Annotated in this window: 30 protein-coding genes and 1 pseudogene; 20 read left to right on the forward strand and 11 right to left on the reverse strand. The window is 55.3% G+C overall.

The window, feature by feature from the left end; translation table 11 throughout:
• The 5 genes and pseudogenes from F556_RS38585 to F556_RS0115315 form a co-directional block, all read right to left on the reverse strand.
• Positions 1–200: pseudogene (locus tag F556_RS38585) on the reverse strand (transposase); the annotation flags it as partial.
• Positions 201–789: 589 nt separating this feature from the next.
• Positions 790–1,773: an aldo/keto reductase gene (locus F556_RS0115300; protein ID WP_020617853.1), complete on the reverse strand. Its 984-nt coding sequence runs from the start codon at positions 1,771–1,773 to the stop codon at positions 790–792.
• Between the two features lie 47 nt (positions 1,774–1,820).
• On the reverse strand, positions 1,821–2,696 hold the full coding sequence (locus F556_RS38795; protein WP_245583075.1) for a stalk domain-containing protein: 876 nt from the start codon (positions 2,694–2,696) through the stop codon (positions 1,821–1,823).
• A 257-nt stretch (positions 2,697–2,953) separates the two neighbouring features.
• Positions 2,954–3,925 (reverse strand): 2,3-diaminopropionate biosynthesis protein SbnA, encoded by a 972-nt coding sequence (sbnA, locus tag F556_RS0115310; RefSeq protein ID WP_020617855.1) that lies wholly within the window; start codon positions 3,923–3,925, stop codon positions 2,954–2,956.
• Positions 3,926–3,942: 17 nt separating this feature from the next.
• Positions 3,943–5,169, reverse strand: a complete 1,227-nt coding sequence (locus F556_RS0115315; RefSeq protein WP_020617856.1) for a phenylacetate--CoA ligase family protein — start codon at positions 5,167–5,169, stop codon at positions 3,943–3,945.
• 151 nt (positions 5,170–5,320) lie between these two features.
• Here F556_RS0115315 and F556_RS34140 point away from each other — a divergent pair, with 151 nt between their 5' ends.
• The 13 genes from F556_RS34140 to F556_RS0115385 all read left to right on the forward strand — a co-directional run bounded on the left by F556_RS34140 (position 5,321) and on the right by F556_RS0115385 (position 22,269).
• Positions 5,321–6,106, forward strand: coding sequence for a YheC/YheD family protein (locus tag F556_RS34140; protein WP_020617857.1), 786 nt, complete (start codon positions 5,321–5,323; stop codon positions 6,104–6,106).
• A 100-nt stretch (positions 6,107–6,206) separates the two neighbouring features.
• Entirely contained in the window at positions 6,207–6,872 is a 666-nt protein-coding gene (locus F556_RS0115325; RefSeq protein WP_020617858.1) for a hypothetical protein, read from the forward strand.
• Positions 6,869–7,072, forward strand: coding sequence for a hypothetical protein (locus F556_RS0115330; protein WP_020617859.1), 204 nt, complete (start codon positions 6,869–6,871; stop codon positions 7,070–7,072). Before F556_RS0115325 ends, F556_RS0115330 begins: the two co-directional genes overlap by 4 nt.
• A 101-nt stretch (positions 7,073–7,173) precedes the next feature.
• Positions 7,174–8,568, forward strand: a complete 1,395-nt coding sequence (locus F556_RS0115335) for a VanZ family protein (RefSeq protein WP_020617860.1) — start codon at positions 7,174–7,176, stop codon at positions 8,566–8,568.
• 636 nt (positions 8,569–9,204) lie between these two features.
• Positions 9,205–9,810 (forward strand): hypothetical protein, encoded by a 606-nt coding sequence (locus F556_RS0115345; RefSeq protein WP_040716756.1) that lies wholly within the window; start codon positions 9,205–9,207, stop codon positions 9,808–9,810.
• A gap of 648 nt (positions 9,811–10,458) precedes the next feature.
• Positions 10,459–11,313, forward strand: coding sequence for an AraC family transcriptional regulator (locus tag F556_RS0115350; RefSeq protein ID WP_020617863.1), 855 nt, complete (start codon positions 10,459–10,461; stop codon positions 11,311–11,313).
• A gap of 55 nt (positions 11,314–11,368) precedes the next feature.
• The gene (locus F556_RS0115355; RefSeq protein ID WP_020617864.1) at positions 11,369–13,168 is read left to right on the forward strand and encodes a cache domain-containing sensor histidine kinase; all 1,800 of its coding nucleotides are present in this window, start codon (positions 11,369–11,371) and stop codon (positions 13,166–13,168) included.
• Positions 13,169–14,800: a response regulator gene (locus F556_RS0115360; RefSeq protein ID WP_020617865.1), complete on the forward strand. Its 1,632-nt coding sequence runs from the start codon at positions 13,169–13,171 to the stop codon at positions 14,798–14,800.
• 137 nt (positions 14,801–14,937) lie between these two features.
• On the forward strand, positions 14,938–16,521 hold the full coding sequence (locus F556_RS0115365; RefSeq protein ID WP_020617866.1) for an extracellular solute-binding protein: 1,584 nt from the start codon (positions 14,938–14,940) through the stop codon (positions 16,519–16,521).
• Positions 16,522–16,553: 32 nt separating this feature from the next.
• The gene (locus F556_RS0115370; protein ID WP_020617867.1) at positions 16,554–17,516 is read left to right on the forward strand and encodes an ABC transporter permease; all 963 of its coding nucleotides are present in this window, start codon (positions 16,554–16,556) and stop codon (positions 17,514–17,516) included.
• Between the two features lie 17 nt (positions 17,517–17,533).
• Entirely contained in the window at positions 17,534–18,430 is an 897-nt protein-coding gene (locus F556_RS0115375) for a carbohydrate ABC transporter permease (RefSeq protein WP_020617868.1), read from the forward strand.
• Between the two features lie 52 nt (positions 18,431–18,482).
• A complete protein-coding gene (locus F556_RS0115380; RefSeq protein ID WP_020617869.1) occupies positions 18,483–20,498 on the forward strand; it encodes an alpha-L-arabinofuranosidase C-terminal domain-containing protein in 2,016 nt (671 codons plus the stop codon).
• 7 nt (positions 20,499–20,505) lie between these two features.
• A complete protein-coding gene (locus F556_RS0115385; protein WP_020617870.1) occupies positions 20,506–22,269 on the forward strand; it encodes a glycoside hydrolase family 2 protein in 1,764 nt (587 codons plus the stop codon).
• Positions 22,270–22,513: 244 nt separating this feature from the next.
• Here F556_RS0115385 and F556_RS0115390 read toward each other — a convergent pair whose 3' ends face one another.
• The 4 genes from F556_RS0115390 to F556_RS0115405 form a co-directional block, all read right to left on the reverse strand.
• Positions 22,514–23,542, reverse strand: coding sequence for an ABC transporter substrate-binding protein (locus F556_RS0115390; protein WP_020617871.1), 1,029 nt, complete (start codon positions 23,540–23,542; stop codon positions 22,514–22,516).
• A gap of 84 nt (positions 23,543–23,626) precedes the next feature.
• On the reverse strand, positions 23,627–24,811 hold the full coding sequence (locus F556_RS0115395) for a helix-turn-helix domain-containing protein (RefSeq protein ID WP_020617872.1): 1,185 nt from the start codon (positions 24,809–24,811) through the stop codon (positions 23,627–23,629).
• An 81-nt stretch (positions 24,812–24,892) separates the two neighbouring features.
• Positions 24,893–25,642, reverse strand: coding sequence for a (S)-benzoin forming benzil reductase (locus F556_RS0115400; RefSeq protein ID WP_020617873.1), 750 nt, complete (start codon positions 25,640–25,642; stop codon positions 24,893–24,895).
• Positions 25,643–25,663: 21 nt separating this feature from the next.
• Positions 25,664–26,260, reverse strand: coding sequence for a TetR/AcrR family transcriptional regulator (locus F556_RS0115405; RefSeq protein WP_020617874.1), 597 nt, complete (start codon positions 26,258–26,260; stop codon positions 25,664–25,666).
• Between the two features lie 110 nt (positions 26,261–26,370).
• Between F556_RS0115405 and F556_RS0115410 the strand changes: the two genes are divergently transcribed.
• The gene (locus F556_RS0115410) at positions 26,371–27,720 is read left to right on the forward strand and encodes a sulfatase family protein (protein WP_020617875.1); all 1,350 of its coding nucleotides are present in this window, start codon (positions 26,371–26,373) and stop codon (positions 27,718–27,720) included.
• Positions 27,721–27,898: 178 nt separating this feature from the next.
• On the opposite strand, the gene F556_RS36320 is transcribed toward F556_RS0115410, so the two are convergent.
• Together F556_RS36320 and F556_RS0115420 are read right to left on the reverse strand one after the other, a co-directional pair.
• Positions 27,899–28,552 carry a stalk domain-containing protein gene (locus tag F556_RS36320; protein WP_020617876.1) on the reverse strand — a complete coding sequence of 218 codons (654 nt, stop codon included), beginning with the start codon at positions 28,550–28,552 and terminating at the stop codon, positions 27,899–27,901.
• Between the two features lie 162 nt (positions 28,553–28,714).
• The gene (locus F556_RS0115420; protein WP_020617877.1) at positions 28,715–29,218 is read right to left on the reverse strand and encodes an RrF2 family transcriptional regulator; all 504 of its coding nucleotides are present in this window, start codon (positions 29,216–29,218) and stop codon (positions 28,715–28,717) included.
• A gap of 188 nt (positions 29,219–29,406) precedes the next feature.
• On the opposite strand from F556_RS0115420, the gene F556_RS0115425 reads away from it, so the two are divergent.
• From F556_RS0115425 to F556_RS34150, 6 genes are all read left to right on the forward strand, one after another.
• Complete coding sequence (locus F556_RS0115425; protein WP_020617878.1) at positions 29,407–32,571, forward strand: bifunctional cytochrome P450/NADPH--P450 reductase; 3,165 nt, start codon at positions 29,407–29,409, stop codon at positions 32,569–32,571.
• Positions 32,572–33,843: 1,272 nt separating this feature from the next.
• Positions 33,844–34,629: a nucleotidyltransferase domain-containing protein gene (locus tag F556_RS0115435; RefSeq protein ID WP_020617880.1), complete on the forward strand. Its 786-nt coding sequence runs from the start codon at positions 33,844–33,846 to the stop codon at positions 34,627–34,629.
• Positions 34,630–34,706: 77 nt separating this feature from the next.
• Positions 34,707–35,933, forward strand: coding sequence for an RtcB family protein (locus F556_RS0115440; protein ID WP_020617881.1), 1,227 nt, complete (start codon positions 34,707–34,709; stop codon positions 35,931–35,933).
• 155 nt (positions 35,934–36,088) lie between these two features.
• Positions 36,089–36,472: a PilZ domain-containing protein gene (locus F556_RS0115445; protein WP_020617882.1), complete on the forward strand. Its 384-nt coding sequence runs from the start codon at positions 36,089–36,091 to the stop codon at positions 36,470–36,472.
• Between the two features lie 39 nt (positions 36,473–36,511).
• Positions 36,512–39,607, forward strand: coding sequence for an ATP-binding protein (locus F556_RS0115450; RefSeq protein ID WP_020617883.1), 3,096 nt, complete (start codon positions 36,512–36,514; stop codon positions 39,605–39,607).
• Between the two features lie 27 nt (positions 39,608–39,634).
• On the forward strand, positions 39,635–40,759 hold the full coding sequence (locus tag F556_RS34150; RefSeq protein WP_083938007.1) for a response regulator: 1,125 nt from the start codon (positions 39,635–39,637) through the stop codon (positions 40,757–40,759).
• The last annotated feature ends 532 nt before the right edge of the window (positions 40,760–41,291 follow it).

Raw genomic sequence — 41,291 nt, forward strand, 5'->3', positions numbered from 1 at the left:
TGAATTTTGAGTTTCAACGAAGGGGCGTAGGGATGCTGTCCACGCCCTGAGTAGAGAAAAGCGCATAGTGCATCAGCAAAGGTGAAATCAATCTTTTCTTCGATCGCGCTCCAAAACGGGTGCCGGGGTAACCTCGAATAGACCATATGATCTGCAATGCTTAGTTGGTCAAAGGTTTTGTAACGGACACTCGTTTTCATTGAGCTTCACTCCTAAGTTGGTGATTTTTCTCTATTATAGCGAATGAGACTCTTGCTTGCAGTTATTCACATTAAATCGACAGTCACATATAAGCACTTATTCTGCCTCACAGAGCCGATTTCCTCTGATGCGGTGGCATTAGGTGCATATATGGCCGTTAGCTGAGAGAGTGGCGCAAAAAAGCCCAAATAGCTGCATCTGTGGCCGTTAGAATGGCGGCCATGGTCAAATCACAGGTGAAAGCCTAATATGGCGGCCTTAGCTGAGCTAAACGGGCATGAGCTGCGGCAACATGATCTGCACCGGCATGAGCTAAATCGAGCATGATCTGCATCAGTATGATCTGCACCAGCATGAGCTAAATCGAGCATGTGCTGCCCAGCCTGGTCTGCTACGTACAGGTGCCTGTTCGATGGCTCCGCCAGCCCAGACCAGCCCAAGCGCTTCTTGTAGTCGTCACTTCGAACGGGGCCGGCGCAGCTCTAAGGACATGTGCTCGTCCGAGCTCCATCATGCTGCCGAACCCCGGGTGCAGCACCACGCGTGAATCCTGGTACCGCCCGCGAAGCTCGGTGCTGCGTACAAGGCTTAGTACGGCCCCCGAATATGCGGAGCCACCTGTTCCGTATAAAACTGGTGCAGCCGCTCCTTCTCTTCCTCAGAGAAGCCCGGTGTCTGCAGGGTCATCAGGTTCTCCTGCAGCTGCGCGGTGTTCTTGAAGCCGGGGATAATGCAGCTGACATCAGGAGATTCGAGGATCCAGCGCTGCGCGGCGCGCGCCATAGTGCCGCGTGCCTCGCCGATCCAGCGGAGCTGATCCGCCAGCTCGACACCTTTCTCGAAGGGCAGGCCAGCGAATGTCTCGCCGACGTTGAAGCTCTCGCCGTTGCGGTTGAAGTTGCGGTGGTCATCCGCCTCAAACTGCGAGTTAGCGGTGAACTTACCGGTCAGCAACCCACTTGCCAGCGGCAGACGAACGAGGATGCCCACGCCTTGCGCATGTGCCTTAGGAAACAGCTCATCGAGCGGCTTTTGCCGGAATAGATTGAAGATGACCTGCAGCGCTTGAACGCCTGGGTTACGCAGGCAGATCAGTCCCTCCTCGACGCTTTCCACACTGACGCCGTACGCCCGGATCTTGCCCTCTTCCTTGAGCTTGTCCAATACCTCGAAGACCTGACCATCCTCCAGCACCGACTGGGGCGGACAGTGAATCTGGTACAGATCAATGGCGTCCCGTCCCAGATTACGCAGACTGTCCTCGCAATACGCCCGTACTTGCGCTTCCCCATACGTAGCCGGATCCTGGATATCGCCCCTGCGGCAGAACTTAGTGGCAATATGTACGCGATCCGTCTTATTCTTCGTGGCCTGCGCCAGCAACCGCTCGCTGTGGCCGCCTCCGTATACATCGGCTGTATCAAAAAAGTTAACGCCCTCGTCGATCGCCTTCTCCAGCGCACGAAGCGACTCTCCATCCTCCGTTGCTCCCCATGAGCCGCCAATAGCCCATGTGCCGAAGCTCACTTCACTCACTTGCAGCCCTGTGCTGCCCAATGCCCGGTAGTTCATGTTCTACTCCTCCTCGTATGAAGCTCCTTCTATTCTACCTCGATCATCTATCCTGTGAACAGCTGTACCCAATGACCTTCGTAGAAGCCGACACCGATCCGCGTAAAGTTGCGGCTTAGAATGTTGGCCCGGTGCCCGGGGCTGTTCAGCCATGCATTAACCACTTCTTCCGGGGTACGCTGCCCCTTGGCAATATTCTCGCCTGCATAGGAGTAGGTGATGCCAAAGGCCTGCATCATCTCAAAAGGCGAGCCGTGTGTAGGTGATTTATGGTCAAAATAGTTGTTCTGCTCCATATCCTTGGCCTTCACCAAGGCTACGCGGGCAAGCTCGGAATCGGCCGTAAGTGCAGGCAGCTTGGCCTCGCTACGAGCCTGATTGACCAGCGAAACAACCTGTGCGACAAAGGCATGCTCTTCCTCCTGAGGAGGCTGGATGGTAGAGCCGCCACCCGAATTAACCGTGACTGTTGAGGTTCTTGCATTCCACTGGACGTTAGCACCTAACGTTTCCGATACGAAACGGAGGGGCACCATCGTGGCACCATTAATAATCTGGGCAGGGGTGTCCAATCCGACAGCTTGTCCATTAACGGTAGCCGAGGACCGGCCAATTGTGAGGACGACGGTTGTCGAGTCTTTGGTTGCGCTTACGGTACGCGTGGACTCATCCCATTGCACAGTGGCGCCAAGGCCCTCGAAAATACCACGCAAGGGCACCAGAACACGATTATTGCGAAGAACAGCCGGCTGACGAAAATTCTGACGGTTACCATCAATGATGACGCTGACCGCACTGATGGCAGCAGGTGAAGCCAGTACGGCAGCGGGTAAGGTGTCTGCATGGACTGGCGTCCCGCCACCGGCTAGTGCGGGACTAATAAGTGTGGCGGCCAGAAGCACGGATAAGGCTGTGGATCTCAAGGAATGGCTGGTGGTGTTCGTCTTTATGGGAATCTACCTCCTAGAAATCACCGGCAGAAGCCAGTCAGTGATAGGGCCAATTATATAGGTGGTCAGCTGAATCAGCAATCCGACTTAAGAATGAATATGTATGCCAGACCGCCACGGGAGAGCCCGGCGCAACTCCGTCTCCTCAATCCTGGACTTGTGGCGGGCTGGCTTGAACGGGTGGCGAAGACGCGGACGTTGCAGACAGCAAGCGGCTCAGCGAATCAGACTCACTCCGGTTCGGCTAGGACGGTGTCGCCAAAATGCCTAGACACCCAAGCATCGTCATACAGCGTATCCAGGTACCGCTCGCCGCGGTCGTGGAGGATGAGGACGCAGACGGCGCCGTCGGGCAAGGTTGGCCATAGCCGCCCCATGGCTGCAACGACGGCTCCCGAGGACGGGCCAGCGAGAATGGATTCGCGCCGTACGAGCTGTCGACAGCCCGTAATCATCTCAGCCTCTGGAACCTGAATCGCCTCATCCATAAACGCCACTTCTCCCAGTGGCGGAACGATACCTGCACCGAGGCCAGGAAATAGCCGCTTGCCCTTGCTGCCACCCAGGATGACGCTGCCCACGGCATCCACAGCGACGATTCGTGTGGCGAGCCTGTGCGTCTCCACATAGGCCGCGCAGCCGCGCATGGTGCCACAGGTGCTGACGCCGCCCATGACATAATCGACACGCCCTAGCTCCGACACAATTTCCCGCATCGTGCCGTCCCGGTGGGCCAGAACATTATGCGGATTGGCATACTGATTGGGCCAATAGCTGTTCGGGATTCGCGCCAGCAGCTCCTGCACCCGCTTCAGACGGGCCGGCAGGAACTCGCCGCTCTCCGGATCCGGCTCCTCCACCCGCTCAATCTCTGCGCCGTAGGCTTGCATGATTCGAATATTTTGCAGGGTCGTCTTGGGATCGACGACACTGATGAACCGCATCTCCAGCCGGGAGCAGATGGCGGCCAGACTGATCGCCATATTGCCGGAGCTGGATTCGATGACCACTGAGCCGGGACCGATCAGTCCTTGCTCGATCGCTGCAGCAATCATGCGTGCGGCGGGGCGATCCTTGGTACTGCCGATCGGGTTGAGCATCTCCAGCTTGGCATACACGGCGATGCCCCGATCACGGGGAAACAGACGAGAGAGACGAACGAGCGGTGTATTGCCGATACAGGCAAGCCAGTCTTGGGTCATGATCAGCCTGGAGCCTCCTAGGAGAACAGTTTTTTGGATTTTACAGAGCCTTGCGCCCAGGATTCGTGGTTCGCCAGCCGGATGACCTCAATAGGCTCCAGCATGCGTCCGGCGATCATCTGCCCGATGGCGGGAATCTTGTGCTCGATGCTGTGCCGGATGGCTGGCAGGTGCTCATCCCTGAGCAAGCTGCTGCGGATGTAGACGGCCAGCTTGTTGTCCCGTACCCGGACACGCAGCTCGGCATCCTGAACGAACGCATGCACAACGTTTTCAATATCGTACAAGCTGATCTTCTCCCCGTGCTTGAGCTCGGTTCCAATGCGAGAGGCGATACAGCGAAAAGCCTGCCGCGGCTTGCCATCCACCTCGATGGTGTGTAAGTCGCGAATCACATCGTAGGTCACATACCGGATAACGGGGAACAGTGTGCGGCGAAGTGAGGTCAGCACGAGCACGCCTTCATCCGCTGCCAGCGGCTCAAACTCCGCTCCCAATTGCTGCGACGGCAGGGATTCCGCATAGAGCCCTTCAGACAGCAGGTACGCGTTATGCTGGTGGGAATAAGCAGCGATCGCCCCGACTTCTATGGAACCATACGTGTCCAGAATATCGAGGGTATTCATGCCAAAGCGGGCTGCCATATTGGCCTGCCACGCTGGAGAGGCTACTTCGCCAACCAGGATGATCTTGCGGATGCCCAGTGATGCGGGATCATCGGCCTCCCGGGCAATGCCTTCCAGGATGGATGGCATCGTATAGAGTAGGTCAGGCCGATAAGCCGCCAATCGCTCGACATGCACGGGAATCGGTTCGGCGAACGAAATCGATTCCGTCTGCAGTCCCAGCTCTGAGAAGATGTCGACCGCCGTGCTTGCTGCATGACCGGTCCCCACATCTGCGAAGGCTTTGCTGATCGGTGTCTGCATAGGTGTAGCTTGCAGCCACTCACGGTAGCTGATTTTTTTGGCATGCTGGTAGTGCACCTCGTCCTCTGGCGAATAATAGATTGCCCGGCTGATGCCGGTGGACGTGCCCGAGGTGCGGTAGACGGTCAGACCGGCATCGGAGCGCGCTTCTTGTCCGTAGTAGATCGACTCCAGACGCTGCGAGGTCAGGAGTGGCAGCTCAGTGAAGGAGGCAGTGTGTATGGTAATTCCCAGCTCGGTGAGGAGCTCGGCATAACGGGGGTGCAGCTGCGCCATGCGGGCCAGATGCCGGTGCAGGGTAGAAGGGGGGATCATCTCGCTGCCAGCCTCCTCGTAAAATTGTCGTAGGCAAAGCTTCTCTTACAAGCATATGGCATTCCGCGATGTCCCGTAACGTCAACTGCCTACAGCCGATGCCCCATTCCAACGTATGCTGATAGAAAACGAGAATGGGAGGCATCCGGACATGAAACGCTGGATTGCAGACAAATGGAATAAGACGCTACTCATGCAGAAGGAGAGAATGCTGCGCGACCATATCCCGCCCACGCTCGTCGCTACCAAGCGGCAGTTGTATCGCATGCTGTCGCGCTACGGTATGGTCTACGTGAAGCCCGCCAGGGGCTCGCAGGGAAGAGGCGTGATGCGAATGGAGAAGGGAGCATGGGGCAAGTTCCGTTACCGGTATCAGCTGGGTGAGCGGCAGTGGCGGTTTGCTACGTATGAGCAGGCTTATGCGTCCTTGCGTAAACAAATGGGCAGCGAGCGCCATGTGGTGCAAAAAGGAATCCGGCTGCTCAAGCACAAGGGTCGCCCGTTTGACATCCGTCTGATGTTTCAGCGAGCGCCACGTGGTGGCTGGGAGACGACAGGTACGCTGACCCGCGCTGCTCATCCACGCAAAATCGTCACCAATGGAAGCCAGGGCGGATCGATTTATGGCACCGACCGTGTGCTGCGCCGGCATGCTCCCCCCGCCCGTCGCAGAGCACTATACCGTCGCATGGACCAACTGGCTCATCGGACGGCAGAGGTGCTGAGAGGTGCTGCACCTGACATTAATGAACTGGGGATGGATTATGCGATTGACCGCAGTCTCAAGCCGTGGATTCTGGAGGTCAATACGCGTCCGGACGCAGCACCATTCACATTATTGGAGGATCGGCGGGTCATTCAGCGGATCGTCCGGTACGGTAGAGCCTATGGCAAGCGATACAAGCTGGTCTGCAAAAAAGCAAAACGAGGAAGATAGAGTCCTGAGGGGAGGAGCGCAAGCTGCTCCTTTTTTGTTGCCGCCCGCTCCCTTCTGGGTAATAAAAGGCACAACTTAGCCAAGAAGGCAGGTGCCGTATATGGATTCCATTCTTTTTTTGATTCTTGCAGGGCTGTATGTACTCCTGATGGTGTGGGGGCTGGTACTTCTCAAAAAGGACGATCGGCCGGGATTGCGGTATCTGCTGTTTTTTGTCACGGCGGGACTCGTCTGGGATAACGCGCTGATTGGACTGGGCCGCTGGATCGGCGAAGGCTCATTGCTGGAAAACCTAAGCTTGAGTCGGTTTTGGGCGCATGCTTTCCTTACGCCGCTGCTGACGCTGGTTGCGTACGATCTCATCGTGCGGGCCGGGAGCAGTTGGGCGCGAACGACAATGGCACGTGCTGCAGCGTGGTTGTTTACAGTGGCCCTAGTTGTGCTGGAGCTGCTGTACGAAACGATTGGGACGGAGGCTGAGCCTGTTTACGAATACGGTGCGCTCCGTTACGCAGCAGCCGAATCCTCAGGTCCACCCATCATGGTCATTCTCGTACTCATACCTTTATTTACAGCTGGTATCGTGTTGTGGCGAAGACGCAGAAGTCCATGGCTGTTCCTGGGCACCTTGCTGATGCTGATAGGAAGCGCTATAGAACTGCCGATTGAGAGCTCGGCAGCAACGAATGTCTTTGAACTGATGCTGATGACCTCGTTGTGGATTGCTGTGTGTCAGGCCATTAGATGGGAGGGGAGATTCAGATGACGAAAACGGTATTGATTGCGTGTATGCTTTTTGTTGTCCTGTTTGTTCTGATTCAGTTTGTGGCCAATGCCATTCTGTCCGCTTTTGTGGCGGATAGCTATCTAAAAAGCTTGCTCACGCTGCTGCTGTCCATAGGCGTGGCATTTTACATGAGCAGGGAATTTGTCCAGCACCGGAAAAATCCGCAGCGATTGAGATAAGGTCAACATTTTTATGGAACATTCATCCAAACCGTGCTATGCTTCCTTTTATAACCTGTTTTGTTGGTAGGGTTCCAAGCCTGGCCAAGAAAGGATGAGGCATGCGGTTTCAGGATGTAACGGGGATTGCCCGGGATTATTTGTTTGGCGGAATGATTATAGCAGTACTGGGTATCCTCGTCGTTGGCGCAGGATACTTTGTCGTTTATAAGTGGGTATTGAGGGGCAAACGGACCCTATCGTATGGGAAGCTGGGATTAGGCCTTGTTAGTTTTCTTTATCTATTCGTGGTGATGGGGGCTGTCCTGTTGAACAGGCATCCGGGAGTGGAGAGTGTGCAGCTCCAGCCTTTTCACTCTTATCGTTTGGCTTGGCATTACTGGTCCGTCAAAGAGTGGCGCAACGTTATCCTAAATATCCTCATGTTTGTGCCAATTGGTTTTTTGCTGCCGCTCTGGAGTGCGAGACTACGCCGTTTCTGGCTTGCTGGACTACTGGCATTTGGGTTCTCGCTGCTCATTGAGCTGACCCAGTTGCTGACGGGCAGAGGGGTTCTGGAAACTGATGACCTGATTGGCAATACCGTCGGGGGGCTGATCGGCTATGGCTTAGGGATGCTGGTGATCCATCTGTTCCAACGGAAACGATTAAGTATGGGCAAGGTGGTGGGCTATCTCACTCCTGTATTGATAACGATTGGAGCATTTGGCGGCATATTTGTAGCCTATGCGACGCAGGAGTTGGGCAATCTCGGTAGCGCCTACGTCATATCGTATAACACGGATGAAGTGACTATTGCTTCCGAAGTGGAAATGAGCTCTGAGCTAGCGGAGGTACCCATCTATGCTGTTCATGTAGGCAGCAAGCAAGACACACGTTCTCTGGCAGAAGGATTATTCCAGAGAATAGGAGCTAAACTGGATGAGGCGGAAATTGATATTTATTATGATTCCGCGCTTTACTACAGCGAAGGACGAGCGCAAAGCGTCTGGGTTGATTTCCAGGGCATGAATTATCGTTACATCCATTTTACGCCAATTACCGATGAGGCAGTGGCGGCAGTTGATGCAGATGAAGCACAGGTGAGAGAGGCGCTTATGAAAATGGGGATTGAACTGCCGCTTGAGATGATATTCGAGGCGCTGGATGACAGCCGGTATTTATTTACTGCAGACATGCTCCCCGTTGGAGGTTATATATGGCATGGTGACTTCCAAGTTGATTACCATACAGACGGTGTAATTAAACGCATCATGAACGACGTTCTGCTCCTCCGCCCATATCGGACAGGGGAGATCATTAGTGAAGCGGAGGCCTATGAACAGCTGTCAGCAGGACGATTTGTTAGCTGGCGGAGAACCTTTGATAGCCTAACCATTACCGAAGTAAACTTGGATTATGAGATGGATACCAAGGGGTATGTACAGCCCATCTACCGATTTCATGTTTTGTTTGATGACGAGGAAACCGTTATTAATATCCCAGCCCTGAAGTAGAGGTGATTACACAAGATGATGAACGCGAGAAAAACGGAAATCCGCCTAGAGGAATGCAAAGTGTGCAAGGGGCAAATCGCGAGCACAGCTGAAGTCTGTCCCCATTGCGGAGCCCGCTTGAAACCGCCACCTACCGTGGTGTTTCTGGTGTTTGTAATCGTAATGCTGGTATTCATTATATTTGTATCTCAACTATGATGAGCGAAGGAAGAGGACGCAAATGACGTTGACGGACGACCAAATATTTTACTTATGTCTGATGGGAATATTGCTGCTGATTGGGATATTCTTTTTTCTATCCAAAAAGTTTCCTGGAGTCTCTTACGAAGGTGAGCTGAATCTAGCAGAAATCAAACATTACTTTTTTAAAAAACATCGTTGCAGGGGTTGTGGTCATGGGCTCAAGCGAAAGAAAGAAAAGGAATTTCTGGAAGAAGGGTGGACGTGGTTCAGGGACGTATTATCCTATATGAAGCAATACAAAGTCAGCTATTCACTCCAGTGCCCTAATTGCCAGCGTACGTACACAGCAGAAGATTTCGAGGCCTAAACCTTAACTTTACTCTGTGCCGAACCGTTAAATACAGAAGGAGCATTATGCATCCAGAATACAACAAGTATGGGGGAAACATCAGAATGAAAAAAGCAGCAGGTATCCTGCTCGCGGCAGCGCTTATTGTCTCGGGCTGTGGTGCGAACAATGACTCGTCCGGCAGTGCGAACCAGCAGGGGGCTAATGCACCAGTAGTGGAGCAGGCTTCCAAAGAGAAGAAGGGCAAGGACGTCCAAATCACACTGCCAGCCGGTATGTTTGAAGGACAAGATATCGATCAGGTGATCGCAGAGGCCAAGCAGGAGGGCGTCAAGGAAGCAGTCAAAAACGACGACGGCTCGGTTACGTATACGATGTCCAAAGCCAATCACGATGAGATGCTTAAGGAGCTAGGGAACGGCATCGCTGATTATGCGGATGAACTGCTGAGCGACGGCTCATTCCCTTCGGTCAAAGACGTGAGCTACAGCAAGGATTATAGCGAGTTCACGCTGACGGTTGACAAGGCCGCCTACGAGAGTAGCATGGATGGCTTTGTCACGATGGGCATGGGGATTCAGGGCATGATGTACCAGATGATGCAAGGCATTTCGACGGAGGATCAGAAGGTCACGATCCACGTTAAGGATGAGGCAAGCGGCGAAGTGTTCCAGAGTGTTGTTTATCCTGATGCGCTGCAGAATTCCTAGAGGCAGGCTTCAGAATCCAGTGAGGCTCCACAATCTTAAGATCGCTAACTGCTTGTTTTCAGGCAGCTGGCGATCTTATTTTATGAGATAAGAAAGTATATGAATTCTGCGATTGGGTGGAGATAGCGGAGGTTCGCTAGGATGGGTGGATATGGCGCATATGTTCCGTTATTGTCTAACTAACCTTTGTTCCTCTATTTGTCGGCATGCCCGTCACTCGTCCGCAGTAGCGTACCTTTGTTCCTCTATTGGTCCGCATACCCGTCGTCAGCCCACTCTAGCACACCTTTGTTCCTCTATTCGTCCGAATTCCCGTCATCCGCCTGCTGTAGCGCACCTTTGTTCCTCTATTCGTCCGCATACCCGTCGTCAGCCCACTCTAGCGCACCTTTGTTCCTTTATTTGTCGGCATGCCCGTCATCCGCCCGCAATAGCGCACCAAGGCAGACACAAGCGGATGAATCTCTGACATTTATCCGTAGGATGATTGTATACTTATTATCATTTTGTTATCTTTACGAATCGATAGTTTCATACTATGATAGCCATATTATCATTATAATCTCGTAATAGACTGATTTAAGATTCGCATGAGGAACACGAATAAAGATGTTATTTTGTTAGATGTAGAAGAAGGAGGTAGCTTAAATGCAAGAATATGAGTATGAATACGCGGATTATATCTATTATACGCCGGGGGAGCTGGACAAGGCTGGCTCGCTGTGGCCGGTGCGGGCGGGGCGGTGCCTAGCCAAGCCGAATTATGAGGTGGGTCCCAAACGGATCGAATGCTACAGTGTCCATTGTGTGCAGGAAGGAAAAGTAGAGTTGGACTATGAAGGTGGCCGGATCGAGCTGAGTAAGGGAGATCTGTTCTGCCTGTTTCCAAACCGATCGTATCAGTACCGGATGATTCAGGCGGAGCGGCCGCTTGAGATGTCATGGCTGGCCATAGACGGTGACAGGGCGGGGCGGCTGCTGGCGCTGGCGGGATTATCGGCTGAGGTGCCGTTCCGCAGAGGCGCTCTTACACCGCTGGTGGATGCTTCAGTGGGCTCAATCATTAGTAGGCTGGAGCAGATTCAACGCTGGCATCCGTCATCCGCTCTTGAGCTGCAAGGGTTGTTGCACGGGGTGTTCGCCAACCTGCTGCAAGAGGAGCCTGCGGATGAGACGGAGCTGGCAGGCTGGATTCGCAAATGCGAGGAGTACATGATGCTTCATGCCTGTGAAGGCATTACTGTCCGCCAGGTGGCGGATTTTGCCGGGGTACACCGTTCGTATTTTACCCAAGTCTTTACGAGTCAGACGGGCGTGTCTCCGATCAAGTTCTTGCAGAAAATCCGGATGGACAAAGCCATGGGGCTGTTGCTCACAACCGATGCCTCCGTAACCGAGATTGGACTTTCACTGGGCTATGCCAATCTGTATGCCTTTACCCGGGCTTTCAAAATGTACTTTCATCAATCGCCGCGGGCCTTACGGCAAACACAGGGATCATAACTTCCTGCATAATTTGAAAGCGTGTTCATAAAAGCTGAGGCAGGAGTTGTTCACCATGAGAGGGTTTACGTATAGACGCTGGCAGTCCATCAGTTCCAGCATTCAAGGGAAAATCTTTTTGGCGTTTAGCCTGGTGGCACTACTCTCTATTTTTTCGGTTTCGGGCATTGTGTATGTCAACATGCGCGAGACGATCAAGTCCAATGCGGTAACCTCGGTATCTGACAGCATCCGTCAAGCTGATGAATCTCTGAATATTATGCTGGAGGAGATTGACCGACTGAACACGGTTGTTGTCATTAACAAAAACACAGTTATCGATACGTTGCTCAGTCCTTCGGAGGAAATCAGCCACGAGTGGTTCCAGGAGCAAAAGCGAATTGAAGAGTTTCTGTCCTCTCTGATTGCCTATAAACCTTACATCAAGCGAATTGCAGTGGTGGCTTTGAACGGGAAGGTTTTTTTCTCCGGTGGCCCCTGGATTGACCGGACGTTCCTGGATACCCCGATGATGGACTATATGCTGCGTAATGGCTCGCGCCATGCCTATCTGAAGCAGGAGGGCGGGCCCGAGACGATCTCGGTAGGACGTGAAATCCGATACGACCATGAAACCATTGGCGTGGTTCTGGTGGATCTGAACTATGATTTCATCCGCAAGACGTATGGGGTGAAGCCGACGGCAGACAGCATGCTGTACGTGCTGGATCAGCAGGATGAATTTATTTATCAATCCGACCAGATGCCGGCCTTTGCCCCCTCGGAAACCAAGATTATTGATCTGAGACGGGAATATGCGGCCAGTAGCGGAGGCGAGGCTGTTCAGAAAAAAATTGAGGGCAGGCAATATATTGTGGTCAGCCAGCAGTCCGAATACACGGGCTGGACAACCTTTGCGCTCATCCCGCTGGATTCGCTGCTTACGGAGTCGGCTAATCTGCGGCGGTTACTGCTGGAGGCGGCGGCCATTGTTCTCCTAATCGTCTTAGTTGGTTCTCTCAAGGTGTCTTCGCGGATCACGCTGAATCTCCGGCGGCTGCAATCCATGATGATGCTGGTCAAGGACGGCAACCTGACCTTTCCCAAAAAGGAAATTAAAACAAAGGACGAGGTTGGCCAGTTATACCACGTGTTCATAGGCATGGTGGAGGAGCTGCAGCGGCTGCTTGAAGGGATTCGTGTCAGCGAGCAGGAGAAGCGCAAGGCCGAGCTGACTGCACTACAGGCACAGGTGAGGCCTCACTTTTTGTACAACGCCTTGAATACAATCAAATATTTGGCCAAGCTGAATGGCACGCCTAATATTGAGGAGGTGTCCGGCGCTCTCATTGACTTGATGCGCGGCGTATTGGGCAATGCCAACGAATACTTGACAGTGCGCGAGGAGCTGGAATATGTCCGCAATTACCTGGCCATTGTCAAATACCGCTACATGGAGCCGATTGCGCTAATCGAGCAGATCGACGATCCCGCTCTGCTGAATTGCCCGATCATCAAATTGACGCTGCAGCCGATTGTAGAAAATGCCGTGCTGCACGGCATTGGCTCGCGGATGGAGGGCTCCGTCACTATTCGTGTGTATGAGGTGGATGGCGATTTGATGATTGAGGTAGAGGACAATGGCAAAGGCATCTCGGAGGAGCAGATAGAACAGCTGCTCGGTGGACAGGGCGAAATGGGCGATTCTTCCCGGTTCAGCAGTATGGGCGTCCGCAACGTACATGAGCGAATTACCCGATTATACAAGGAACCATATGGCCTCAAGGTTTATAGCGAAGTAGGGAGATTTACAAAGGTTACTATACGATTTCCTAAACTAGGGGAAGCCGTCGCCGAACCGGAGGGGATGAGATAAATGTTCCGAATTCTGTTAGTTGATGATGAGCTGCTGGTTCGCAATGATCTTCGCTATCTGCTGGATTACAGCCGCCACGGATTCGAGATTTGCGGCGAAGCCCATGATGGTGAGATGGCGTTATCGATGATCAAGAGCTCACCGCCGGATATCGCGATTCTTGACGTTAACATGCCGGGGATGAGCGGTGTTGAGCTGAACCGGACGATCAAGGAACACTACCCGTCGGTTCAAACCATTATGCTCAGTAGCTATGATGACTATGATTATGTCCGGGACTGCCTGAAGGTCGGCTCCATCGATTATCTGTTGAAGCACCGGCTTGATGGAGAGATGCTCCTGTCCCTGCTGCAGAAGGCGGTGCGAGTGCAGCGGGAAGCTGTGGCTGGAGCCGGGGTGATGGCGGATGGGCCGGCAGTTGTTGAAGAGCCTCCGGCTTTCCGTGAGGAAGCGATCCGGCAAGGAATTACGGCAATCATTAGGGGCAAGGGGGCGGAGGCAGATGAGCTGCAGGCGGGCGGAGGGCGGCACGGGTTGTACCCGGAGGCGGCGCTGTATACGGCGGCAACGCTGCAGATCGTCCCATTCTTGCTGCTGACCGAGGCCAATACCGATGTGCAGACAAACCGACTGGTCCGGCAGGCCGTCGATCTCATGCAGCAGAGTTTAGGTGACATCCGCGAGCGGACGGCGACCTACGTGGAGAACGGACGCATCGCGGTCGTCTTCTCGTGCCGCGATCGCAGCGAGCACGCAGCCGCTAGCGAAGCGGCGCGAAGTATGAGCAAGCTGAGCCATTCGCTCGAGATGTATCTGAATCTGAAATCGATCTACGCCGTCGGCCATGCCTGCGGCAGCCTCGCGAAGCTCGGAGAGAGCTATGCGGCGGCAGAGCGGGCACTCGACGCAAGCAGCGGTCTTAAGACGGGGAGCGGGAAACGTCACGCCGCGCTCACCATTGAGGAGCAGAAGCAATTGCTGATTGCGATTGAGCGGCTGGATGGTGTGGCAGCCCAGCGTTTGATTGGCAGTGTGTTCGAGCCTTTGCAGGGGTTGCCACTGCATTCGCACACGGTGCAGGGTATCGTCAGAGAGCTGCTGCAGATCGGAGACAAGGCGTTGAAAAAAGGAAGCCCGTCTCCGGCGGGAGCGTCGGAAATGGAGCGCCTGCCCTTGCGAAGCGAGCTGAGCCGTCTGAGCACCGTCGCCGAGTTGATGGCGTGGCTACAGTTGTATTACGACTCGTTGTTGGCGCTGCTCAAGGAGCGCCTGGCGGCAGGCGTGTATTCCCGTCATGTGTCGCAGGCGATTGCTTTCATTCTGGACCGCTATACCACGCATGTCACGCTGGAGCTGGCTGCGGGCTTCATCGGTCTCAATGCATCGTATCTGAGCCGAATCTTCAAGGAAGAAACGAAATCCACGTTCTCTGAATATGTGAACCGGGTGCGGGTCGATGCAGCCCAAAAACTGCTGGAGAGCGGCCAATATTCAATGAAGCAAATCAGCGATCTGGTCGGCTTCTCCACCCATAATTATTTCTTCAAGGTGTTCAAGGAGGCGACCGGCATGACGCCGCAAGCGTATTGGAACCGCTACGGAGCCGGTAAGGGGGCCTCGGAGAAGAGGTAAAATATGTGGAGTAAATAGTCAAAAATGTGTACTCTGACGAGGCTGACGGTGTTCTATAATAAATCCACGCCAACAGAAAACGCTTACAGCAAACGCTTTAAGCAAGCGGCGAATTAAAAGTATGGAGGTCTATGCACATGCTTAAAAAGTGGGGGAAATACACGCTTGCTACCATGCTTGTCACCAGCTTAATCGCCTCGGGCTGCAGCAATGGAGCCAATGAGGGCGGAAGCAACACGGGTCAGACCAATGCGGGTGAAGGTGCGGACAGTGTCAAGACAGAGGGATTCCCCATTGTCGAGACACCCATTACGCTCAAGATGTTTACCCGTGTCGCGCCTGTCAACGGCCCGTTCAAGGATATGCCCGTCTTTCAGGATTATGAGGAAATGAGCAACATCAAGGTAGAGTTCATTGAGACGCCGACCGACGGCTTCGCAGAGAAGAAGAACCTGCTGTTTGCCTCTAATGAGCTTCCGGACGCCCTCTATCGCTCTGGACTGTCGCAGCTGGAGTCGATTCGGTATGGAAGCGCGGGACAGCTGATTCCTCTGGAGGATTTGATTGAAAACTATGCGCCGAACCTGAAGGCGCTGATGGAGGAGTATCCGGAGATCCGTGCAGGAATCACGACGCCGGAGGGACATATCTACGCGATCCCGGGCATCGTAACGCTGGGCTCTGCCCGCACCGACAAGCGGTGGATCAACCAGGCCTGGCTGGATAAGCTCGGTCTTGAGGTGCCAACGACGACGGATGAGCTGTATGAGGTGCTGGTGGCCTTCCGCGATGGCGACCCCAACGGCAATGGGGAAGCGGACGAGATTCCGATGACCGCACGCGTCGGCATGCCGATCGTCAACCATATGGCGGGCGCCTTCGGACTGGACGCGCAGATGGGCTATAACATTAACTTGGAGGGCGACAAGGTCGAGATCTGGAGCGGCAGCGAGCGTTACAAGGAGCTGCTCATGTATCTGAACAAGCTGTATACCGAGAAGCTGATCGATCAGGAGCTGTTCTCGCATACGGAAGCCCAATATCTTGCCAAGCAAGGGACAGGCAACACCGGCTATTTCTTCGATCAGACCAATAACAACTTCCTATCGATTGAGGATCAATATGTCGGCATCGCGCCCCCTGAGGGTCCACACGGCGACCGTCTGCATAGTCAGATTTCTGCGGTGCCGCGCGATTACGGCGCCTTTGCGATTACCCCGGTCAACAAGCATCCGGAAGCGACGATGCGCTGGATCGATTACTTCTACAGTGACGAAGGCTCTACGCTGCTGCGTTTCGGCCGGGAAGGCGAGCATCATGAGCTGAGGGACGGTATTCCTTATTACACGGAAGAATTACTGTCTGTTGCGGAAGACCAGGCCAAGATGACACCTTATGCGGGAGGCGGTGCGCCTCATCTCATCAGTGACAAGGTCGCTTCGTTCATTAATCCTCCCCAGGTACAGGAGGCCTTCGAGGAACTGGAGCCGTATCTGCCCGAGATCCGCTATGCTCCACCAATGTTCGATGAGGCGACTGCGCAGCAGGTGAATATTCTGCGCAACGACATTGACAAGTACATCGAAGAGCAAAGCACCAAGTTCATTGTAGGCGCGCTCAGCTTCGACAAGTGGGACGAATACCAGTCCACACTGGAGAAGATGAACATCAAGGAACTTGAGAAGCTGTACCAGGAAGCCTATGACAACATGGCCAAGTAAACCGGACCCGGTAGAAAAGGAAGGGGTTGCCCATGAACAGCACGATTAAACGCGCGGAGGCCGCCCCTGTGCCTGGCCGCAAGCAGCAAGGCGCGGGTCTGCTCAAACGCATGGCGAAGCGGTATGATCTGTACCTGATGCTGCTGCTGCCCATCGCTTTTTATGTCATTTTCCATTATGGTCCGCTGTACGGGCTGCAGATTGCCTTCAAAAACTTTAATCCGGCTCGGGGGATTTTAGATAGCCCCTGGGTAGGATTCACGCATTTCGAACGGTTTTTCGATTCCTATTATTTCTGGCGGCTCCTGTGGAACACAATCTCCATCAACTTGTTCTCGCTGCTGATTGCCTTTCCGGTTCCGATCCTGCTGGCGCTGCTGGTAAATGAGATTCGGAGCCGCACCTTCAGCAAGCTGCTCCAGAACATCACGTACATCCCGCACTTCATCTCAGTTGTCGTCATCGTGGGCATCCTGCAGGCGATGCTCTCGCCGTCTGCCGGTCCGGTCAACCAGTTAATTGAGCTGTTCGGCGGCACACCAATCCGCTTCATGGAGGAAGCCGGCTGGTTCAAGACGATCTTCATCGGCTCGAACATCTGGCAGAACATGGGATGGCAGTCCATTATCTATATCGCCGCCCTCAGCGGGGTCAATCCCCAGTTGTACGAGGCGGCCAAGATGGACGGCGCTTCGCGCCTGCGCAGGATTTGGCATGTGTCGCTACCGGGGATCGTACCGGTCATTGTGATTCTGCTGATCCTGGACGTGGGCCAATTCATGAATGTCGGCTTCGAGAAAATCTTGCTAATGCAGAACAGCCTGAACCTGGAATCCAGTGACGTCATCTCGACCTTCGTGTACACGACGGGGATTCTAAAAGGCGAATACAGCTATACAGCGGCAATTGGACTGTTCAACTCGCTTATCAACCTCATACTGCTGCTGTTGGTCAACCGGTTCGCCCGTAAGACGTCGGAGACGAGTTTATGGTAAGGGAGGAGTCGCATGTGATGGAAAAGGTTCAGAAAACGTCGGCGCCATCCGATGAACGGCTGTTCGACATCGTCGTCTATGCGATAGCGGCAGTTCTGATGGTCATTGTGTTATATCCGCTGCTCTTCACGGTCAGCGCTTCATTCAGCGATCCGGCCAAAGTCCTGCGGGGCGACGTCTGGCTGCTGCCCAAAGGCGTCAATGTCGATGCCTATGCCAGTATTCTGAAGAACAATCGCATCTGGACAGGCTACGGCAATTCCATTCTGTACGCGGTGGTAGGCACCAGTATTAATATCCTGATGACAATTCTGGCGGCGTATCCGTTATCACGTCCCGATCTGCCCTTGCGGGGCGGCTTGATGCTCTTCATTACACTGACTATGTTCTTCGGCGGCGGGCTCATTCCGACGTATCTGCTGGTCAGAGATCTGGGCATGGTGGACACCATGTGGGCCTTGATCGTACCTGGCGCGATCGCCACGTACAATCTCATCGTCATGCGGACATATTTTCAGTCCAGTATTCCCTGGGAGCTGCAGGAGGCTGCCCATATGGACGGCTGCAGCAACTGGCGGCTGCTCGTCAGCATCATCCTGCCGTTGTCCAAGCCCATATTGGCAGTCATGGTGCTATTCTATGCCGTAGGCCACTGGAATTCTTTCTTTAATGCTCTCATCTACATTCGCGATGAGGCCAAATATCCGTTGCAGCTGGTGCTGCGGGAGATCTTGCTGATCAGCCAGTCCTCGCAGATCGATGGCGGCGGTGTCGGTCTGGAGCGACAAATCTTACTCGCCGAGAGCATCAAGTTTGCCGTCATCATCGTATCCAGCTTGCCTGTGCTGATCATGTACCCATTTGTGCAGAAGCATTTTGTCAAAGGCGTCATGATCGGATCGATAAAGGGCTAATCCAAGAATGAGACAGTCTACACTACACTAACGATTCACCAGGAGGTTCGTCTTGAGTAAACAAGCGAAAATAACTGTTGCGTGCGCGAGAAAAAGCGAGCATACCGTCAATCCGTACCTGTATGGCCATTTCGTCGAGGATATCCGCGATCATATGGAAGCCATGCTGGCCTTCCCGCTCAAGGATATGGACTTCGAGAGCGAGTCGGAGACCAAGCAGGAGGTGTCGGGGAGTTGGCGGGCCTATACCAACGGCCGCAACACCCGCTACGCGCTGGAGGCACCTGCGCCCAGGCACTCGGGCCGTGCCCAGCGCATCCGTCTGCTAAGCGACGATGAAGCCTATGGCGGCATCGCGCAGCGAACCGCGCTCCAAGGCCCGCTCGATTATACCGTGAAGGTGGTGGCCCGGGCCTCGGTGGAGCTGGGGCAGCTGCTCGTGGAGGCAGTGGATCGCCGCACGGAGGATCGGCTGGGGGTTGCAGTCATCGCGCTCACCAGCCACAACTGGAATGCATATGAGACGACCTTGTCGGTGTCCCGTGCCTGCGCCGAGGCAGAGCTGCGCGTCTACGTTCCCTCTGACCATCCCCGCTGGCCCGATCATGTATCGACCGGTATGCTGTGGCTGGATCACGTTTCGCTACTGGCTGCGGATAATGTGGCGCTGGTGAAGCGCGAGGTAGTGGAGCGGACCAGGGACCTCAATGCGGGGATGATGCGGCTGTCGGGCAACTACATCAGCGCCTACCATTGGGAGCATGGCGTCGGTCCCGTGCTGGAGCGGCCAGTTATGTACAATGAGGCGTGGGGCGGCTGGACGAGCAAATATTTTGGCACGGACGAATTCATCGCCTTCTGCCGCGAGCTCGGCGTGGAGCCTCTGATCTCCGTCAACGACGGCTCCGGTACACCAAGCGAGGCTGCGGATTGGATTCAATATTGCAATGGGGGCACCGACACGCCGATGGGCGCGTTGCGGGCAGCCAACGGACATCCCGAGCCATACGGCGTGAAGTATTGGGAGATCGGTAACGAGGTGTGGGGGGCTTGGCAAGTCGGCACCTGCTCTGCCGAGGACTTCGCGGCACGGACCGTAGACTTCGCCAAGGCCATGAAAGCGGCGGACCCGTCGATCGTGCTGCTGGCCTGCGGTCATACCGATCAGGCCTGGAACAAGCCGGTGCTGGAGCAGGCGGGGGAGTGGATCGACTATCTCACTTTGCACATCTACCACGGCTATGGACCGTTCGGCATGAACCGGGACACACCTGCCGAAGACCGCTATAAGGCGATTGCCGCATTTCCTGAGTTCACGCGCCATTACCTGCAGGAGACGGTTGCGAGCATCGCGGCCGACCCCAAGCATGCGCACGTCAACATCGCCATCACGGAATACAACACGATGTACTATCCCAATACGATCCGCAAAGGGCTGCCCAATGAGCATACGCTGGGCGCGGCGGTCGCCAATGCGGCCAATCTCAACGAGATGCTGCGCGGCAGCGACAAGGTCCATATCGGCAGCTTCTCCGATCTGGTGAACGGCTGGCTGGGCGGGTGTATCCGCGTTGGCGATTACTATGCCGACCAGTATTGCGGCAAGCAGCCAGGCTACAGCGGGCGCCCGCTCGATATTTATGGTACGCCAACCTATGAAGTGCTGAAGCTCTATGCCAACCGCGAGCTGCAGCATATCCTTCCTGCACATACCGAATGCGACACCTTTGCCGTGTCTGCAGCGAAGAAGACGGCCATGCCGCTGGATGCGTTGCCGGAGCTAGACGTGACAGCAGGCGTGAACGAGGCAGGCGACACGGTGACGGTGTGCATCGTCAATCGCGGACTGGCAGAAGTGAACACTGTGTTGGAGCTGACCGCCTTTGACGCGGCCGCAGAGACCGTCCTGTATGAAATTACCGGAGACGGGTATGAGGCCATCAACAGCGTCTTCGAGCCGGACACTATTCTGTGCCGTGACCGCGTAATACCGACAGACCAATGGAGTCAGGGCGTGCTGCTGCGGCCAACCTCTGTCTATGCCGTTGTCGTCCGGGCCAGGGGGTAGGGGTGCTATGACAACCAAATCATATATTAAGGACTACCCCAGACCGCAACTGGTACGCGGGGAGTGGTACAATCTGAACGGCTCATGGGACTTCCGCTTCGATGACGAGGACGCAGGCGAAGCGGAGAAATGGCAGGAGGCGTTCGAAGCGACGCATCGGATTACCGTCCCTTTCACCTACGAGACCAAGGCGAGCGGCATCGGCATCGAGACTTTTCATCCTTGTGTCTGGTACAGCCGGACCATCGAGGTGCCGGAGACGGCGGCCGGGAAGCGGGCGCTTCTGCATTTCCAAGCTGTTGATTATGAAGCTCGGGTCTGGGTGAACGGCGTGCTGGCAGGCGGGCATCAAGGCGGGTATGCGGCGTTCGCCGTCGATATGACGCCTTATCTTGTCTACGGCGCAGAGAACCGGATTACGGTCAAAGTCACAGACAGCGACAGCTGCTACCAGCCCCGGGGCAAGCAGCGCTGGACCACCGACAACTTCGAGTGCTTCTATGTGCAGACGACGGGGATCTGGCAGACCGTATGGATGGAATACGTGGCCGAGCAGCGGGTGCAAGCGGTCAAGATGACGCCGGACCTGGACCGGCATTCGGTCCGGTTCGACTATGAGGTGAACGGGGGTGCGCCAGGCAGCGAGCTGCTCCTGGAGGCCGTCATTACGTTCAAGGACCGGCTGGTGAAGCGCGTCGCGCTGGCCATCGACCGGCCGTGCCTCTCCGTCGAGGTCGATCTGCATCACGAGGCCAACGGACCATGGAAGCGGGCGTACTGGACGCCGGGCCGGCCCAATCTGTATGATGTGGAGTTCGTCCTGTCCGCGGGAGGCCAGGTCGTGGACCGGGCACTCTCCTACTTTGGGATGCGCAAGGTGTCGATCAAGGACGGCCAAGTGCTGCTCAATAACTCCCCGCTCTATCAGCGGCTCATCCTGGATCAGGGCTATTGGACGGACAGCCATCTGACACCGCCGAGCGAAGAGGCGCTCATCGAGGATATCGAGCTAATTCTGCAAATGGGCTACAATGGTGTGCGCAAGCATATGAAGGTTGAGGATGCCCGCTTCTTGTACTGGTGCGACGTCAAGGGATTGCTCGTCTGGTCGGAGATGGCAGCCACCTTCGAATTCCATGACCGTGCAGCAGAGGCGCTTACGAGGGAATGGATGGAGATTCTGAGGCAGCAATATAATCATCCCAGCATCATCACGTGGGTGCCATTTAACGAGTCGTGGGGGATTGGCAACATTGCCTATGACAAGAGACAGCAACAATTCACAGAGGGCATCTACCATCTGACCAAATCGTATGATCCACATCGACCGGTCATCGTCAACGACGGCTGGGAGCATACGGTCTCGGATATCATCACGCTGCACGATTATGTTGCCACTGGCGAAGGCTTCCTGGAGCGTTACAAGGACAGCAAGGATGCAATCATGTCGGGAGAAAAGAGCTGCAACCACTGGAAGCATGCGTTTGCCGAAGGCTATGGGTACCGGGGCCAGCCGATCATCATTAGTGAATTCGGCGGCATTGCGTTCCAGTCGGACAAGGGGTGGGGCTATGGCGAGCAGGTGGCCTCGGTAGAAGCGTTCATGGAGCGCTTCGCTTCTCTGAAGCGAGCGATCCGGTCCATCGACTATATCGTAGGCTATTGTTATACACAGGTGACCGACGTGCAGCAGGAGATCAACGGCCTGCTCACGGAGGGGCGCGAGCCCAAGGTTCCGCTGGAGCAGGTCCGGTCAATAAATCTGGACTAAGCTACATTTTATATGGCCGTTACAATTTCAAACGATGGATTTAGGGCGAAATAAGCGCCGTGGTGGCCGTTAAAGGTCGTGCACTCGGCAAGGGGAGTGGAGAAGCAGGCGTTTGCCTGCGGCGAGATGAGCATGTTGTGAGTTTGCGGCTCAAGGCCATGTTGGAGGAGGCGTTGTCGTTACTCATATCCAGTGAAAAACCGACAGGCCTGGAGCACCAGGACGCCTGTCGGTTTTTGCATCTTCATTCGCCTGCGAGCATCGCGGCCGTCTCTTTCATTGTCTCACGAATGGTGACGATATCCGAGCCGTAGTATTTGTCCGTTTCGAGCCGATGCACGTTACCGTTCTTGACAGCGGGGAGGTTCTTCCACAGCTCCAGCTGCTCAATCTCGGCAAAGGCATCCTGGTCGTCGCCCTCGCTGCGCACGATCAGCAGAAGGTGGTCACCGGCATAATCGGGGAGCATCTCCAGCGAGATCTCGACAGCAGATCCGAAGGGATTCTTCTCAATCTCGGCTGCCACGAGCTCAGGCGCCGGAGCCTGGAGTCCGCTGCGCAGCATGTAGCCAGCGAAATTGCGGTTGAGGTAGATTCGCAGCCGGCCTTTTTCGACCCGGAAGATCGAGACGGTTTCATCGCCCAGGGCAGAATGGATTTGTTCCTGTGCTGCAGCGGCTTCCGCTTCATACGCCTCAATCCAGCTCTGGGCCTCGCCTTCCTTGCCGACGACACCGGCCAGCTTGGTGAAGATGCCGTAGATCGGATCCTGATCGAAAGAAAGATAGTAGATGGGCGCGATCTTGTCGACCTGCTCCATCTGTTCGGGATAAATCTCCTGGAACACGGTTGGCGCAATGACCAGATCGGGCTCCAGCTCCAGCAGCACCTCCAGATTCGGCGGGTCTCCGATTGGCGTGACCCCGGCCATTGCATCCTGGGTGTACACAATTTTGAAGCTGTTGTCGCCGGCTCCAACCGGCGTAATGCCCAGCTCCAGCAGCTCACTTGCAAATTCGCCAGCAACGATACGCTCTGGCGCTGTCGGCACTTCAACCTCGCGGCCAAGGTCATCGGTCACAAGCTTCGTAGATGACTGTTCCTCTGTCTGTGTGTCCGGCGTTCCTCCTGAAGTATCGACATTCCTACTGCTGTTGTTATTTTGCTCTGCAGTGCCAGAGGCGCTCTCGTTCCCGCCACCGCAAGCAGATAAGAGTAGAAGAAGTACTGCAACCCCCAACAACATTCCAATCCTGAATCGTCCTTGTTCCATGTGATCCTCCTGCAATCTCTATGATAATGATAATTAATCTCATTACATAGTGTAGACCAGGCTGCCGACAGCTGCCATGGACCGTTATTGCATCCAGGATGGATAATTGTGACGCGTTCGTTCGCCAGTGAGCCATGCCGCCGCCTCCTGCATTTGCCGGACGATGGACAGTGGATCATTGGGCAGCCAGTTATGTACATCGACAGGGTAGACCTTGCCCATTCTCACTGCAGGGAAGCTTTGCCAGCGCTCGCTTTCGATCATCGCTTGCCAACGCGTACGCGCACCGGCATCCGGCTGGATGACCACGAATAGATGCTCCGCTTCATAGAAAGGCAGCTCATCTACCGTAATCACACTGGAATGAAAATGCGTATTGCAGAGGCACTGCATCGCGATCTTATCTGGCGGCGCAAGCTGCAGGGAGTGGTACAAGGGATAACCCATGTTGAGCATGCCGTACATCTGCATCAACTCCTCCCTCACGCGGAGAATGGCAACCCGGCCACCGCCGACAGCACCGAACAGCCGTGTCCGCACGTAAGCGCATTCTGCTTCATACTGAGCCGTCCATGCCTTGGCTTCGACTGAACGGCCTAGCGCTTGGGCTACCATCGGCAGTTGCTCATAAATCGGATCCTGATACACATCTATTCGCACGACCTCACCCTCTAGTTGCTGAGCCAGCTCGCTATTAGCAGTAAGGACAGTAGCAGGCTGCAGAGCTGCCAGCGCTCCCAGGTCTACCCGGGGACGAAGTGAGTTACCGATATCCTGGATGTCTGTTCCGTCCAGATCGACGAAACCTCCGGCATGGGCAATATCCGCAGCGAGTGGCTTCACGCCAAGCGCGAGACAATGGCCCAGTCCGTCCAGCGCGATGACGCGGGGCTGATACTCCTTGGCATACCCTGCGGGCGAGACGCCAATCACTTGTTTGAAGCGGCGGCTGAAGTGGTAGGGATCAGTATAGCCGACCCTTTGACCGATCTCCGTGATGGGAAGGTCGGTTTGCAGCAGCAAGGTTTTGGCTTGGTCCATTCGAAGACGGGCAAGGTAATCCATTGGGCTATTGCCCTTGTATTTGCGGAAGATCCGGGAGTAGTGCGCAGGATTCAATCCGGCCAGCTCGGCCAATTGTTCCCTTGTAATCACACTACGGTATTCCTGTTCCATGTAGGCAATCGTCCGGTCAAGCTTGGCGTAGGCTCCTTGACTCACATGCGCACGGCTGATTGGCGTGTGGGGGTCATGTGAAGGTTTTGGCATCGCTGGTATCCCCGCTTTTACCTGTTTTCTAGAATTATAGCACAGATGACAGACCCCTAGCGGTGCTGGCTTCTATCAGGGTTACAGTGCTTCAACGAGTGGTTCGCTGCCGAAATCGTCGCTGTTCAGCAGGGCTAAGAGCTTCTCGGCCGTGTACGCCGGGGTTTGAAGCTGACCTTGTTCAGCAGCCTGGATGAACAACCCGACATGAGGAAACGTCTCGGCATCCAGCTCCCGGATTTCTGACTGCATCTGCGTATCGATCATGCCGGGGTAGACGGAGGCGATTTTAACCCGATGGGATTTGGTTTGCTGCTCGACATTCACACTTTTGGAGAAGGTGTCCAGACCGGCTTTTGACGTGCTGTAACAGCTCTGGCCGGGTAACAGGAATTTCGCCGAACCGGAGGACACATTGAGGATGCGCTTATCGACTTGCCATGCTTCCATGGCTCGCAGAAACGCGGCGGTCATCGTCATAGGGGCAAGCAAATTAAGCGTCACATTGTCAGCTATGGCCTGGGCATCCAAGCGCTCCGCAGGAGAGACGGGGGAGAGCATGCCTGCATTATTGATCAAGGCAATCGAATTGGGCTGATGGTCTTGTCCGATGATGCGGACGATCTCGTCAAACAATGAGTCGATCTGCTTCAGCTCCAACAGGTCAAAAGCAAGCTGTGTGCACGCACTGTTTCTCTCCGTGGCCAGTTCAGTGAGCCTTGGGTTGAGCGTCCGCGAGATGCAAATGATATGGGAGGAAGGAGCCAGCAGCTGCAGGGCAAGCGCCTCGCCGATCCCTCTTGAGGTTCCTGTAATGATGTAGTAGTTCATAGTAAACACCTCTTCATCTTGTTATTGAATGTGATACGGGGGCTCCAGCACTTGATTAACGGCTTCTCTCCAGATGCCGGGATAATCCATGTCCATTTGCATCAATATATTTCTCGATATATTGTCGATGACCATGGCCAACACATAGGCTTTCAGCTGAGGGTTTGACGCACGCACGACCCCGAGCTCCACCCCGACTTGCAAGAGTTGATGAAAACCAGCGAGAAAGTCCTGCTGCATACCATTGATACGCGTGCGGTAGACGACGTCGCGTTGGGCCAGCATCGTATACTCATGGATCACGCGCAAGATGGCATGCTGACTCTGGTCGGGGGGAGGCATCATGTGCAGTCCGCCTTCATACAGCTTGGTGGCGAAGCTGACCGGGTCCAAGTTATCGGTTGAAAAATAAGCGGCAAAGGTATGATCGCGAAACAAATGCTCAAACACGCCCTGGACCAACGCCTCTTTACTGGAGAAGTGATAATAAATCGAAGGCTTGGTCATTCCCACCTTATCCGCAATCATGCCAAGACTGGTTTTCTCCAGCCCATGCTCCGCGAATAGCTCAAAGGCGGCTTCAACTAGCTGCTGCGCGGTCAGATCTTTTTTCTTCATCCTATAGTTCCTTTCCTATGAGGGTCTGGAGCTATTATAAGCGAGCCGGTATGAATAAATCAATAATTTAACTAACGATAGTTAAAAAATATTGAGGAGACGATGCAACGATGACCACACCTAATATTCTACTGCTTATCTCACATGACACTGGACGTTACCTGGGCTGCTACGGCAAGGAAGTGGCCACGCCCGCCATTGACCGTATCGCTTCCGAGGGCGTGCGGTTCGACAACTATTATTGCCCGGCGCCGCAGTGCAGTCCCAGCCGGGGCAGCATTCTGACGGGTCGTTATCCGCAGCGGCATGGCATGATCGGACTTAGCCACCTGGGCTTCTCCATCCATCCGACTGTGACGACGCTGCCCATGTCACTGGCGGAGGCTGGCTATGAAACGGCGCTCATCGGCTTCAGCCATGAGACCATCGGCGAAGAAGGAGGAGACCGGACAAGCTCAGGCGCTAAGCTCGGCTACGAGACTGTGCTGCCGGTGCCGGGAGATCGGGCGGGCGATGTGGCGGCCAAAACGGTTGGGTTCCTGCAGGATCGAGCCAGTGGCGGAGAAGAGGGAAAACGGCCGTTCTTTGCTTCTGTCGGGTTCTTCGAGACGCACCGGGAATTCGACGAGTATGGTCCACTAGCCGACCCTGCCGACGAAATCGTGCCGCCCCCATATCTACTAGACACGCCTGCGGTGCGGGAGGAGTTGGCGCTGCTGCACGGCTCGGCGAAAGCGCTGGATGCCGGAATAGAGCGGATTATCGGCGAACTGGACCGGCTTGGTCTGAGCGAGGATACACTTGTGATTTACACAACAGACCACGGCATTGCCTTCCCGCGAGCCAAAGGTACGCTGCTGGATGCTGGACTGGAGACCGCACTGCTGATGCGGCAGCCGGGAACGCTTCAGGCGGGCCAAGTGGTAGAGGATCTGTTGTGCAATGTGGATTTGATGCCCACCTTGCTGGAGGCCGCCGGCGCCCAGGGGCCGGAGGAATTGGACGGCGTCAGCTTTTTGCCGCTGCTGAAGGCGCCGCAAGCTGCGCCGCCACGGGATCATTTTTTTGCCGAGCTGTCTTGGCATGACCAATACCACCCGATGCGGGCCATCCGTACAAATGAATTCAAATATATCCGCAACTTCGAGAACGGTCCTGCTGTGTACTTGCCCCTCGATATCCATCGCAGCCCTTCCGGTATTGAGGTGCGAGATCAGTATTACGAGCCGAATGTGCCGGAGGAGCTCTACGATCTGCAGAAGGACCCGCTGGAACAGCATAATCTGGCAGGGAACCCGCAGTACCAGAAAATGCTGGAGACGCTTCGAGAACAGGTAGAGCGTTGGATGGAACGTACGGATGACCGTCTGCTGCAAGGGAAGATTCCAGGCCTCATGGCGCCGGAGTGGCAGGAGCAGATCGATAACGGTTCAGCCTACAGCGCCAGACGCAATCCGTAGCAGGTTTTGCACGAAAGGTGTGTTACAGCGGTGGATGACGGGAAGGCGAACAAATAGAGGAATAAAGGTGTGTTGCAGCGGCCGATCAGCGGTTTGCGGACACATCTTAACTACAGCATATACAATTAAAAAGCCTTCTCTGCCTGACGGTGACAGAGAAGGCTGAATCAGAAGCGTATTAGGAAGCGGTCCAAATAATGGTGTACTCGATCAGCCCGGTCTGGGCATCAATAACGCCGCCTTCAATGACTGCCGATTCCTGGCTCTTGGTCGCGGTAATATCTATCTCGCTAGTAGAAGAAACATCGACGATGTTGCCGTATCCCCGTTGCTGCAAATACGTATTGTACGTTTGGACCAGCTGCGTCAGGCTCTGCTTGGTTTGCAGCTTGAAGTAGACGTTCTTCTTGCTGCCAGAGGCATTCTCGATCAGCTCAATCTTCTTGAAGTCGGTTGGCAGGGGGAAGTCGCTCGGCAGATGCTGCGGACGTTGCGAAGCATTGGCAGGCGATGGCGAGATGGAGCCGCCGTCTGTTCCTCCTTGAGCGCCAATCAGAATCCGGTTGCTGGCTTGATCGAACTGGATTGGAATGTTCAATGCATCCGACACGGCACGTACCGGGAGATACGTCGTGTTGTTATATGTAATCGGGTAGTAACGCTTGCCTTGGTTATCCACGGGCTTGAACTCACTACTGCCTACATAAACGCCTACTTTGTTATTGAGAAATGCCTGAATCTGAGGCAGATTGCTCCCCGCGTAGACACCCGCCGACCCTGTAACAATCATCCCCAGCAGCGATGCGCCAATGAACCATGTTTTCTTTTTCACTCAATACCCCTCCTGGTAATGGTTAGAATTCGCCCAATATTTTCTATAACCCACGCATTCGGATTTTAAAACAGGACGAGTAATCACAAAAAGGAAGAAGGGGGATGTACGTCCGTGTGTCGCATTGCAGGCTGGAGGTGCGGGCACGAAACACTTGCTGTCTCAGGACTCGTCCCGATTACGCTTTCGCACATCTTCGATGGTCATGTGATTCCAGTCCATTGTGGGAATATGGTCACTGCCGAAGCTCTGACGGAGCAGATCCGCTGCGGTCACACCGGCAAAATAATCGATCAGCAGCTGATCTGCCTTGTGGAATACGCCGCGTAAAATCTCGGTCCCCGTCTCCGTATGCTGGCCGCCCTTAAAGGCAAAACGGATGAGCCCGGTATCGGGATAGATCGAAATCGGCCCTTCCATGGCTTCAATTACATCCAATAGATTAATTTCCTCCAGACGCTTGGCGAGGGAGATCCCACCATTCTGGCCGGGGACGGAGGTGATGATCTTTTTGACCACAAGCTTGCGCGTAATCTTCTTCATATAGGACGGCGAGACTTGAAGCTTTTTGCTGATCTCATCGGAGGACAGCGGCTTGTTATACTCCTGCGTGGCCAGGAAAATAATGATACAGATGGCCTGGTCCACAGCCTTGGTTAATTGCATCGTGTTGTTTTCACCTCGATTGATATGGTATAATCGGAGATGTCTTATATCCATTATGGACATTAGACATCCATATTTATAGTATACCCCTATTTTTGATTTAACACTACTCTTTTCTTCAACAAGCACCCCTAGTATCACTGTCCGATTGACGGGGATACTACTACCAATCTATGGAGGTTTTGCACATGACGACAATTCCGCAACCGAAGACGATGGGCCCGCTGGGCAATCTCCCTCTCATGGAAAAGGGAAGCCCCGTTCAATCGTTGATCAAAATAGCTGACGACTACGGACCGATCTTTCGCCTGGAGCTTCCGACGGGAAGCCGTTTGTTTGTGTGGGGCCATGATTTGGTCGCTGATGCGTGCGATGAATCGCGTTTCGACAAGGAAGTATCTGCGGCGCTACGAAAAGTACGACCCTTTGCAGGCGACGGACTATTCACAGCTGAGACCAAGGAGCCTAATTGGCAAAAAGCGCATAACATTCTTCTCCCGAGCTTCAGTCAGAGCGCGATGCGCGGCTATCACAATATGATGGTGGATATCGCGGTTCAACTGGTGCAGAAATGGGAGCGGCTCAATCCGGATGAGAGCGTCGATGTCCCGGAGGATATGACCCGCCTGACACTGGATACGATTGGCTTGTGCGGATTCAACTACCGCTTCAATAGCTTTTACAAGGAAGAACCGCATCCATTCATCGTCAGTATGGTACGTGCGCTCGATGAAGCGATGAACCAGTTGCAGCGGCTGGGCATCCAGGACAAGCTTATGGTCGGCAAAAAGCGCCAGTTCAAACAGGACACGGAAACGATGTTTGAGTTGGTCGATCACGTCATCGCGGAGCGCAGGGCTGGCGGCACTGAGGGGCAGGACGATCTGCTCTCCCTGATGCTGCAGGGCGTTGATCCGGCTACGGGAGAGTCCCTGGATGATGAGAATATCCGCTACCAGATTATCACGTTTCTGATTGCCGGGCACGAAACGACGAGCGGTCTGCTTTCCTTTGCTGTCTATTACCTACTGAAGCATCCCGAAGTGCTCAAGAAGGCACAAGAAGAAGTTGACCGTGTCCTGAAGGATCCGGTGCCTAGCTATAGCCAGGTGCGTGAGCTGAAATATGTGCGGATGATTCTGAACGAAGCACTCCGGTTGTGGCCAACGGCGCCGGCATTTGCCTTGATGGCGGAAGAGGATACCATGCTGGCTGGCCAATATCCGCTTAAGAAGGGCGATACCATGTCAGTGCTCATCCCCAAGCTGCATCGTGACCCGGGAGCCTGGGGCGAGGATGCGGAAGATTTCCGGCCGGAGCGGTTTGAGCGACCGGAGAAGGTGCCGCATCATGCATACAAGCCTTTTGGCAACGGTCAACGCGCCTGCATCGGCCAGCAATTCGCGCTGCATGAGGCTACTCTGGTGCTGGGGATGATCCTAAAACGGTTTGAGTTCATCGATCATTCGGATTATGAGCTCAAGGTGAAAGAAACACTGACGCTGAAGCCGGACGGCTTCACCCTGAAGGTGCGTTCCCGCGGAGCTGCAGCAGATCTGGTCTACGTCCCAGCCGGTGCTGGTGAATCTGTCTCGTCCACCAAATCGTCGGACAAGCCTGCTGTCGCAGCGCACGGGACGCCGCTTCTTGTACTATACGGCTCCAATATGGGCACGGCTGAAGGCATTGCCCGGGATCTGGCCGAGACTGGCCGCCTGCAAGGCTTCGCCAGCGAGGTCAAGCCGCTGGACGAGGCTGCCGGCAATATGCCTGAAGAGGGCATGGTCCTCATCGTCTCGGCATCCTACAATGGCAAGCCGCCAAGCAATGCCCGCAAGTTCGTGCAGTGGCTGGAGCAGGAGCCGGACGCTGATCTGAGCAAGGTCCGCTATGCGGTGTTTGGCTGCGGTGACCGCAACTGGGCGGGCACGTATCAGGACGTGCCGCGTTGGATCGATGAGCAGCTGGCAGCGAGGGGCGCCCAGCGCATTGTGGAGCGGGGCGAAGCCGATGCCAGCGGTGACTTCGAGCAGCAGATCGATAGCTGGGACGAGCTGGCCTGGCCGGAGCTGCTGGATGCGGCAGGCATAGAGCGGGATATAGCGATCCAGCAGGAGAAGCCCAAGCTGAGTCTGCAATTCGTGAGTGGCTCGGTTGGTACGCCGATCGCCGACAGCTATGGCGCCGTGATGGCCACGGTTCAGGAGAACCGGGAGCTACAGACAGAGGACAGCGAACGGAGCACGCGGCATCTGGAGATTGCGCTGCCTGAGGGTGTCACTTACCGGGAAGGCGATCATCTGGGGGTGCTGCCCGAGAACTCGCCTGTTGTCGTGGAGCGTGTTCTTCGTCGATTCGGACTCAGTGGGGGCGAGCATGTAGTCATTCAGGCAAGCGGCCGCAGCGCTGCGCACCTGCCGATGGAGACGCCTGTCAGTGTGCGCGATTTGCTTACGCATACGGTGGAACTTCAGGAGGCGGCAACGCGGGCACAGCTCCGCGAGCTTGCGTCGGCGACGGTATGCCCGCCGCACAAGGTGGAGCTGGAGCGGCTGTTGGAGGAGGAAGTCTATCCGACAGAGATCCTGCAGAAGCGGGTAACCATGCTCGATCTGTTGGAGCAGTATGCAGCCTGCGAGCTGCCGTTCGACCGGTTCGTGGAACTGTTGCCGCCGCTTAAGCCGCGCTATTACTCGATCTCCAGCTCGCCTAGCGTGCAGCAGGATCAGGCCAGCATCACAGTCGCGGTGGTTCGGGGACCGGCCAGAAGCGGCAAGGGCGAATACCGCGGCGTGGCGACGGGGTATCTGACTGAGCGGGAGCCTGGCGATTCGGTCATGGTGTTCGTGAGCACGCCGGATTCTGGCTTCCAGCTGCCGGATGACCCGCAGACGCCGCTCGTTATGGTCGGACCGGGCACGGGCTTGGCACCGTTCCGCGGATTCCTGCAGGCGCGGCGTCAGCTACAGGCAGAGGGCGTGGCACTTGGTGAGGCACATCTGTATTTTGGCTGCCGCAACGCTTGCGACCATATCTACCGGGAAGAGATGGCCAGCTACGAGGAGGATGGCCTCGTCACCCTTCATACCGCCTATTCCCGCATAGAAGGCCGCGCCAAGACGTATGTGCAGCATCTGATGGCGGACAACGCGGAGACGATCATCCGTCTGCTGGATGCGGGCGGCAAGCTGTATATCTGTGGCGACGGCAGCCGGATGGCACCGGATGTCGAAGCGGGTCTGCTGGCCGCCTACCGTGAGATTCACGGAGTCAGCGAGGCAGACGCCGCCAACTGGCTAGCGCGCCTGGACCAGGACCAGCGCTACGCCAAGGACGTCTGGGCGGGCAACTAGGAGGCTGTCGAGTGTCGAATGAAGCTTTGCGCGGCCGATGTGACCGCTAAGCTCACGACCTGTGGGGACATCGTTCCGAGTAAGTGCTTAGCGAGGATCGTTACCCGCTAAGCACTCGGACTGCGGAGCCAGTCTCTTTCGCCGGGTAAGCATGCGGCTTTGCGGGGGTAGTCCCCTGGTGCCGGGTAAGCATGCAGCTTAGGAGGTCTGTTCTGGTGCAGGTTATGCACGCAGTTTGCAGGCCCCTTCTGGTGCGGCTACACTCGAGGCCTGCGAAGCACGTGCCGGTGCGTGCTAAGTATATGGTCTGTGGGGTTCTGCCGCGCATGAGCATCGTGCGCTCCGTTTCGGCTCAGCGCTTGCCTAGCTGTGGCCCTCCAGTGTAATGTGTCCTCCCGTCTAATCCCGCGTGGGAGCTGTAACGAAAGAAACTTTCGTTGGAGGAGCCAGTCGAGTGCGTGCGGGAGCTGCAACGAAAGAAACTTTCGTTGGAGGCGGCGGGCGAGTGCGTGCGGTAGCTCCAACGAAAGAAACTTTCGCTGGAGGCGTCAGTCGAGCGTGTGCGGGAGCTGCAACGAAAGAAACTTTCGTTGGAGGAGCCAATCGAGCGCGTCCGGGAGCTGCAACGAAAGAAACTTTCGTTGGAGGAGCCAATCGAGCGCGTCCGGGAGCTGTAACGAAAGAAACTTTCGCTGGAGGAGCCAGTCGAGTGCGTGCGGTAGCTCCAACGAAAGAAACTTTCGTTGGAGGAGCCAGTCGAGTGTGTGCGGGAGCTGTAACGAAAGAAAGTTTCGTTGGAGGCGGCGGGCGAGTGCGTGCGGTAGCTCCAACGAAAGAAACTTTCGTTGGAGGAGCCAATCGAGCGCGTCCGGGAGCTGTAACGAAAGAAAGTTTCGTTGGAGGAGCCAGTCGAGTGCGTGCGGGAGCTGCAGCGAAAGAAACTTTCGTTGGAGGAGCCAGTCGAGTGTGTGCGGGAGCTGCAGCGAAAGAAACTTTCGCTGGAGGCCCCCGCCTAAACGAGTCTATTTTAGTTGAAAGCACCTTCGGCGGGAGCGGAGCAGCATTCCAGCATCGCCCCACCACTCCTCCCACCCCCGAACGGGGCTGTTCAGAAGTCAGTATCACACTGACTTGTCTAGACAGCCCCGTTTTTGTCATGCGTCAAGCGGAAAAAAGAGGGTTTGTAATACTTTCGCCATGTACGAGGGGTGCGAGGTGAGGGATAATGAGACCTAACGAAGGGCGAACGGGTCCGTGAAATGAGGTGGCATCATGAATAACACTATCCAGCAACAAATTCGGAAGACGCTGTCGAGCATTGAGCGGGAGGAAGCGGTACGCATCCTGTACGCCTGTGAATCCGGCAGCCGCGCCTGGGGCTTCCCGTCCCAGGACAGCGACTACGATGTGCGGTTTCTCTATATCCGGCAGGAGGACTGGTACCTGTCGATCTTTGATAAACATGATGTGATCGAGCGGCCGATCAATGATCAGCTCGACGTGAGCGGCTGGGATCTGCGCAAAGCGCTCCTACTGCTCCGCAAGTCCAACCCGCCGCTCCTGGAGTGGCTGCAATCACCGATTGTCTATGCCGAGAATGCAATTGTAACGGATCGCATCCGCCAGCTCTCGCCGGCTGCTTTTTCGCCAAAATCCTGTATGTACCACTACCTGCATATGGCGCGGGGCAACTACCGGGATTACCTGCAAGGGGACCGGGTAAAGATCAAGAAGTACTTCTACGTGCTGCGGCCGCTGCTGGCCTGCGGCTGGATCGAGCGACATGGCACGCTGCCGCCGCTGCGCTTCCAGGACTTGGTGCAGGCGATGGTGCCAGCGGACAGCGAGCTACATGCTGCCATTCAGGATCTGCTTGACCGCAAGATGGCAGGCGATGAGCTGGACAAGGAGTCGCGGATCGAGGCCATCAGCACCTATCTGGATGAGCGGATCACCTATTTTGAAGAGGTCGCACTCGGTATGACCGGCCAGCCGGTAGTAGAGGACAGCGAGCTAGATCAACTTTTTCGCAGCGTACTCAAGACAGCCTGGAATTAAACCTAAAGAATCAGGCTGTTGAAGAAAGGCCGAAGAGGCACGGAATCGAATCTGATCCCAATGAAGGAGTGACATAAATGAGCTACCAAACCATAGATGGCGTACGTGTCTGGGGACAACCCGACGAAGGCGCCCTTTCCCAAGCCAAGACCTGCGCGATTACTGGCAACGTCGTGCAGACGCTGATGATGGCCGATCACCATAAAGGCTACTGTCAGCCTATCGGGGGTGTAGTCGTCTACGACGGCCAAATCTCACCCGCTGGCGTAGGCTACGACATTGCCTGTGGCAACAAAGCCGTCCGTACCTCGCTGATGGCGGCGGATATCAAGCCCCGGCTGCCCCAACTCATGGACACGATTGCACGACGGATTTCTTTTGGCGTTGGTCGGGTGAATCAGGAGAAGGTCGATCACGAGCTCTTCGACGATCCCGACTGGGACGTCTACAAGACGATCGGCAAGCAGGAGCATGACAAACTGAAGACGCTGGCGCACAATCAACTGGGCACAGTCGGCAGTGGCAACCACTTCGTCGATCTGTTCGAGGAGGAGAAGACCGGCCGACTGTGGGTAGCCAATCACTTCGGCAGCCGCGGCTTTGGGCACCGGACAGCCAGCGGCTTCATCAATCTGGCGTCGGGGCGGGAATTTTCCGGCAAAGCTCCGGGCGAGAAGATGGATCAGGCGCCTGTTTTGCTGGATCTGAACACCGAGGTGGGCGACATGTACTACCGGGCCATGCGGCTGGCTGGCCGTTACGCTTATGCGGGCCGGGACTATGTTATTGAACAAGTGCTCGCGATTCTTGGAGCGGAGGCGGATATGGAGGTCCATAACCATCATAACTATGCATGGAAGGAAACCCATGACGGCAAGGAGGTCGTTGTCGTCCGCAAAGGCGCCACGCCTTCGGCTCCTGATCAGGTCGGCTTTATCGGCGGCAGCATGGGGGATATCTCCGTCATTGTGCGGGGCAAGGACACCGCAGAGAACCGTGACTCCTACTATAGCACTGTTCACGGCGCGGGCAGGGTTATGAGCCGGACGCGGGCAGCGGGCAAGATGAACTGGAAAACCCGGACTCGCAGCGGCGGCGAGATCTCCACGGAGCGCATGATGGCGGCGGTACGAGACTACGGCGTAGAGCTGCGCGGTGCCGGGACGGACGAGAGTCCATTTGTCTATCGTCGGCTTCAGGAAGTGCTGGATGCGCACGCAGAGACCGTTGAGGTCATGCATGTGCTGCGACCGATCGGCGTTTGCATGGCAGGAGCAGACGAGTTTGACCCGTATAAGGACTAAAACGATAGGTTCCAAAAGTTCGGTGTTCCGCACCGGACTTTTTTGAATGAGCAGGGACCTTCGACCCTTCAGGAATTGGATCTAGTTGACGATATAGGTGTCAGGTGTTTTTCTTATTAGTGAAAGCCATAACCTAAATCAGGGAGTAGATACCCATGCATTATAGTAGAAGAGAAGAGCCATTTCGATATACGTTTCCTGAGCCTCTTGAATGCAAGTTTCAGATTACCCGAATCAATGGAAAAACCGCAGGGAGCAGCTTCGGTAGTTTACGAATTATCGACCTCAGCTGGAATGGTGCCAAAATTGCCACCGCGTTCGATTTTCAGCATCCGGCGCATCAGGTAGAATTATCGTTGTTCGTGCAGATTATGTCCGAAGAACGCGAGCTGTCCGGCGTCGTGGTCCACCAGGAGGAGGCAGAATCAGGCTACCTGTGCGGGATCCATCTCGACAGCGACAATGAGATTCGCGAGTGGGTGACGAGTGAGCTAAAGGCGTATGCCTGGCAAGCGGTGAAGAACAAGAAAAAGAAATAAGCGGGCCCGCCCCGTCATCAAGAAAGCAGAGGCTGCCCCGTGGCTAAACATCGTTACCTGAGCATGATGTTGCTTGGGATCGGCATAATCGGATGTCTTTCCCTTTATTATATCATTCAGGCCTATTTACCCCGAGATTCCAATCTTCCCCAGGCGCAGAACGGCGTCATCGACTTGACGGCATGGGACTTCCTAGACCAAGAAACCGTCAAGCTCGATGGCGAGTGGGAATTTTACTGGCAGCAGCTGCTGGCACCGGGTGAACATGGCTCGAACCCGATACGGATGCAGGTACCTGGGCAGTGGAACAAGGAAGGGTATCCAGCCAAAGGTGCAGGGACGTTCCGGCTGATTGTCCAGGTGGAGCCTTCGCAGATGCATTATGGATTGCGCATATCTAATGCTCAGATGGCCAGTGCCCTCTATATCAACGGTCTCCAGCTCGGGAGCAGCGGGGTTCCCGCATTGACGAAGGAGACGTACACGCCTGAGAATATTCCGTATACCGTTTATTTTCCCGTGGAGGGGGAGCAGGTTGAGATCCTGCTGCATGTGGCCAACCACGATTTCCTGAATGGCGGCATCACCTATAGCTTACACTTCGGGACCATGAGCGGGATCCAGCAGCTGGATAAGCGGATCACCGGGGTGGATGTGGTGGTGCTTGTCGCGTTATTCATGATCGGCATCTATCATCTGGGTGTCTATCTCAAGCGTCGTCAGGAGACAAGCTTGCTGCTCTTCGGCCTCTATTGTCTGGCTACCGCAGTGGCGTTCGGCGGTCTGAGCGACAAAGTATTCATGCAGGTCTTTCAGTGGATACCGTTTGAGTGGACGTACAGGCTGCAAGTCGTGGCCATCTACGGTTCACAGATTTTGCTGGCTCAATTTATCCGTTCCATCTATTCGCATCTGGTACCTGCGTGGTTTATCCGGGCGGTCGTTGTGGCGTTTGGGGCATTTATGCTGTTTGTCTTCTTGACGCCTTATCATGTGTATACGCACGCGACATTCTTTTTCACGGGGCTGCAGGTCATCGTCTATATCTCAATCATTACCATGCTGGCTGCATCTGAGGTTCGTCCGTATCGAAAAGGCAACCATGACCGCCGCAGCATCCGGATATTGATTATCGCGATTCATGGCCCGTTGATTTGCATGATCGACAATAGCCTCTATATTCTGGGGTGGTTGCCTACCAATGTGCTGGGCAGTGTCAGTATGCTGGTGTTCACCATCCTGATCTCGCTGATGCTGGCCTTCAACCACTCGGACGCTTACAAAACCATCGAAGCCATGTCCGACAGCCTGTTGGAGGCGGACCGCTTGAAGGATGAATTCCTAATCAATACCTCGCATGAGCTGCAGACGCCGCTGAATGGTATTCTCAATATCTCGCAGCTGATGCTCAAGGGGGAGGATGGCCAGATGACCCACAAGCAGGGGCAGAATCTGGCGCTCATTCAAGAAGCCGCTCGCCGTTTATCCACCCTGGTGGGCGATATCCTCGATCTGGAGCGGATCAAACGCAACGATCTTCGCTTGCAGCTGACAGCGGTAGACGCTAGAAGCACAGCTGCGCTTGTGTTGGAGCTTCTGGAATATCTAATTACAGACAAGGAGATTCAGTTGAAAAACCGGATTCCTGCGGACCTGCCAGCCATTCATGCCGACGAATCCCGTTTCCGGCAAGTGCTCTATAATCTCGTTGGGAATGCCATCAAGTTTACCGAGCGGGGCTCGGTCGAGATTGCGGCCGAACAGGTGGGGCAGCACGTGAAGCTGACGGTGCAGGATACGGGAATCGGCATCCGGCGCGAGGAGTGGCAGCGGATGTTCCAATCGTTCACCCAGTCGGATGCAGGGCGTGTACAGGGGCCCGGCGGTCTTGGATTGGGACTCTCCATCTCAAGGCAGTTGATTGAACTGATGCAGGGTCAAATCTTCATTGAAGCCTCCGCGCCGGAGCAGGGGACGCGCATCGTCATTCTGCTGCCGGTCTCCGCAGACCTACCGGAATCCCAATCGGGAGGGCTGGACGAGCCTCTTGCTTGGCGACAGGGTGAGCCTGGCCGTGACCGCAAACCTGTGACAGGAGCCTCGCGTACGACCATTTTGGCGGTGGACGATGAGCCTTCCAATCTGCAGATTCTGCGGGGCTTGTTTGGCGGAGAAGGCTACGAGCTGCTGACCGCGCCGAGCGGGCGAGCTGCACTGCGTGTTCTGGAAGAGCGGGCGGACATCGACTTGGTGCTGCTCGATGTGATGATGCCCGGACTGTCCGGGTATGAAGTGTGCCGCAATATTCGCAGCCGTTTCACCTTGTTCGACTTGCCCGTCGTGCTGATGACGGCACGCAATACGCCGCATGATATCGCGCAAGGGTTCGCCTCGGGCGCCAATGATTTCATCGCCAAGCCGTATAACGCCTGGGAAGTGCAGGCCCGGGTCACGACATTGGTGGAACTCAAGCGCTCGGTCCGCCAGGCCCTGTCTGCGGAGATGGCCTTCCTGCAGTCGCAGATCAAGCCGCATTTCTTGTACAATGCGATGAATGCGATCGCCGCGGTCTGTTACACAGACAGCGAACAAGCCGCGCAATTGATTCAGCATCTGGGCTACTACCTGCGGCGCAGCTTTGATCTGCCGGGTATGGATAGCCATGTGCGTCTGCGGGAGGAGATCAAGCTGGTGCAGTCCTATGTGGCGATCGAGAAAGCCCGGTTCGGCGAACGGTTGTCGATCACCTATGACGTCGATGAAGCGCTGCTGGATTGCCGGGTACTGCCGCTCACGATTCAGCCGCTGGTTGAGAATGCGATTCGCCACGGCATCATGAAGCGCAAGCAAGGTGGCCTTGTCACCTTGTCGATACGCCGTCCGTCTGACGATTCGAATCCGAGCGACCGCAGGGTGCTGGTAGAGGTAGCCGATGATGGGGTCGGCATGGCGCAGGAGACAGCGCTGAGGATGCTGGATCATACCCGGGAGCGCGAAATGGGCGGTGGCGTCGGTCTGGTCAATATTCATCGCAGATTGCTGAACCTATCCGGCAAGGGATTGCGAATCGATAGTGTAAAGGGGGAAGGGACGCGTGTCCAATTTGAGATTCAATCGCCCGAACGGAACAGCTAAGCCTCGGGCCCAGATACCGGCCGGTCTATGATGAGAGCGGTGCTGGTTGACGATGAAGCGCCGGCCTTGGTCATCCTGGAAAAAATGATCGCCGCTCACAGCGGCATCCAGGTCGTCGGAGCCTACACGGACGGGCAGGAGCTGCTGGAGCATATGGATGAACTGCAGCCGGACGTCATCTTCCTGGATATCGAGATGCCAGAGGTCGATGGTCTGGAGTTGGCCGAATTGTTACAAGAGAAGGGCAAGGATACGGAAATTGTTTTTGTAACGGCTTATCGGGAATATGCGCTTGATGCATTTCGGGTGGAAGCACTCGACTATCTGCTCAAGCCTGTAGAGCCGGATCTGCTGGAATCAGCAATTCAGCGGGTTGCCAAGCGAAGACACAAGCAGGAGAGTGCCCCGGAAGAGCCTATCGCATCCCACGTCCAATGCTTCGGCGGTCTGGAGATTTATCTCCAGGGCCGCGCGGAGCCGCTGCGTTTCCCCACGGCAAAGACGGAAGAGCTGTTCGCGTACCTGCTGATGCATCACAAACGCAAAATCTCCATCTGGACGCTATGCGAGCACCTGTGGCCCGAGGCTGAGCCGGAGAAGAGCAAGGTCAATCTCCATACGACCATCTACCGGCTCAAAAAGACGATGCGGGACCAAGGATTGCGGGTGCAGATCTCCTCTAGCAGAGGCTACTACTTGATGGAGTGCGAGGAGCCTTGCGACTACCTCTTGTTTGATCAGGAGGCTGCGAGTCTGAGCGGCGTGTCGGGTGAGAGCTCCGGAGATGCCGAGGCGTTGACACGAACGATCCAACGTTATAACGGGCCACTATTCGCGCATCGGGATTACCCCTGGTGCGAAGCGGAGCGCGAACGCCAGGCGAGGCAGTACAGTGGGATGGCAAGAGTACTCTCCCGTCTGCAGCTCGCAGAGGGGCGCGCGGGACAAGCGATTCAAGTGCTGCTGATCCTGCTCACGCATGCGCCATACGATGGAGAGGCACATGAGCTCTTGTTGCAAGCTTACTTGCAACAGCAGGATCATGCAGCCCTGCATGCGCATTACGCGCTCGTGCAACGGCAGTACCGGGACGAGCTGGGCACCGAGCCCCCGGAGGCCGTGCAGCAGCTCATCGCGCAAATCCAGAAATGAATGTCGAACCGACTGTCGGTTCGGCATTTTTTTTGCGTTTAAGCCGGGGGTGGGAGCGGCGTTGTGCCTTGAGCCCATTGAGTCTGCGGCAGGCCTCGTGCTAACCAATTTCCATCCCCGCATCAACCTCTGTACCAATTCCCACCAACCCCACTAACCCCACCAGCCCCACCAGCCCCACTAACCCCACTAACCCCACCATCAAACTATTGCCTCCACCTAGTCCAGGTCGCTAAAGAAACGTGAGAACGTTATTTGCCCAAAACCGAACCTTTTTTTTATCTAACAAAACTGAGGCACCTTATTTGGTGGTATCTGGGCTTTAAAACCATAGTTTTTGTAAAATAAGCAACTGTAGTTTCGTTAGAAATGGGAATGGGAGTTTTATAGCGTAATAGCATTATGAGGTTTCGTTAGAGCGTCACTCAGGCCCGGTGAGGATGGCGACAGTTGGATAATTTGGAGCCCCTTTTCATTACAGCTCCCGCACACGCTCGACTAGCGCCTCCAACGAAAGTTTCTTTCGTTACAG

Origin of the sequence: Paenibacillus daejeonensis DSM 15491 (genome assembly GCF_000378385.1) — a bacterium.
Classification (GTDB): domain Bacteria; phylum Bacillota; class Bacilli; order Paenibacillales; family Paenibacillaceae; genus Paenibacillus_D; species Paenibacillus_D daejeonensis.

Bases quoted from the DNA above. Each gene is read 5' to 3' on its own strand.
- F556_RS0115300 (WP_020617853.1), bottom strand. From the start codon at position 1,773: ATGAACTACCGGGCATTGGGCAGCACAGGGCTGCAAGTGAGTGAAGTG.
- sbnA (WP_020617855.1), bottom strand. From the start codon at position 3,925: ATGACCCAAGACTGGCTTGCCTGTATCGGCAATACACCGCTCGTTCGT.
- F556_RS0115315 (WP_020617856.1), bottom strand. From the start codon at position 5,169: ATGATCCCCCCTTCTACCCTGCACCGGCATCTGGCCCGCATGGCGCAG.
- F556_RS34140 (WP_020617857.1), top strand. From the start codon at position 5,321: ATGAAACGCTGGATTGCAGACAAATGGAATAAGACGCTACTCATGCAG.
- F556_RS0115325 (WP_020617858.1), top strand. From the start codon at position 6,207: ATGGATTCCATTCTTTTTTTGATTCTTGCAGGGCTGTATGTACTCCTG.
- F556_RS0115330 (WP_020617859.1), top strand. From the start codon at position 6,869: ATGACGAAAACGGTATTGATTGCGTGTATGCTTTTTGTTGTCCTGTTT.
- F556_RS0115335 (WP_020617860.1), top strand. From the start codon at position 7,174: ATGCGGTTTCAGGATGTAACGGGGATTGCCCGGGATTATTTGTTTGGC.
- F556_RS0115345 (WP_040716756.1), top strand. From the start codon at position 9,205: ATGAAAAAAGCAGCAGGTATCCTGCTCGCGGCAGCGCTTATTGTCTCG.
- F556_RS0115350 (WP_020617863.1), top strand. From the start codon at position 10,459: ATGCAAGAATATGAGTATGAATACGCGGATTATATCTATTATACGCCG.
- F556_RS0115355 (WP_020617864.1), top strand. From the start codon at position 11,369: ATGAGAGGGTTTACGTATAGACGCTGGCAGTCCATCAGTTCCAGCATT.
- F556_RS0115360 (WP_020617865.1), top strand. From the start codon at position 13,169: ATGTTCCGAATTCTGTTAGTTGATGATGAGCTGCTGGTTCGCAATGAT.
- F556_RS0115365 (WP_020617866.1), top strand. From the start codon at position 14,938: ATGCTTAAAAAGTGGGGGAAATACACGCTTGCTACCATGCTTGTCACC.
- F556_RS0115370 (WP_020617867.1), top strand. From the start codon at position 16,554: ATGAACAGCACGATTAAACGCGCGGAGGCCGCCCCTGTGCCTGGCCGC.
- F556_RS0115375 (WP_020617868.1), top strand. From the start codon at position 17,534: ATGGAAAAGGTTCAGAAAACGTCGGCGCCATCCGATGAACGGCTGTTC.
- F556_RS0115385 (WP_020617870.1), top strand. From the start codon at position 20,506: ATGACAACCAAATCATATATTAAGGACTACCCCAGACCGCAACTGGTA.
- F556_RS0115390 (WP_020617871.1), bottom strand. From the start codon at position 23,542: ATGGAACAAGGACGATTCAGGATTGGAATGTTGTTGGGGGTTGCAGTA.
- F556_RS0115395 (WP_020617872.1), bottom strand. From the start codon at position 24,811: ATGCCAAAACCTTCACATGACCCCCACACGCCAATCAGCCGTGCGCAT.
- F556_RS0115400 (WP_020617873.1), bottom strand. From the start codon at position 25,642: ATGAACTACTACATCATTACAGGAACCTCAAGAGGGATCGGCGAGGCG.
- F556_RS0115405 (WP_020617874.1), bottom strand. From the start codon at position 26,260: ATGAAGAAAAAAGATCTGACCGCGCAGCAGCTAGTTGAAGCCGCCTTT.
- F556_RS0115410 (WP_020617875.1), top strand. From the start codon at position 26,371: ATGACCACACCTAATATTCTACTGCTTATCTCACATGACACTGGACGT.
- F556_RS0115420 (WP_020617877.1), bottom strand. From the start codon at position 29,218: ATGCAATTAACCAAGGCTGTGGACCAGGCCATCTGTATCATTATTTTC.
- F556_RS0115425 (WP_020617878.1), top strand. From the start codon at position 29,407: ATGACGACAATTCCGCAACCGAAGACGATGGGCCCGCTGGGCAATCTC.
- F556_RS0115435 (WP_020617880.1), top strand. From the start codon at position 33,844: ATGAATAACACTATCCAGCAACAAATTCGGAAGACGCTGTCGAGCATT.
- F556_RS0115440 (WP_020617881.1), top strand. From the start codon at position 34,707: ATGAGCTACCAAACCATAGATGGCGTACGTGTCTGGGGACAACCCGAC.
- F556_RS0115445 (WP_020617882.1), top strand. From the start codon at position 36,089: ATGCATTATAGTAGAAGAGAAGAGCCATTTCGATATACGTTTCCTGAG.
- F556_RS34150 (WP_083938007.1), top strand. From the start codon at position 39,635: ATGATGAGAGCGGTGCTGGTTGACGATGAAGCGCCGGCCTTGGTCATC.